A 56,063-nucleotide genomic window follows, 5' to 3' on the forward strand; every position below is an offset into this window, starting at 1 on the left:
AGTTATGCCTGATGACCATAGCAAGTTGGTCCCACCCCTTCCCATCCCGAACAGGACCGTGAAACAACTTTGCGCCGATGATAGTGCTGCAACCAGTGTGAAAGTAGGTTATCGTCAGGCTTGTTATATAAAAAAACCCCGCTAGGTGCGGGGTTTTTTTTCGTCTGCAGCGGTCATGGGACTAGATGCCCCAGGTGATGCTTTCACCTTCTGCCTTGGCCGAGCGCAGCATTTCCATCAAGGGATAGGCGCGCTGCGAAAAATGCACTTTTTGCGCGCGCGCATGGGTGCCCGTTTCGCCATCTTCCAGCGTTTCCGGCGTATGAGCATCGTGCTCGATGTCATTTTCCGGATGCAATTTGCTTTCCGCGACTTCTTTTTCCAGCAGGGCCAGCGCATCTCCCGCTTCCGTTGGCGTGATGACGCCGCGCGTGGGGTTCTTGTGCAGGATGTCGAGGATACGCTGGGCATGTTCCTGGTACATCAGCACTTCAGGGGAGGATTTGGATTTGAATGAGATCAACATAAGCGCTTTCTGAAACTTGTTGTTAGTGCCGAAACAATATCACGACTTGAAATATCGCACAGGCCGTCCGATTGCCCGGATTGCACATTTGCAAGCTTGATACCGCCATCTGTTGGACAACGCACGTATTTACAAGGGCCAGCTTACCGTCAAAACATCCGTTTAAGCGATCGTTAAGTCTCACTCCAGTTTCACCGAGTCCATGAAGGTATCGATGGTGTCACGCGACAGCTTGTGCTCTTCACCGAGAATGATGATCTGGAAGATGTGCTTGTCCTGTGCCACAAAACGGCCGACCAGCAAGACAGGCTGGCCTTGCTGCGTGCCGCTGGCCTCGATACTGAGCGAACTGCGCTGGTGCATTCCGGCAGCAGTGCTGCTGGCCGCCGATGCCGATTTTTCGCTGCGCGCGGTGCCGTTGATATTTTTCAACAGGGCTGTCTGCATGGCGGGCAGGGCCGCTTGCGCTTGTGTTGCGCTGTCGAGCACGGCGCTGCCGATGGCAAAGGTGCTGCCATCGATTTCGCTCGCCGTCATGGTCAGGCTGACTTTCTTGCCATCGAGATCGATCTCGCGTGTCAGCACGGCCGGCTTGCCTGGAAACAGGGCCGTGAACTGGGCGTCGGGGCTGCGATAGTCGCGCCAGTCGAATTTCGGGCTGCAGGCGGACAGTGTGCAAGCTGTCGCGAGCACGGCCAGGAAAAGGGCAAGTGATGGTTTTTTCATCAGTAGATGGTAGCAGTGCCGCCAGTCACGCGCAATCGCACACGCGTGGTTTTCACTGGACGCTTTATATCTCAGGTAGTACGCGCCGGTACTGGATTGCTTCGGCGACATGCGGCTGCGTGATCGTGGGGCTGCCCGCCAGGTCGGCGATGCTGCGTGCCACGCGCAGTACCCGGTGGTAGGTGCGCGCCGACCAGTGCAGGCGCGACATGGCGCCATGCAGCAACTGTTCACCATGCGTTTCCAGGCGACAATGCTGTTCGATTTCCATGTTGCTCAAGCGCTGGTTCGCTTTCCCCTGGCGTGCCAGTTGCAGGGCAAAGGCTGCTGCGACCCGGATCGCGATAGATTGCGTACTTTCGCCTGCGCCTGCGTGCCGCCCCAGCGCCGTCGGCGGCATAGCGGCAACTTCAATTTGCAAGTCGATACGGTCGAGCAGCGGGCCGGACAGGCGACTGTGATAGCGCAGCACGGCGTCGGGCGAGCAGCGGCAACGGCCGGAAGCGTGGCCCAGATAGCCGCAGGGGCAAGGATTCATGGCGGCGATCAACTGAAAGCGGGCAGGAAACTCGGCCTGGCGGGCCGCGCGCGAAATGCTGATGACGCCCGATTCCATGGGCTGGCGCAAGACATCGAGTACCCGGCGCGGAAATTCGGCGATTTCATCGAGAAACAGCACGCCGCAGTGGGCCAGCGAGATTTCTCCCGGGCGCGGCACGTTGCCGCCGCCTACCAGGGCCACGCCGGACGCCGTCTGGTGCGGCGCACGATAGGGACGACGCTTCCAGTGTTCCACCTTGAAATGGCCGCCGAGGGAATGCACGGCGGCCGATTCCAGCGCCTCTTCATCGCTCATGGGCGGCAGCACGCCGGGGAAGCGGCTGGCCAGCATGGTCTTGCCCGCGCCAGGCGGCCCCACCATCAGCACGTTATGGCCACCTGCAGCCGCCACTTCCAGTGCGCGTCGCGCTTGCAACTGCCCCTGCACATCGGCAAAGTCGGGATACGCAAAAGCGTGCGCTGCCAGCACGGGTTGATGGCGCTGCAGTGCGGTCTGGCTGGCGGGCGCGGCAAAATGTGCGCAGACCTCGAGCAGGCTGTGGGCGGGATAGATGCAGGCATCGCTGACCAGCGCCGCCTCGTCCGCGTTCGCTTGCGGCAGGATGAAGGCGCGCGGCGCGCCCGATTGGCTGCGTTGCATCGCAAAGGTCATGGCCAGCGCACCACGGATGGGACGTAGCTGGCCCGAGAGCGACAGTTCGCCCGCGAATTCGTAGTGGTGTAACTGCTGGTCCGGCAACTGGCCGGAGGCGGCCAGGATACCCAGCGCAATGGGCAAGTCGAAGCGGCCCGATTCCTTGGGCAGATCCGCCGGCGCCAGATTGGCTGTAATGCGCCGCGCCGGCATCTCAAAGCCGCAGTTTTGCAGCGCGGCGCGGACGCGGTCGCGCGATTCCTTCACTTCCGTATCCGGCAGGCCGACAATGGTAAAAGCGGGCAAGCCATTGGCAAGGTGGACTTCGACACTTACCTCAGGTGCCTCCATGCCGGCCAGGGCGCGGCTTTTCAGGACGGTCAGACTCATCAGACTCCCCTGTGGCGCGAGCGCGGTCAGGATCAGTCTAGCGCTTGCAACGCTGTCCGGCTTGAGGTATGCCAGCAAGGCCGTCTATCACACGACCTTGCCGGCAGTACTTTATGCCTTTGCTTCGTTCAACCGCGTTTCCAGTTCGATCAGGCGCAATTCCAATGCGTCCAGCTTGGCGCGGGTCTTGGCCAGCACTTGTGCCTGGATATCGAATTCCTCGCGCGTGACGAGATCGAGGCGGGCGAAGCCCTGGGTCATCATCGATTTCACGTTTTTCTCGATATCCTTGGCAGGCGAGTTTTCGATGGCTTGATGGATCTTGCCTTGCAAGTCGTTAAAGAAGGTATTCATGTCCATGGTCAGTCCTTTTATGGTGCGGCCTGTGCATCGCACCATTGCGGTGCACAGCGGCGTTAATCTGGTGCGTAACTGGGCGGTTCATTGTGCTTCAGCAGCCTGTATCCACAGTCCTGGCGGCTTGCCGGGTAGATATGGACGGAAATACACCTGTCAAGGTGGCAAGAGAGCTGGCACGTATTCTGCTAAAGAAGTGATGAGCGCTTTGTGATGTCCAGCCAAGATTTTAAACCTCAACCGCTTTAAAAGTTCAATAAAAGGAAATCGCCATGAAGTATCTGTCCAAGAACATGACTTTAGTAGCAGCGTTGACGCTGGCCATGACCGCCGTGTGCGGCAGCGCCATGGCCCAGGATGCAGTGGCAGCGCCTGCTGCGGCCGAAGCCGTACCTGATAACGTGGTGAGCTACAACGTGGCGCTGAGCAGCGACTACCGTTATCGCGGCGTGTCGCAAAGCCGTCTCGACCCTGCCATCAGCGGCGGGGCCGACTATACCCACAATCCGACGGGTCTGTACGTGGGCACCTGGCTGTCGAGCATCAAATGGATCAAGGACGGCGGTGGCGATACCAATCTGGAATGGGATATCTACGGCGGCAAGCGGGGCGAGATCAGCAAGGATTTTACCTATGACGTGGGCGGCCTGTACTATTTCTATCCCTCGAATGGACTGAGCACCAATGCCAACACCTTCGAGCTGTACGGCCAACTGGGCTATGGCCCTATGTATATCAAGTACTCGCACTCGACCACCAATCTGTTTGGCGTGTCTGACAGCAAGAACAGCGGCTACCTCGATGTGGGCGCGAATATCGATATATACGAAGGTTATCTGCTGAACCTGCATGTGGGCCGCCAAAAAGTCGAGCGCAACGATGCCCTCAGCTATAACGATTACAAGATCGGCGTGACCAAGGATTTCGGCATGGTGACCCTGGCGCTGGCCGCCGTCAAGGCTAATATCACGTCGCTGGCACCGAATGGCAAGAACCTGGCGAAATCCGGTCTCGTGCTGACCGTGTCCAAAACCTTTTAAGCGAGACTGCCATGAAAATGATTACAGCAATCATTAAACCGTTCAAACTGGATGAAGTGCGCGAAGCCTTGTCGGCTATCAATGTACAAGGCATTACCGTCACCGAAGTCAAAGGGTTCGGCCGTCAGAAAGGTCACACGGAACTCTACCGTGGCGCTGAGTATGTCGTCGATTTCTTGCCAAAAACAAAGATTGAAGCGGCCGTCGATGACGCCATTGTTGACCAAGCCATCGAAGCGATCGAAGGTGCCGCGCGTACCGGTAAAATCGGCGATGGCAAGATTTTCGTCTACAACCTGGAACAAGTCATCCGCATCCGTACCGGTGAAACCGGTAACGAAGCGCTCTAAGGGGAATATTGATGCATAAAAATATAACAAAATTGCTCGCCGGGATAGCCTGTCTGTGTGCGTTTGGCGTCGCCACACCGAGCTTTGCCGATGCGCCCGTCAAGACGGAAGCGGCCACGACCACGGCCGTCGCCGCCCCCGCCGCGACGCCGGTTCCTGACGCCGCGCCCGCCGTCGCTCCGGCCCCGGCCGCTGCCGCGCCAGCCGCTGTCCCTGTCGCCAACAAGGGCGATACCAGTTTCATGATGATCAGTACTTTGCTGGTGATCTTGATGACCATCCCCGGCCTGGCCCTGTTCTACGGCGGCCTGGTGCGCTCGAAGAACATGCTGTCGGTGCTGATGCAAGTGTTCATGGTGTTCGCGCTGGTCATCGTGCTGTGGTGTATTTATGGCTACTCGATCGCCTTCACGGAAAAAACCGCCTTCTTCGGTGGCTTCGACCGCTTGTTCCTGAACGGCATCTGGGATCCGGCCAAAGGCACGTTTGCCGCCGCTGCCACCTTCAGCAAGGGCGTCGTCATTCCCGAGTTCGTTTTCGTGGCTTTCCAGGGCACCTTTGCTGCCATTACCTGTGCACTGATCGTCGGTGCCTTTGCCGAGCGCGCCAAGTTTTCTGCGGTTTTGGCCTTCGTCGTGCTGTGGTTTACCTTCGCCTACCTGCCGGCCGCCCACATGGTCTGGTTCTGGACGGGGCCAGACCTGATCACCAACGCCGCCACCTCGGCCAGCGAAGCCCTGAAGGCCGGCTGGATCTGGCAAAAAGGCGCGCTGGACTTCGCCGGTGGCACCGTGGTGCACATCAATGCCGCCGTCGCCGGCCTGGTGGGTGCGATCATGATCGGCAAGCGCGTCGGCTACGGCCGTGAATCGATGGCGCCGCACTCGCTGACGATGACCATGATCGGCGCGTCCTTGCTGTGGGTGGGCTGGTTCGGTTTCAATGCCGGTTCCTCGCTGGAAGCGGGCGACGTGGCTGCCCTGGCCTTCGTCAATACGCTGCTGGCCACCGCTGCCGCCACCCTGTCGTGGGTATTCGGTGAGTGGATCAGCAAAGGCAAGCCATCCATGCTCGGTGGCGCATCGGGTGCCGTTGCCGGCCTGGTGGCGATCACCCCGGCGGCCGGCTTTGTCGGTCCGATGGGTGGCCTGGTCATCGGTTTGCTGGCCGGTGTCGTCTGCCTGTGGGGCGTGAATGGCCTGAAACGCCTGATCGGCGCCGACGATTCGCTCGACGTGTTCGGCGTGCATGGTGTGGGCGGTATCCTGGGTGCCTTGCTGACGGGTGTGTTTGCTGCACCACAACTGGGCGGTCAAGGCATCTTCGACTATGTGACCAACAAGATGTCGGCTGACCCATATTCCATCGGGCACCAGGTGTGGGTGCAGGCGCAAGCCGTCGGCACCACCATCATCTGGTCGGCCGTGGTCTCCGTCATCGCCTATAAACTGGTCGACATCGTCATCGGCCTGCGCGTACCGGAAGAAGAAGAGCGCGAAGGCCTCGATATCACCAGCCATGGCGAGCAGGCCTATCATGGCTAAATGATAATGATCTGGCACGCCAGCGCCCCGGCGCGGCGTGCCCTGCTTGAAAGGGCGCCTCATTGAGGTGCCTTTTTTTCGTTGTGGGAATGGAAAAGGTCTTTAAAACAAGGCTTTTGCCCCGATTTGGGGTACTTACACGGTAATATAGTCGGCAGTTCTGTGTGCTTTTTTGAATACTGCACATAATTTAAGGATGTAACTATGGTTCCCCATCTCGTCACGGCCCTGACCGGACCGCTGCTCGACCTCGAAAAAAAGATTCTGGCCGCGACGCCGGCCATTGAGCGCTGGTTTCGCATGGAATGGCAAGAGCACACGCCGCCCTTCTATTGCTCGGTGGACTTGCGCAATGCGGGCTACAAGCTGGCGCCCGTCGATACCAATCTGTTCCCTGGCGGGTTTCATAACCTGGCCACGGAAATGCTGCCCTTGTCCGTACAGGCGGCCATGGCTGCCATCGACAAGTATTGTCCGGACGCCCGCAACCTGCTGATGGTGCCGGAATTGCACAACACTACGCCGCAATACCTGCAAAACGTGGCGCGGCTGATGCAGATCTTCCGCCAGACGGGGCTGCACGTACGCCTGGGCTCGTGGTCGCCCGAAATCACCCAGCCGACACCGTTGGCGTTGCCAGATGGCAACATGCTCGTCATCGAGCCCCTCGTGCGCCTGAACAATGGCCGCCGCCTGGGCTTGAAGGATTTCGACCCGTGCACAATTCTGCTGAATAACGACTTGTCGGATGGTATCCCCGATATCTTGCAAAATATTCATGAACAAAGCCTGCTGCCGCCTTTGCACGCGGGCTGGGCCTTGCGTCGCAAGAGCAACCACTACGCGGCCTACGATGAAGTGGTGAAAAAGTTCGGCAAGATGATCGATGTCGACCCGTGGATGCTCAACCCCTTCCACGCCAAGTGCAGCGATGTGAATTTCCAGGAAGGCGAGGGCGAAGACGCGCTGGCCGCCAGCATCGACGTGCTGCTGGCCAAGATCCGCAAGAAATACAAGGAGTACGGCATCAAGGAAAAGCCCTTCGTCATCGTCAAGCCCGATGCGGGCACGTATGGCACGGGCATCATGACGGTGCGCGACGCCAGCGAAGTGCGCGACCTGTCGCGCAAGCAGCGCGACAAGATGTCCATCGTCAAGGACGGCAAGGTGGTCACCGACGTCATCATCCAGGAAGGCGTGCCGACCTTTGAAAGCATCAAGGATGCGGTGGCCGAACCTGTCGTCTACATGATCGACCGCTATGTGGTGGGCGGCTTTTACCGCGTGCACGCAGAGCGGGGCGTGGATCAGAATCTGAACGCGCCCGGCTCGCAGTACGTGCCGCTGGCGTTTGCCCAGCAACATGCCGTGCCGGACTTGAAGGCCAAGCCGGGCACGGCCGCGCCGAACCGCTTCTATGTGTATGGCGTGGTGGCGCGCCTGGCCTTGCTGGCCGCATCGCTGGAAATGGAACGCACGGACCCGAATCCCGAGGTGTATTGATCCATCCATGCAGCTTGCCAGGCGCGGTGACTACCGCGCCTGACGATCTCGGCTAAAATCAAGCATTCCTTATCCAGGCTCCCCGATTGGACGCACCATGAAAATTGCATTCCTTGCCGACCCGCTGGCAGGCTTCAAGACTTACAAAGACTCCACCTTCGCCATGATGCGCGAGGCGGCCAAACGCGGCCACGTCGTCTACGCCTTCGAGCAGAAGGACATGGCGCTGGAAGAGGGCATCGTCACGGCACTGGTACAGCATATCGAGCTGACGGGCGACGAGCACGACTGGTACAAAGTGGTCTCCACCGAGGAAGTGCGTCTGTCGACCCTGGACGCCATCATCGAGCGCAAGGACCCGCCGTTCGACATGGAATACGTGTATGGCACGTATTTGCTGGAACTGGCGGAAAAGCAGGGCGCGCACGTCTTCAACAAACCGTCCGCCATCCGCGACAACAATGAAAAGCTGGCTATCGCCCAGTTTTCCGAATTCACTTCGCCCACCCTGGTGACGTCGGATGAAGCGCGCCTGCGCGCCTTCCACGCCAAGCACCAGGACGTCATTTTCAAGCCGCTCGACGGCATGGGCGGCACGGGCATCTTCCGCGTCAAGGCCGATGGCCTGAACCTGGGCGCCATCATCGAGACCTTGAGCGAGAACGGCGCGCAAACCATCATGGCGCAGCGTTTTATCGCCGACATTGTCAAGGGCGACAAGCGCATCCTCGTCATCGGCGGCAAGCCGGTGCCGTTTTCGCTGGCGCGCATCCCGCAGGCGGGCGAAGTTCGCGGCAACCTGGCGGCCGGCGGCAAGGGCGTGGCGCAGCCCCTGACGACACGCGACCTGGAAATTGCAGAAAAGCTGGGCCCGATCCTGGCCGCGCGTGGCCTGATGCTGGTAGGATTGGACGTGATCGGCGACTATCTGACGGAAGTCAATGTCACCAGCCCGACCTGCTTCCAGGAAATCATGCAGCAGACGGGGTTTGAGGTGGCTGCCATGTTTGTCGACGCCGTCGAGCATGGCGTTGCGCAAGCGCTGCAGCGCCAGACGGTGAAATGACTATGGTAGGGATTTTGCTCATGACACACGCACCGCTGGGACAGGCGTTCATCGCTGCCTGCGCACATGTGTTTCGCGGGCCAACAGAACGTTTTGAAGCCATCGATGTCGTCGCCGACCAGGACCTGGCGGAAGTGCAAAAGCTGGCATCGGACGCCATCTGCCGCCTCGACGACGGCTCCGGCGTGCTGGTGATTACCGATGTGAAGGGCGGCACGCCGTCGAACTGCTGCAACAAGCTGGCCGATGCGGGCCGGGTGGAAGTCATCGCCGGCATCAGCCTGCCGATGCTGCTGCGCGCCATCACATATCGCCGCGACACGCTTGACGTGGTGGTGGAGATGGCGCTGGCCGGTGCGCAAAGCGGCGCCGTGCGCGTCGATAACCGCATCCGTGTGGGCGAATAAGGAAGTGCATGGCCGCCGCCCTGAAGGCGGCGGGTTTTATAGGCCAAGGTTGTCATCAGCGTAGTGCATTCAGGGATAGAGACCATACAAAAATGATTCAAAGAGAACTCGAAATCATCAACAAGCTGGGACTGCACGCACGCGCCTCCGCCAAATTTACCCAGCTCGCCGCCAAGTTCAAGAGCGACGTCTGGCTGACCCGCAACGCGCGCCGCATCAACGCCAAGTCCATCATGGGCGTAATGATGCTGGCCGCCGGCAAGGGCGCGAAAGTGACCCTGGAAGCCGAGGGCGATGATGAGCAGGCATGTGTCGATGCGCTCACCGCCCTGATTAATGACAGGTTTGGCGAAGGCGAGTAATGCCCGCCGAACGCAGCCGCAGCCGCATTCCCACAGGTCACCCCATGGCATCTTTCACGCTCCACGGCATCCCGGTCTCCCACGGCATCGCCATTGGCCGCGCGCATCTGCTGGCGCCGGCCGCCCTAGACGTCAAACATTACCTGGTCGCCCAGGAGCAGATCGAAGCCGAAGTCCAGCGCTTGCAAAACGCCATCGCCGCCGTCCACAAGGAGCTGCAAACCCTGTGGAACGAACTGCCGAAAGATGCACCCACCGAGTTGGGTGCGTTCATCGACGTGCATGCGCTGATCCTGTCGGACCCGTTGATCGCCGAAGCGCCGCTCGACATCATTCGTTCGCGCCACTACAACGCCGAATGGGCGCTGTTGACGCAAATCGATGAATTGTCGGCGCAGTTCGACGAAATCGAAGACCCGTATTTGCGCGAGCGCAAGGCCGATATCCAGCAAGTGGCCGAACGCGTGCTGAAGGTCTTGCTGGGCACCGAACAGTTGCTGCCCACGGTGGTCGCCGACGATGCATTGCTGGCGCAGATGATCGTTGTCGCCCACGATATTTCGCCGGCCGATATGCTGCAGTTCCGCGACCGTTCCTTCATCGGCTTCATTACCGACGTGGGCGGACAGAACTCGCACACGGCCATCGTCGCGCGTAGCCTGGATATCCCGGCAGCCGTCGGCATGTCGCAGGCGTCTATGCTGATCGAGCAGGACGACTGGCTGATCATCGACGGCGACGCCGGCGTGGTCATCGCCAACCCCAGTGCGCTGGTGCTGGAGCAGTACCGCGAGCGCCAGGTGGCCATGCAGCGCGCGCGCAAGAAGCTGGGCAAGCTGAAAAAGACGCCGGCCGTCACCCGGTGCGGCACGCCCGTTACCCTGCTGGCCAATATCGAATTGCCCGAAGATTGCGCGTTTGCGCTGGAATCGGGCGCCAGCGGCGTGGGTCTGTTCCGCTCCGAATTCCTGTTCATGGGCCGCGCCCACAAGATTCCCACCGAGGACGAACAGTTCGAGGCTTACCGCAACACGGTGCAGTCGATGAAAGGGCGCGTGGTGACCATCCGCACGCTCGACATCGGCGCAGACAAGCCGCTCGACCAGTCCGACCATACGGCCCTGAATCCCGCGCTGGGCCTGCGCGCCATCCGTTACTGCCTGGCCGAGCCGCAATTGTTCCTGACGCAGCTGCGGGCGATTTTGCGCGCCTCGGCCTTCGGCAAGGTGCGCATCCTGATCCCCATGCTGGCGCATGCCTTCGAGATCGACCAGTCGCTGGCCATGATCGCACAAGCGAAGGCCAGCCTGCGCGAGGAGGGCGTCAAGTTCGACGACGCCGTCGAAGTGGGTGCCATGATCGAGATACCGGCCGCCGCGCTGGCGCTGCCCATGTTCGTCAAGCGCATGGATTTCCTGTCGATCGGCACGAATGATTTGATCCAGTACACCCTGGCCATCGACCGCGTCGATTACGAAGTGGCGCATTTGTACAATCCGCTGCATCCGGCCGTCCTGCAGCTGATCTCCATGACGATTACCGCCGGCCATAAGGCGGGCATCGACGTGGCCGTGTGCGGCGAGATGGCGGGCGACGTGAAGCTCACGCGCTTGCTGCTGGGTATGGGACTGCGCGAGTTTTCCATGCATCCGGCCCAGCTATTGGCAGTCAAGCAAGAGATCCTCAACAGTGACCTGGGCCTGATTGCGCCACAAATGCGCAAAATTATGCGTTCCATGGAAGCAAATGTGATCGCGGAAGCCGTACAACAGTTGCAGCTCATGTAAACTGTCGTTTTTTCAGCAGCAGGAGACATCGCGCGCGGCAAGATGTTTCCTGGTGCTAAAGTTGCAGAACCTATCATCGCGGCGCTGCATCGACCATGGCCCGTGGGGCCACCCCCTTTTATAAACCGACACACATGTCATCCATTGGAATTGTTTCGCCGCAAACCATGTATTTTGCGCAACCCCTGCAGCTGCAAAGCGGCGCATCGCTGCGGGACTATATGTTGATGTATGAAACCTACGGCACCCTGAACGCCGACAAATCGAACGCGGTGCTGGTCTGCCACGCCCTGAACGCCTCGCACCACGTGGCCGGCGTGTATGCCGACGAGCCGAAGAGTACGGGCTGGTGGGACAATATGGTCGGTCCCGGCAAGCCGCTCGACACCAACAAATTCTTCGTCATCGGCGTCAACAACCTGGGCTCCTGCTTCGGCTCGACGGGCCCCATGCACACCAATCCCGCCACCGGCAAGCCATATGGCGCTTCTTTCCCCGTCGTCACGGTGGAAGACTGGGTCAGCGCGCAGGCACGCCTGGCCGATGAGCTGGGCATCACCCAATTCGCCGCCGTGATGGGAGGCTCCCTGGGCGGCATGCAGGCGCTGGCGTGGAGCATCATGTTCCCCGAGCGACTGCGCCACTGCGTGGTGATCGCCTCGACGGCCAAGCTGTCGGCGCAAAATATCGCCTTCAATGACGTGGCGCGCCAGGCCATTCTGTCCGACCCCGATTACCGGGGCGGCGATTTTTATGCGCACGGCGTGGTGCCGAAAAATGGCTTGCGCGTGGCGCGCATGGTGGGCCACATTACGTATCTGTCGAATGACGACATGGCCGAGAAATTCGGCCGCAAGCTGCGCGATGCGGCGCAGACCGGCGACTACAAATTCGGCTTCGGCATCGATTTCGAGATCGAATCGTATTTGCGCTACCAGGGTGACAAGTTTTCCGAATACTTCGACGCGAACACCTATCTGCTGATTACCAAGGCACTCGACTACTTCGACCCGGCGCGCGCGCATGGCGGCGACCTGGCCAAGGCCCTGTCGGGCACGAAAGCCAAGTTCTTCCTCGCCTCGTTTTCCACCGACTGGCGTTTTTCGCCCGAGCGCAGCCGCGAAATCGTCGAGGCGCTGGTGTGCAACCGCCGCCAGGTGACCTATGCGGAAATCGACGCGCCGCACGGCCACGACGCCTTCCTGCTGGAAGATGCGCGCTACATGAACATGGTGCGCGCCTATTATGGCCAGGTATGGACCGATATTGGAGCGGGCTTGCCCGCCGCCGCACAGCACACCGCCGTCCGCCAGGGCGCCAAGGAGACCGCATGACTTTTGACGAATTGAGCGCGTTGCGCCCCGACCTGGCCTTCATCGCGCACTGGGTGCCGAACAACGCGCACGTGCTGGACGTGGGCTGCGGCGAAGGCGTGATGCTGCAGTATCTGCAAAGCGACAAGGAGTGCAGCGGCTATGGCATCGAGATTGCCGACGACAAGGTGCTGGCCAGCACACTGCGCGGTGTCAATGTGATCCAGCAGGACATGGAAAAGGGCCTGGCCATCTTTGGCGACAACAGTTTCGATACGGTGCTGTGCCTGTCGTCTTTGCAGATGATGAAGCAGGTCGAGCCGCTGTTGCGCGACATCGTGCGCGTGGGCGCCGAAGCCATCGTCTCCTTCCCCAACTTCGCCTACTGGCCGCACCGCGTGGCGCTGCTGAAAGGACGCATGCCCGTGTCGAAATCGCTGCCCTACCAGTGGTATGACACGCCCAACGTGCGCTGCGCTACCATCAATGATTTCCGCGAACTGGCCGAGGAATGCGGCCTGGAAGTGATCGAATGCGTGGCCCTGGCCGAAGGCAAGATGGTCTCCTTGCTGCCCAACCTGCGTGGTGACCTGGCCGTCTTCCGCCTGCGTAAAAAAGCGGTGCACTGATGACGACAAGCCCCGCGCCAGGCTGGCGTTCCTACGTCAGTGGCCGCATGCTGGCCGTGCTGGTGCTGGGCTTCAGTTCCGGCCTGCCCCTGTTCATCCTGCTGTATTTGCTGCAGGCATGGCTGGCCAAGTCGGGACTGAACGTCAAGGCGCTGGGGCTGTTCGCCCTGGTGCAGTTCCCGTATATCTGGAAATTCCTGTGGGCGCCCCTGATGGACCGCTACCGCATCCTTGGGCTGGGACGCCGTCGCGGCTGGATGGCGCTGACGCAGGTGGCGCTGTTCTTTTCCATCGGCGGCATGGGCATGCTCGTCCCGCTCACGCAGATCGGCCTGATCGCCGCCGCTGCCGGCGGCGTCGCCTTCCTGTCGGCCAGCCAGGACATCGTCATCGACGCCTACCGGCGCGAAATCCTTGCCGATAACGAGCAGGGACTGGGCGCCGCAGTCATCGTCAACGCCTATAAAGTGGCGGGCATGGTGCCGGGCGCGCTGTCGCTGATCCTGGCCGACCGCATGCCGTGGCAGCCCGTCTTCTGGATCACGGCCGCCTTCATGCTGCCTGGCCTCGTCTGCACTTTGCTGATCAAGGAGCCCACCGTCTACGGCTCGCCGCCGAAGACCATGCGCGAAGCGATCATCCTGCCGTTCCAGGAATTCATCGCGCGCGATGGTTGGCGTAACGCAATGTGGATCCTCGCCTTCGTATTACTCTATAAAATCGGCGACAGCATGGCCACGGCGCTGGCGACGAAGTTTTACCTGGACCTGGGTTTTTCCATGACGCAGATCGGCCTGGCGGCCAACACCACGGGTTTCTGGGCCAGCCTGGCTGGCGGCGTGGTGGGCGGTATATGGATGCTCAAGCTGGGCATCAACCGGGGACTGTGGGTATTTGGCGCGCTGCAGGCCATCGCCATCCTGGGCTTTGCCTGGCTGGCGCAGGTGGGGCCGAACACCATGCTGCTCAGCGCCGTGATTGGTTTTGAAGCCTTCGCCAGCCTGGGGCTGGGCGCGGCCGCCTTTGTCGCGTTCCTGTCGCGCACCACGGACCCGCGCTACACGGCCACGCAATATGCGCTGTTTTCCAGTCTGAGCGCCGTGCCGCGCACTCTGATCAATGCCTCGGTCGGCTTTCTGGTCGCCGAACTGGGCTGGTTTTCGTTTTTCATCGTGTGCTTCTTCCTGGCCTTCCCGGCCATGATGATGCTGCCTAAAATCGCTCCATGGAGGTCTGCCAATGGCACCAATATCCCTTAAACGTTACGCCGTCCTGGCCAGCCTGTGCGCGGCCACCGCCCTGGCCCCCATGTCCGCCCACGCCCAGCAGGCGACGCTGCAAGATGGCATCAAGGTGCGGCCCTTGTCGACCTCGCGCATCTTTGCCGGCGGCGCCGATTTCAATGCAGAATCGAAGCAGCAATACACGCAGCTGGTCAACGAAGCGAAGGAAAAAAACGCGCTGGTGCCCGACAGCGACCCGCAGGTCAGGCGTCTGCGCGCCATCGCCCAGCGCATCATCCCGTTCGCCACGCGCTGGAACGAGGCGGCGGCCAACTGGAACTGGCAGGTCAACCTGCTCAACTCGGACGAGGTCAATGCCTTTTGCATGCCGGGCGGGCAGATTGCTTTTTACAGCGGCATCATCACCAAGCTCAATTTGACCGACGATGAGGTGGCCATCGTCATGGGGCATGAAATTTCGCACGCCTTGCGTGAACACTCGCAGGCGCAGGCAGGCAAGGGTAACCTGGCCGCCGTAGGTGCCAAGCTCGCCGGCGCTGGCCTGTCGGCCTGGCTCGGTGTCGATCCGAACCTGACCAGCACCGCCACTAACATGGCCGCCAAGGGCGTGATGCTGAAGTTCTCGCGCGACGATGAACGCGAGGCAGACCTGATCGGCATGGACCTGGCCGCACGCGCCGGCTTCGATCCGCGTGCCGGCGTGGTGCTGTGGCAGAAAATGGCCGCCGTGAGCAAGGGCGCGCCGCCGGAATTCCTCTCGACCCACCCGTCGGGCAAGGACCGTATCTCGCAGATGAACAGCCACATGGCGCAAGTGCTGCCCTTGTACGCGCGCAGCAAGGGCGTCAGCGTCGACGACTTGCCTCCCTACCGCAGCAACGCCATCGCGCAGCGCTAGGATGTCGAAGCGTCACGCCGCCGCACCCTTGCCTATGCGCGATGGTGTGGCGCCCAGTTATCTGTGGTTGCCGGAAGGGCAGTGGCCGGACATGCTCACCTTTCTGATCGAGCGCTATCCGCAGATCGGCGCCGCGCAATGGCAAGACCGCATGGCGCGCGGCGAAGTGCTCAATGGCGATGGCGCCGTGCTGGCGCCCGGCAGCGCATACCGGCGCGGCATGCGTATTTTTTACTACCGCGAGCTGGAACGCGAAACGCCGATCCCGTTTCAGGAAGAGATCCTGTTCCAGGACGAACACCTGGTGGTGGTCGACAAGCCGCACTTCTTGCCCATGACACCGGCCGGGCGCTTCGTGCAGGAGACCTTGCTGACGCGCCTGAAGAATCAGTTCAATAGCGCCGACCTGACGCCCATCCACCGCCTCGATCGCGAAACGGCTGGCGTGGTTCTCTTCTCGCGTCTGCCGGCTAGCCGCGGCGCCTACCAGACGCTATTCCAGCGTCGCGAAGTGCATAAGGTCTATGAGGCGCTGGCGCCGCGCCTGGAGGGCAGGGATTTTCCGTTTACTTATCGCAGCCGCATGGTCGAGGCAGAGCAGTTCTTCCTCATGCGCGAGGAAGCGGGCGAGGCGAATTCGGAAACCATCATCGACGTGATCGAACGGCGCGGCGACATGAATCTGTACCGCCTGCAGCCGCACACGGGCCGTAAGCACCAGTTGCGCGTGCATCTGGCCGCGCTGGGCATCCCCATCGTCAACGATGCGTTCTATCCGCTAGCCTCGCCATGCGAGGAAGACGACATGTCGCAGCCTTTGCAGCTGCTGGCGCGCGCGATCGATTTCACGGACCCTTTGAGCGGCGAGCCGCGCCATTTTGAAAGCCGGCGCAGCCTGTAGCGGTGCTTACGCCTTGATGGTGTAATCGATGATCAGGGGCGCGTGGTCGGAAAACCGCTCGTCCTTGTAGACGCTGACCGTGTGCGCTTGCGCGGCGATGCCGGGGGTGGCAACGTGGTAGTCGATGCGCCAGCCTACGTTCTTCGCGTAGGCCTGGCCCCGGTTGCTCCACCAGGTGTACTGGTCTTCGCGCTTGTCCAGGCCGCGGTGCACGTCGACAAAGCCCACTTCGTCGAAGACGCGCGTCAGCCACGCCCGTTCCTCGGGCAGGAAGCCGGAATTCTTCTTGTTGCCCTTCCAGTTTTTCAGGTCGATTTCGTGGTGAGCGATGTTCCAGTCGCCGCAGATGACCACTTCGCGCCCCAGCGCCTTCATTGCCAGCAAGTGCGGCAGGAACAGTTCCATGAAGCGGAACTTGGCCTCCTGGCGCTCCGGGCCGGATGAGCCGGATGGACAGTACACGGAAATGACAGACAGTTTGCCAAAATCACAGCGCACATAACGCCCTTCGGCATCGAATTCGGGGCTGCCGAAACCGATATGCACGGCATCCGGTTCCACCTTGCTGTACACGCCCGTGCCGGAATAACCCTTTTTCTCGGCATAGTGGAAATGGCCATGGTAGCCGTGCGGATTGAGGAATTCGGGCGTCATGTCGGGCAGTTGCGCCTTCAATTCCTGCACGCAGATGAAATCGGCCGTTTGCGTGCCCATCCAGTTGAAAAAGCCTTTTTTGGCGGCGGAACGGATGCCGTTTAGATTGGCGGAGATAATTTTTGGCATAGGTTGAGAGTGAAAGGGCGCTGGACGGGGCCGGCGGGCGCGGCATGGCGATTGTCTCGCCGCTGCGCGCGGATTAAAATACAGGCACTTTTAAAAAATGAGGCTAATGTGAATAATTTACGCCAGCAGTTTATCGCGTTTTCAGTATCCAAGGGAGTCTTGCGGTTTGGCGAGTTCACCACCAAGGCCGGACGATCATCGCCGTACTTCTTCAATGCGGGTCTGTTTCATGACGGCGCCACCCTGGCCGAGCTGGCGCAGTTCTACGCGCAGACCCTGCTCGAATCGGGCGTCGAATTCGACATGCTGTTCGGTCCCGCCTACAAGGGCATCACCCTGGCCTCGGCCACCGCCGTGGCGCTGGCCGGCAAGGGGCGCAATACTTCGTTTGCCTTCAACCGCAAGGAAGCCAAGGACCATGGCGAAGGCGGCACCATCGTCGGCGCCAAGCTGCATGGCAAGGTTGTCATCATTGACGATGTGATCTCCGCCGGCACCTCGGTGCGTGAATCGGTGGACATGATCCGCGCCGCCGGCGCCGAGCCATGCGCCGTGCTGATCGCCCTGGACCGCATGGAGCGCTCGGGCCCGGATGGCCAGCTGTCGCCAAGTTCGGCGGTGCAGGAAGTATCGAAACAGTACGGCATTCCCGTCATCTCGATCGGCAACCTGGACGATCTGTTCGGCTACCTGAATGGCGCTGGCGCCGATCCGGAACTGCTCAAATATAAAGAAGCCGTTTCCGCCTACCGCACCAAATATGGCATTTAAGTCGTCTTTTCCAGCAGCGCCCGCAGCCGCAGGTCGCTGCAGGCAGCGCTGGCCGATGGATGGCATTGCAACAGCCGCCGCAGCAGCGCGCCGCCGATGCCGCGCCGCCGGAACGGCGGTTTCACGAACAGCATGTTCACCGTCACCCCATTCGCGCACTGGCTGATGTCGAGCATGGCCACCTGCTGGCCATCGATCCACGCGCACAGCGCGCTATCCCCCTGCCAGTCGATCTGCATCACGCCAACCATGGTTTGAGCGCCGCATGCAGGCCCAGGGCGAACAGGCCGACAAAAAAACATCGCTTGAATGCTTGCTGCGCGATGCGCCCGCGCAGCCATTGGCCGGCCAGCATGCCGACCAGCGCAGGCAGCAGCGCATACGCGGAAGCACTGGCCGCACCGAGACTGAAGTCGCCGTGCAGGGCCAGGCTGGCCGCCAGCGCCACGGTCGATGTGGTAAACGCCAGGCCCAGTGCCTGCACCAATGCATCGCGCGCCAGCCCCAGTCCTTGCAGATATGGCACGGCGGGGACCACGAACACGCCCGTGGCGGTCGTCACCAGTCCTGTTGCTGCACCCGCTACGGGCCCCAGCCAGGTTTCGTGCCGCGCCGGCACCCGCAACTGCAGCGAGAACAATCCCGCCAGCGCGTACAGCATCAGCGCCACGCCCAGCGCGACGACGGCCCAGGCACCGCTGTCCTGCGGCAGCAGGGCGCCTCCCGCCAGGGTGCCCGTCATGACGCTGGCCAGCATGGGCCACAAGCGTAGCAGCAGGGTGCGCAGGCCCGGCCCGGCCGCCAGCTGCCAGACATTCGTCACCATCGACGGCACGATCAGCAGGGCTGCCGCCTGCACGGGCGGCATGACAAGGCTGAGCGTGCCCATGGCTACCGTCGGCAAGCCCAGTCCGACTATGCCCTTGACGAAGCCAGCGACGAGAAAACTGGCGCCGACGGCCAGCAAAAATGACGTCTCCATCTTGTTTATTCCACAGTGATTTTGCGTGAATTCTGCGCGTGCTGGCGGATTTCGCCAAGGTGGATTATTTTGAGTCAGCCTAAGGCAAATACGAAGGCTGATAAGATGGCGAAAAGGGGAGCTGTCATGCGTTTTGATCTGATCGACTTGCAGCTGTTTGTCAACGTGGTGGAAGCGGGCAGTCTGACGGCGGGCGCCGCGCGCAGCCACCTGGCGCTGGCGTCCGGCAGTGCGCGCGTGCGCGGTATGGAGGAGGCGCTGGGCATGCCCTTGCTGCTGCGCGGACGGCGCGGCGTGGAGCCGACCTCCGTGGGCCAGACTTTGCTGCATCACGCGCGCCTGGTGCTGCTGCAAATGGAGAAAATGCGCGGCGAGCTCGGTGAGTTTACGCGTGGCTTGAAAGGGCAATTGCGGCTGCTGTGCAATACGGCCGCGCTCAGCGAATTCCTGCCCGAGGCGCTGGGCGCATTTCTCGACCGCCATCCGAATCTGACCATCGACCTGGAAGAGCGCCTCAGTTACGATATCGTCAAGGCCGTCTCGGAAGGGCTGGCCGACATGGGCATCGTGTCCGACTCGGTCGACATGCGCGGCTTGCAGACGTTTTTGTTCCGCCCCGACCGGCTGGTGGTGATCGCGGCGGCCGACGGCGTGCATCACCGCGCCCTTGGACCGGATGGCGTCGTCGAGTTCTCCACGGTGCTGGATCACGATTTCATCGGCCTGGCGGACGACAGTGCGATGCAGCAGTACCTGGGCATGCACGCGGCGCGCCTGGGCCGTCCGTTGAAGGTGCGCGTGCGCCTGCGCAGTTTCGATGCGGTCTGCCGCATGGTAGCCAACGGCGTGGGCATCAGCGTGGTGCCACTGGCGGCGGCAAGCCGCTGCCAGCAGACGATGGCGCTGCGCTGCCTGGAATTATCCGATCCTTGGTCGGTACGCAATCTAACGATCTGCGTGCGCCAGTTCAGTGAATTACCCCTGTATGCGCGCCAGTTGATCGATCATCTGAAAGCGTGACAGTGCATGACAGGAGTAGCGATGCGTTTTTCAGAAGACAAGATGGCCAGCCTGCTGTGCAGCGACCAGGTCGAGCGGCCCATCCACATCTGGCAGCCGGAGCATCCACGTGCCGTGATCCTGGCGATCCACGGCGGCATGCCGCATGCGGGCGACTATGTCACGCCGGCGCTGACCTTCCGCCAGCACGCCATCGCCACCGTCAGCTTCGACATGGTGGGCCACGATGGCAAGCGCAAGGTGGATATTCCGTCATTCGAGGCCTTTCTCGACGACGAGGAACGGTTCCTCGCCTGGGTCAATCAGGCGTATCCGGGCTTGCCTATCTTTGTCATGGGCCATTCCATGGGCGGCCTGATCGCCACGCATTTGGGGCTGCAGCGTTTTGCGGGCGACCCGGCCATCAAGGGATTTATTATTTCATCGCCGTATTACGTGAATGCGATTCCCGTGCCGAAGGTGCTGCAGATGTTGTCCGGCTGGCTGGCCAGGCGCCACCCGACGATGAAGGTTCCGCTGGGGAATCTGACCATGCTGCTGACGCATGATCAGACCATCACCGAGCGCCATTTCCAGGATGAGCGCGACGGCATCCGCGCCAGTGCAGCGTCGGTGCGCTTCGCCCATGCGCTCACGTCGGCGCAAAAGGAACTGGCGGGCGGTTTGTCGGATTGGCGCTTTCCCCTGTTCGCCGTGGTGGCGGGCGACGACAAGCTGGCCAATAGCCGCGCCACGGAAAGCCTGCTGCGCAGCGTGCCCGAGGGCCTGCTCGACTATCACTACTATCCGGCCAATTACCACGAGAATTTCAATGAAGTGAACCGCGACGTGATCTTTGCCGCCATCCTGGCCTGGATGGAAAAACTGCTGGCACCCGTGCCGGCGTGAGTCGCAGGTATCGCTATAATTGGATAAATTGAGTTTACCGCCGGCGCGCCGGCCCGGTCCCCGCGGCACAGGGGAATATTCAAGGAACGAACGATGCGCTTGCTGATTGCCCTGATACTCCCGTGGCTGACCTTTTTCACCATCGGCCGCCCCATTGCCGGCATCATTTGCCTGATCCTGCAAATCACCTTGATCGGCTGGCTGCCAGCGACGATCTGGGCCGTGTATGCGCTGAGCCAGTACAAGACGGACCAAAAGATCGCCGAGGCCATGCGCCAGCGCTGATGGCGATCTAAGTCCTGTTTAAGCTGCGTTTCCTATCTTGATTCAAACTACATGAGGAGAGTGAGATGGCACAAAACAGACGCGGTACCCTGGGCCTGGCGGCGGCAATGCTGGCTGCCGGGCTGTTGCTGGGAAGTGCTGCGCAGGCGCAGGGTGATAGCGCTTTGCCGCCCGTGCAAAAGAGCGGCGCGGTGGAATACCTGAGCGGCGGCATCGGCCTCGATGAATCGACGGCCATCAAGAGCGCCAGCCGGCATTGGCCTTTGAGCCTGGTGTTTTCCGTGCAGGCGACGGGCAAGGCGGAATTTGCCTCCGACGTGAAGCTCGAGATACGCGACGCCAAGGGCGCGCAAGTGCTGGAAACGACGGCCAACGGACCGTTCCTGCTGGCGAAACTGGCGCCAGGCAGCTACAGCTTGCGCGCCACCCTGGCCGGCAAGACGTTGCAACGCAAGGTGCAGGTCAAGGCGGGATCGTCCGCGCGCGTGGAACTGGTCTGGCCGGCGGGAACGAACCAGGGCCGGCCTTGATGGGCGACGGCAGCCCGATCAGCTGACCGCGAGCACGCGTCCTTCGGCGGTGCTTTGCAGCGCCAGTTCGATCAGGCGTATCGTCGCCGCCGCATCTTCGACTGCCACGGGGGCCGGTGCGCCGTGGCCGATGGCGTCGGCCATGCCCTGGTAAAAGTCCTGGTAGCGGCCCGCCTGCATCTCGAGGTGTTCAACATGGCCATCCGGCTGCGTGCCCAGGTGCAGTGCGCCGCGCACGGGGTCAACGCCCCAGCCGGGTTGGCCTGGCCTGCCGCCCGCCTTCAGGGCATCTTCCTGCGGGTCGAGGCCAAATTTCACGAAACTGCCCTTGTCGCCATGCACGGCGAAGCGCGGCGTCGGCGCCTTCACCAGGCAGCCGGCTTGCAGTACCACGCGCAGCCGGTCGTAGTACAGTACAAGGTGGAAATAATCTACAGCCTGCGCGCCATCGCGCTGCAGGGCGATATCGGCATACAGCTTTTCAGGCTGGCCGAACAGCTGCGTGGCCTGGTCCAGCATGTGCGGGCCCAGGTCGTACAGCAAGCCGCCACCGGGTGCGTCGGACTCGCGCCAGCGCTGGCGGATCTCGGGGCGGAAGCGGTCGAAATGCGATTCGACATTGGCGATGCGGCCCAGGGTGCCTTGCGCCAGCAGCGCTTTCAGGGTCAGGAAGTCGCCATCCCAACGCCGGTTGTGATACACGCTGAGTACCAGATTGTTCTTTTTTGCCAGGGCGATCAGGCTCTGCGCTTCAACGCTGGAAATGGTGAAGGGCTTGTCGACCACCACGTGCTTGCCCGCCTGCAGGGCCGCTTGCGCCAGGCTGAAATGCGCTGCATTGGGCGCGGCAATGACAACCAGTTCGATCGAGGCATCGTCAAACAGCTGCGCCGCTTCCGCATACACGGTGGCGCGCGGCCAATCCTTGTGCACGAGCTCCGGCTTGCTGGAGGCGACGGCCGCCAGTTCCAGGGCATCGATGGTGGACAGCACGGGAGCGTGGAAGGTGGAGCCGGCAAAGCCGTAGCCGACCAGGCCGGTCTTGATCTTGTTCATGGCGGGTTCACAAGTGCGTGGAAGAATCCATGATCATACCCGCAAGCGGGCGGCGGCAGCGCTGCAGCGATGTTGCCACGATGCCGCCGCGCTTACATTAGCGCAGGCTCCAGACGTATTGCAACTTTACGCTGGCGCTGACAGGCTTGCCGCCAGCGAGGGCCGGCTTGAAGATGCACTTGGCAATGCCGCTGCGCGCCGCCTCGTCGAGGGCAGGATGGCCGCTGCTGTTGACCACGCTCGAGCCCGATACCTTGCCGGAGGCCTCGACGTCAAAGGACATGATCACCGTGCCTTCTTCCTTCGCCTGTAGCGATGCGGCCGGGTAGACCGGTTTGCTGCAGACGCCAAAGTCGATGACGGGGCGGCGCTCCAGCACGGGTGCGCTGTCGGCAGCGACGGCCTGGCCGTAGATGCCGAGGCAGGCGCCGGCGAGGGCCAGCAGCGGCACGGCCGCTTTCCAGTTCAGGGTTTGTGGTGCGGGGCGCAGCAATCGTGTGATACGTGACATAAGATCTCCTCCGTTGGCCGCCTGGGCCAGGTGGTGGGTTGAGAACTGGAGACGTTCCAGTTCCGAGAGTGCAAGAGCCAGACGCCGCGGTTCGCCCAGTTGTCTTGCTGCGAAATCATCTGCAATGTGTTCGCGTTCGAGGCGCACGCCGCGTGAAATCCACCAGACGGCAGGGTGGAAGAACAGCAGCGCCTCGATGGCGTTTTGCAGCAGGTTGACCAGATAGTCGTGGCGCCGGATGTGCGCCAGTTCGTGCGCCAGCAGCGCATCGAGCAGCTGCGGCGGCATGCCGGTGATCAGCGCTGCAGGCACCAGCACCATGGGGCGCCAGATGCCGGCCGTGAGCGGGCTGACGATGTTGTCGAGTACGCGCAGGCGCACGGGCCGCGCCACGCCGGCATCCTGCGCCATGCGCGACAGCCTTGTTTGCAGTTGTTCGTGTGTGGCGCCCGTCTTGCTGGCGCTGCGCTCTATCCACAGCATGCCCAGTGCCATGCGCATGGCCAGCACTGCGGCGCATAGGGCCCACACGCCGACGACGGCGCGCAGCAGCAGGTCCAGGTCCGGCAAGCCTTCGGGTACCAGCAGGGTGGCCGGTAGCAAGGGGCTGGCGAACATGGCGCCCGCTGCATCCATTCCCGCCAGACGCAGATACAAGCCCGTCGCCGGCCAGGCCAGGCAGGCCAGCAGGGCGCCGCAACCGACGCCATAGCGCGCTTGCGGCCGCGCATTGCGCAGCACGGCCCAGGCCAGCGCCGTGGCGCAGCCGATCAGCAAGCCTTGCCACAGGAAGTGCAGCAGGGTCCAGCCCAGCGCTGGTACGAAGCCGCTCATGACTGATCGTCCTTGAGCATTTTTTCGATCTCTGCGCGCTCGGCGCGCGACACGCCCGTGCGCAACGCCGCCAGCACCAGCGCCTTGGCCGAACCGGCAAAGGCTTTTTGCATCAGTTCCTTGAGCAGGTTGGTCTGCAGGCTGTCCTGTGCCTGGGCCGGCGCATACACGTGCGAACGCTGGCTTGCGTCGCGAATCAGCAAGCCCTTGCCGTGCATGATCTGCATCAGGCGCAGCACGGTGCCGTAGGTGATGGCCGGCTTGGTCAATGCCATCGCCTCGTGCACTTGCTTGGCCGTGGCGGCGCCCAGCGGCCACAGTGTTTGCAGCAGATCGAGTTCGGCTGCCGTCGGTTTCGGGATGTCGTGCGTCTTGGCCATGCTGTTTTCCTCTTGCCGGAATTTCAATATGGCTAGATTAATCGTTGTAGACAGAAATGTATACTTAAATTTTCAAGGCACAATCAAGGCGCTGTCCAGCATGGGAAAGGAACTAGACAAGCTTGTTTATGCATGGGGCGGCCAGGCGAAAAAAAAGACGCCGCAGCGTCTTTTTTTGGGGGGCGTGCGGAATTATCCCGCCAGCTTGGCCTTCAGCAGTTCCGTCAGTTGGGCCGGGTTGGCCTTGCCCTTGGAGGCCTTCATGGCCTGGCCGATCAGCGCGTTAATCGCCGCTTCCTTGCCGGCGCGGTACTGTTCCACCGACTTGGCGTTCGCCGCCAGCACTGCATCGACGATGGCTTCCAGTGCGCCCGTGTCCGAAATCTGCTTCAGGCCCTTGGCATCGATGACGGTATCGACCAGGTGCTCGTCGTTCGATTTCGCTTCCCACATGCCGGCGAAGACTTCTTTTGCCGCCTTGTTCGAGATCGTGCCATCGGCGATGCGCATGAGCATGGCGGCCAGCTGCGCGGCGGAGACAGGGGCTTCGTCCAGGTCTACGCCTTCGCGGTTCAGGGTCGATGCTACATCGCCCATCAGCCAGTTGGCGGCGGCCTTGGCGTTTTCCTTGCCGGCCTTGTCGACCACGGCGACGAAATAGGTGGCCATGGCTTTCGATTGCGTCAGCACCAGCGCATCGTATTCCGGCAGCGCGTATTCGCTGATGAAACGCGCGCGCATGGCTGCCGGCAGTTCCGGCATCGAGGCCTTGACCGTGGCTATCCACTCTGGCGAGATGACCAGCGGCGGCAAGTCGGGGTCCGGGAAATAGCGGTAATCCTGGGCGTCTTCCTTGCTGCGCATTTCGCGTGTTTCCTTGCGGTCCGGATCATACAGACGCGTTGCCTGCACGACCTTGCCGCCGTCTTCGATCAGTTCGATCTGGCGGCGCACTTCGACGTGCACGGCTTCCTCGATGAAGCGGAAGGAGTTCAGGTTCTTGATTTCGCAGCGCGTGCCGAATTCCTTCTGGCCGACGGGACGCACGGAGACGTTGACGTCGCAGCGGAACGAGCCTTCCTGCATGTTGCCGTCGCACACGCCCAGCCACATGACCAGCGAGTGCAGAGCCTTGGCGTAGGCCACGGCTTCGGCGGCGCTGCGAATTTCCGGTTCCGAGACGATTTCCAGCAGCGGCGTGCCGGCGCGGTTCAAGTCGATGCCGCTCATGCCCGCATAGTCTTCATGCAGGGACTTGCCGGCGTCTTCTTCCAGGTGGGCGCGCGTCAGGTTGACCGTCTTGGTGACGAATTCGCCATCCTTTTCGTAGCCGAAGGTCAGAGCGCCGCCGATGACGACGGGGTCTTCGAACTGGCTGATCTGGTAGCCCTTGGGCGAGTCCGGATAAAAATAGTTCTTGCGCGCGAAAACCGAGTGCGGCGCGACGGTGGCGCCCACGGCCAGGCCGAAGCGGATTGCCCGGTCAACGGCCTGCTTGTTCATCACCGGTAGCACGCCTGGCAGCGCCAGGTCGACAGGGCTGGCCTGCGTGTTGGCGTCGGCGCCGTACTTGATCGGCGAACCGCTGAAAATTTTGGATTCGGTCGTGAGCTGCACGTGGTTCTCAAGACCGATGACGACTTCCCATTGCATAGTGTTCTCGCTTATTTTTTGGTGGCGCCGCCTGGGCGGCGCGAATTTTTTCTTAGATACCGGCAGTTGCGTTGCCTGGAGCACGCGTATGCCAGTCCGTCACCAGCTGGTACTGGTGGGCCACGTTCAGCAGTTTGGCTTCGCCAAAATAATTGCCGATGATTTGCAGGCCGACGGGGCGCTTGCCATTCTTGTCTCCTGCGCCGAAACCGCAAGGGATAGCCATGCCGGGCAGGCCGGCCAGGCTGGTCGACAGGGTGTAGATGTCGGCCAGGTAGTTCGCCACCGGGTCGTCCGTCTTGTCGCCCAGGTCCCAGGCGACAGTTGGCGCGACGGGGCCCATGATGACGTCGCAGACGGCGTTCGGGCCATTTAATACGGCATCGAAATCCTGCGCGATCAGGCGGCGGATCTTTTGCGCCTTCAGGTAGTAGGCGTCGTAGTAGCCGTGGCACAGCACATAGGTGCCGACCATGATGCGGCGCTGCACTTCCGGGCCGAAGCCCTGGGCGCGCGACTTCTTGTACATGTCCTGTAAATCCTTGTACTCGGCAGCGCGGTGCCCATAGCGCACACCGTCATAGCGCGACAGGTTCGACGACGCTTCGGCGGGCGCGATCATGTAGTAGGCGGGAATCGACAGGGCCGTGTTCGGCAGCGAGATGTCGACCAGGGTGGCGCCCAGTTTTTCATACTGCGCCAGCGCGCCGCGTATGGCCGCTTCCACGTCCTTGGCCAGGCCCTCGCCGAAATACTCGCGCGGCACACCGATGCGCAAGCCCGTGAGGGGCTGATCCAGGCTGCGTGAAAAATCTTCCGTCACGCCGCCCTGATCCGGCGACAGGCTGGTCGAGTCGCGCTCGTCGAAGCCGGCCATGGCGGTCAGCAGCAGGGCGCAGTCTTCGGCCGAGCGGGCCATCGGGCCGCCCTGGTCCAGCGACGAGGCAAAGGCGATCATGCCGAAGCGCGACACGCGGCCATACGTCGGCTTGATGCCGGTGATGCCGCAGAAGGCGGCCGGCTGGCGGATCGAGCCGCCCGTGTCGGTGCCGGTGGCCGCCGGGGTGAGGCCGGCAGCGACGGCGGCGGCCGAGCCGCCCGAGGAGCCGCCCGGCACGGCGGCGTTGTCCCAAGGGTTCTGCACGGCGCCGAAGGCCGAGTTTTCGTTGCCGGAACCCATGGCGAATTCATCGCAATTGACCTTGCCCAGGGTGACCATGCCGGCCGCCAGGAATTTTTCCACCACGGTGGCGTCAAACGGGCTGGCGTAGTTGGCCAGCATTTTCGAGCCGGCCGTGGTGCGCCAGCCTTTTGTCACGAACAGGTCCTTGTGCGCGATCGGCACGCCCGTCAATGGCGTGGCCGTGCCGGCGGCGATACGCGCATCGGCCTCTGAAGCTTGCGCCAGGGTCAGGGCACGATCGACGTGCAGGAAGGCGTTCGAAGTGTCCGCTGCGATGCGGTCGAGGAAGTGCGTCGCCAGTGCAACGGCGGAAATTTCCTTGTTCTGCAAAAGCGTGGACAGCTGTTTGATGGATTTTGTATGCATGGCGTTTCTATTTTGATATTCGGCAAGAAGGCGGGAGCGGCGCACCGGCGTGTTTATTCGATAACCTTGGGCACGAGATAGAGTCCATCCTGGACCTTCGGTGCCACGGCCTGATAGGCGTCGCGGTGATTCGTTTCCGTGGCGACGTCTTCACGCAGGCGCAGGGCGATATTGTCCATGTGGGCAGCCAGCGGGTGGCTCAGGGGGGCCACGCCATCGGTATTGACGGCTTGCATTTGTTCCGCCAGTGCAAAAATCTTGTTCAATTGGGCCAACGAGGTGACGGCCTGATCGTCGGCCATTTCGAGTTGTGCCAGGTGGGCGATGCGTTTTACGTCGGATAGTGTCAGGGACATGGCGAATGGCGCGGAGTGACGCGCATGAGTATTAAGTTGGCGTTTTGATAAAACGCGGGTATTTGCTGCTTTTTTGCGCACAAAAGCCGAGGAATGCCGCGTAAGTCGCGGCCGCAAGAGTCGCACTTTTCCATGGTTTTTGAGCAAATCGCATTCAAATTATAAGGTAGAATGGCGGGTTAATGCGTTGTCGGCGCTGATGGACTGCTGCCGCAGCATAGAAAAGATTGCGCAAGCGCCAAGCGAAACCCGGGAAAATCGCCTTCATGGATTTTCAGGGTGCCTGAAAGCGCCCGCTTTGAAACTCCCCATAAACAGCTTTTGCGCAGCTCGATGCGCTACAGGACACTCATGTTTGGTTTTTTACGCAGGTATATCTCCACCGATCTGGCCATTGATTTGGGCACGGCCAACACTCTTATTTATGTGCGCGGCCTCGGTATCGTCCTCGACGAACCATCCGTCGTCGCCATCCGCCAGGAAGGCGGTCCGAATGGCAAGAAGACCATTCAGGCAGTCGGCAAGGAAGCCAAGCAGATGCTGGGCAAGGTGCCGGGCAATATCGAAGCGATCCGTCCGATGAAAGATGGCGTGATCGCCGACTTCACCGTGACCGAACAGATGCTCAAGCAGTTCATCCGCATGGTGCATGACTCGAAATTCTTCCGCCCTTCGCCGCGCATCATCATTTGCGTGCCGTGCGGTTCGACCCAGGTCGAGCGCCGCGCGATCCGCGAATCGGCGCTGGGTGCCGGCGCTTCGCAGGTATACCTGATCGAAGAACCGATGGCAGCGGCCATCGGCGCGGGCCTGCCCGTGTCGGAAGCGACCGGCTCGATGGTGGTCGACATCGGCGGCGGCACCACGGAAGTGGGCATCATCTCACTGGGCGGCATGGTCTACAAGGGTTCCGTGCGCGTGGGCGGCGACAAGTTCGATGAAGCCATCGTTAACTACATCCGCCGCAACTACGGCATGTTGATCGGCGAACAGACGGCCGAAGCCATCAAGAAGGCCATCGGCTCGGCTTTCCCGGGCTCGGAAGTGAAGGAAATGGAAGTCAAGGGCCGCAACCTGTCCGAAGGCATCCCGCGCTCGTTCACCATCTCCAGCAACGAGATTCTCGAAGCGCTGACCGACCCGCTGAACAACATCGTCTCGGCGGTGAAAAACGCGCTGGAACAGACGCCGCCGGAACTGGGTGCCGATATTGCCGAAAAAGGCATGATGCTGACGGGCGGCGGCGCACTGTTGCGCGACCTGGACCGCTTGCTGATGGAGGAAACCGGCCTGCCGGTGCTGGTGGCCGAGGACCCGCTCACCTGCGTGGTGCGTGGTTCCGGGATGGCCCTGGAACGTATGGACAAGCTCGGCTCGATCTTCTCCTACGAATAATCTGACAGAAGGGCCGGAAACCATTCCGGCCTTTTTTGGGTTTTGGCGCCGGCGTTCGACCGGGGCTTGCACGTTGGCGCACTGCGCCTGGCCTGATTATTGGAAGTCATGGAATACAGTCCTCCGCCACTTTTCAAACAAGGCGCCTCCGCCCGCGTCAAGATGATGGTGTTCGCCGGCATTTCTATCGCCCTGTTGCTGGTCGATTCGCGCATGCACGCGTTGACGGCCGTGCGCCAGGCAGTCGGCACCGTGCTGTATCCGGTGCAGATGGCGGCCCTGGTGCCACGCGACGTGGCGCTTGGCGTCGGCAACTACTTTTCTTCGCTGTCTTCCCTGGAAAAACAGGTGCGCGACCTGAAGCACGAACAGATCGCCTCGGCGCAGATCATGCAACAGGCGCAGCTCAACATCGTTGAAAACAAGCACTTGCGCAAGTTGATGGAAGCGCGCGAGCGCGTTCCCGTCAAGACCATGATGGCCGAAGTGCTGTATGACACGCGCGATTCGGCCGCGCGCAAGATAGTGCTGGACCGGGGCATTCAGAATGGCGTCGAACTGGGCCGTCCCGTAATCGACAACCTGGGCGTGGTGGGACAAGTCACGCGCGTGTTCCCGTTCACTTCGGAAGTGACCTTGTTGACCGATGAAGAACAGGCCATTCCCGTGCAGCTGCTGCGCAATGGCGTACGCAGCGTGGCCATCGGCCGCGGCAAGTCCGGCACCATGGAATTGCGCTTCACCGCCCCCAGTGCAGACATCCAGATCGGCGATATCGTCATTACCTCTGGCCTCGATGGCCTGTATCCGGCCGGCCTGGCCGTGGCGCGCGTGACCCTGGTCGAGCGCAATGCGCACGGTCCATTTGGCCGCGTCGTGTGCCAGCCGCTGGCCGGCATCGAACGCAACACCCAACTGCTCATCTTGATGACGTCGCCCGAGATCCCACCGCGTCCGCCAGTCGAAGACGTCAAGACGGGCCGCAAGATCGCCGGCAAGATGGCACCCATCAAAGACCCGGCCGCCGCCGCCACACCCGCAGCAAAACTGCCAGCCACGCCTGCCGTCGTGCCGAAACCGGCCGTGGTACCTGCCGCCGTGCCACCGAAGGAGCCGACACGATGAACCGCCCGCATTACATCCTGCAGCCGGTCAGTCCCCTGTTCATCGGTTTTTCCCTGCTGTGCGCTTTTCTGCTGAACCTGCTGCCATGGGGGCAGTTCGTCGGCGTGCCCGATTTCGTCGCCCTGGTGCTGGTCTTCTGGGGCATACACCAGCCGCGCAAGGTCGGCATCGGTGTGGCGTTCTTCATGGGTTTGATGATGGACGTGCACGACTCGACCCTGCTGGGCGAGAATGCGCTGGCCTACACCTTGCTGTCCTACTTCGCCATCATGATGCACCGCCGCGTGCTGTGGTTCCCCATCCTGACGCAGGCGCTGCATGTGCTGCCGCTGCTGCTGCTGACGCAGGCGCTGCAATTGCTGACGCGCCTGATCGTCTCCGGCCGTTTCCCAGGCTGGCTCAATTTCATCGAGAGCTTCGTCGCCGTCGTCCTGTGGCCTTTCGTCACGTGGCTCTTGCTGGCGCCGCAGCGCCGTGCGGTGGACCGCGACCATAACCGGCCGATTTGACGGGCGCCTGCCATGACTGAACTTAAGAATACCGAGCGCGAACTGCATTTTTTCCGCATGCGCCTGACCATCCTGGGCGCGCTTGTCTTCGTCTGCTTTTCGCTGCTGCTGGCGCGCTTCATCTGGCTGCAGGTGATCAAGCACGAGGACTACGCGACCAAGGCCGAAGACAACCGCATCGCCGTGGTGCCCATCGTGCCCACGCGCGGCCTGATCCTCGACCGCAACGGCGTGGTATTGGCGCGCAATTACTCGGCCTATACGCTGGAAATCACGCCATCGAAATTGAGTGCCAGCCTCGATTCGGTGATCGACGAGCTGTCTACTTTGGTGCAGATCGACATCAAGGACCGCCGCCGCTTCAAGAAGCTGCTGGAAGACTCGAAGAATTTTGTCAGCGTGCCGCTGCGCACGCGCCTGACGGATGAAGAAGTGGCCCGTTTCACGGCGCAACGCTTCCGCTTCCCCGGCGTGGAGGTGCAGGCGCGATTGTTCCGCCAGTATCCGATGGGCGAAATCGCCTCGCATGTAGTGGGTTTCATCGGCCGCATCAACCGCAATGAAGCCAAGGCGCTCGATGAGGGCGAGGACGCAGCCAACTACAACGGCACTGACCATATCGGCAAGGAAGGCCTGGAAAAAAGCTACGAAAAGCAGTTGCATGGCACCACCGGCTACGAAGAAGTGGAAGTGTCGGCCGGCGGGCGCGCCATGCGCACCCTGTCGCGCACGGCAGCGACGCCTGGCAACAACCTGATCCTGTCGATCGACATCGAACTGCAAAAAGTGGTCGAGGAAGCGTTTGGCGAATGGCGCGGCGCGGCCGTGGCGATCGACCCGGCCACGGGCGACATCCTGGCCTACGTCTCCAAGCCCGGCTACGACCCGAACCTGTTCGTCGACGGTATTGACCAGCAAAGCTGGAATGAACTCAATACCTCGCTGGACCGGCCGATGGTCAACCGGCCCCTGTCCGGCACCTACGCGCCCGGTTCGACCTTCAAGCCCTTCATGGCGCTGGCCGCACTCGAATTGGGCAAGCGCACGCCGAGCCAGTCGATCTCCGATCCCGGTTTCTTCATCCTGGGCGGCCACACCTTCCGCGACGACAAGGTGGGCGGCCACGGCACGGTGGACATGCATAAGTCCATCGTCGTCTCGTGCAACACCTATTACTATCAGCTGGGCCGTGACATGGGCATCGATGCCATCCACGACTTCATGAAGCCGTTCGGTTTCGGCCAGCTGACGGGCATCGACCTGAATAATGAAAAGACGGGCGTGCTGCCGTCGATAGAATGGAAGCGCAACCGCTTCAAGACGCCACAGCAGAAAAAATGGGTGGGCGGCGACACGATTTCGGTGAGTAACGGCTCCGGCTACAATTCCTATACGCCGCTACAGATCGCCCATGCGACAGCCAACCTGGCCAATAACGGCGTGGTAATGAAACCGCATCTGGTGAAGATCATCGAAGACGCCGCCACGCGTGCGCGCACCCTGACGGTGCCGAAGGAAAGCTACCGCATCGCGCTCAAGCAGGAAAACATCGACGTCATCAAGCGCGCCATGGTGGGCGTGACCAGCGAGCAGGGTGGCACGGCTGCGCGCATCTTCGCCGGCGTGCAGTACACGGTGGGCGGCAAGACGGGTACGGCGCAGGTGGTGGGCATCAAGAAAAACGAGAAGTACAATGCCAAGCTGCTGGCCGAACGCCTGCGCGACAATGCCTTGTTTACGGCCTTTGCACCGGCCGACAAGCCGCGCATCGCCATTGCCATCGTGGTGGAAAACGCGGGCTTCGGCGCCGGCGTGGCTGCACCGATCGCGCGCAAGGCGCTCGACTATTACCTGCTGGGCAAGCGCCCGAGCGACAAGGAAAAGGATACCACCAAGGTGCCCAAGGAAGATGTCGACGAAGTGCGCACTCTGGAAGAAATCACTGACGAGCAGGCCGCCCCGGCCCCGCCTGCCAGGCAATAAGGAAGCACATGCCCATTAACGAAAGGCGCTCGCTGTGGCGGCGCGCCAAACCCTATCTGGCGGTGTTCGATCCGCCGCTGATGATTATCATCCTGATGCTGCTCTGTACCAGCCTGGTGACCCTGTATTCGGCCAGCATCGGCATCCCCGGCAAGATCGAGGACCACCTGCGCAATATCCTGCTGTGCTTTTTCGTCATGTGGGTGGCGGCCAATGTCACGCCGCAGATGATGATGCGCATCGCCGTGCCCGCGTATACGGTATCGGTGATATTGCTGGTGGCCGTGGCGCTGTTCGGCACCATCAAGCTGGGCGCGCGGCGCTGGCTGCATATCGGCGTGATCGACATCCAGCCCTCCGAGTTCCTGAAGATTGCCACGCCCCTGATGCTGGCCTGGTTCTTCCAGCACAATGCGGGCACCCTGCGCTGGAAATCGTTCCTGATGGCGGCCGTGCTGTTGCTGGTGCCTGTCTACCTGATCGCGCGCCAGCCCGACTTGGGCACTGCATTGCTGGTGGTGGCGGCCGGCTTTACCGTCATCTTCCTGGCCGGCCTGTCGTGGAAGGTGCTGGCTGGCTTGCTGATCACCTTTGTTTCCTGCCTGCCTGTCGCCTGGTCGCACCTGCATGATTACCAGCGCGACCGCGTGATGATGCTGATCGACCCGACCAAGGACCCGCTGGGCAAAGGCTTCCATATCATCCAGTCCATCATCGCCATCGGCTCCGGCGGCATGACAGGCAAGGGCTGGACGCACGGCACGCAGGCCCACCTGGAATTCGTCCCGGAGCGCACGACCGACTTCATCTTCGCCGTGTATTCGGAGGAATTCGGCCTGGTGGGTAATCTGATTCTGATGCTGATGTATTTGCTGCTGGTGGGACGGGGGATGATGATCGCCGCCAACGCCCCCAGTTTTTTCACTCGCCTGCTGGCAGGAGCGATAACAATGATTTTCTTTACGTATGCGTTTGTAAATATGGGCATGGTCAGCGGCATCGTGCCGGTGGTCGGCGTTCCCCTGCCTTTCCTCAGCTATGGCGGCACCGCGCTGCTGACCCTGGGCGTGGCCACCGGTATCCTGATGAGCATCCAGCGTCATCGCAAGCTGGTGCAGACCTGATGCGCGCGCCTTTCGATACCTTCGCCATGCGCGGGCTGAATGTTTCCACACTGCTGGCGGTCTTGCTGACCCTGGCCGCCTGCGGCACCACGCCGCAAAAACCCGCGTCGAATAACGTACCGCTGCCGTCAGGAGGCAAGGTCAAGTCCCCCGTGCGCCAGGACCCCACCTTGCCGGCGCTGCCGGCGGCAGGCTCCGGGCGCGGCGGTTACTACAAGGATGACGGCCCGGGCGACAATCCGCCGGCCAACCTGCGCGACGTTCCCGATGCGGAAGTGCGCAACGAGCCGTATTCGACGCGCTCGAACCGTCCTTACGTCGTGTTTGGCAAAACGTACACGCCGATCACCGACAATGAACCGTTCAAGCAGAAGGGCACAGGCACCTGGTATGGCAAGAAATTCCATGGCCAGCGCACTTCGTCAGGCGAAATCTACGATATGTACAAGATGACGGCGGCCCATCCGACCTTGCCGATTCCGTCGTATGCGCGCGTGACGAGCATCGACAGCGGCGAGCAGGTGATCGTGCGCATCAATGACCGCGGTCCCTTCCACGCCACGCGCGTGATCGACGTGTCTTATACGGCGGCGCTGAAACTGGGATTCCTGGGCAAGGGCAGCCACCAGGTGGTTGTCGAACGGTTGCTGCCGGCCGATATCGATGCCATTCTCGCAGCCAGGGCGGCGCCCAAGCCGGTGCCTTCCGTGGTGGCTATTTCCATCGATACGCCGGTGGAAACGGGCGCCGTGGTGCAGCCGGAAGTGACTGCCATGGTTGACGCGACCGTCGCCGCGCCCGCGCCTGCCGCGCTGGCCCGCGGCTTTTATCTGCAACTTGGCGCCTATTCACGCGCCGACAATGCGGAGGCGGGCCGCGCGCAACTGGCGCCCTTTGCGCAGACGCTGGGCACGCTGGACGTGGTGCCAGCGGGTCCGCTGTTCCGTTTGTATGGCGGCCCATTCACCAGCCGCGCCGATGCTGCGCGCGCGGCGGCCAGCTTGCCGGCGTCGGCTGGCGTCAAGCCCATCGTGATCGAACGATGAGCTGCAGCTGTCATTTACAGCTGCGCAGTTCCTGTTCCTCGAACTGCGCGGCGATGCCTGCCAGACGCGTGCGCGTAGCCGCATCGAGGTTGCGGAACTGGTAAGCGAACTGCTTGCTGGCGCTGTAGCGCGGCGTGACGCGGGCGCTGTGCACGCCCTGTTTGTTGAGCGATGCCAGCTGGCTTTGCGCGCTGTTTTCCGACTTGAATACACCCAGGGAAATGCCCCAGCGCAGCGGGCTGCCTTCGTTCATGATGAAATAATTCGTCACGCCCAGCTGCTTCAATTCGCCGGCCTTGCGGTCGGCGCCTTCCTTGCTGCCCTGCGGCGGGATGTACACCATATAGCTGGAAATCTCCTGGCCGGCCACGTTGCGGCGAGACTGGCGGTCGCCCAGGTCCAACGCCGCCACTTGCGCCTCGAAGCGGCGTCCGTCGGCCAGCAGGAAATTACCCACCTCCGTGCAGGCATACGATGGCGGCGCCGCCACCGCAGCTGCCACTGTGGCTGGCGGCGCGGCGGGCGCCGTGGCCTGTTCCTGCGTCAGCAAGGTGAGCTTGCCGGCCTGCAGCTGGTTTTTCAGGCGCGCCGGTTCGCGCGTCTCGCTGCGAAAACTGCCCAGATATCCCTGGCCGATGGCCAGCACTAGCAGGTTGACACCGGCCAGCAGCCAGAAGACAAATTTCAGCATACGTGGTTTCCTTGTATTCCGGCCGCGCCGGTGCGCGCGGCCGCCTGCAGGCCGAGCATGACGATATTGTCCACCAGTTGCAGCGGTACTGTCAGTGCCAGGGCCGGTGCGATACGCGGCGCGGCGCCGCCTGACAATACACAGGCGCTGGCGCCGTGCACGCGCACGGCCCGTTCGATGGCGCCCGCTTGCGCCGCCAGGCAGCCGGAGAGGATGGCGTCGTCCGTGTTGTTGGCAAAGCCGGCCGGCAGCATGGCGTCGCCGGCGATTTGCGGCAGCTGCGCCGTGTTGCGCGCCAGCGAGCTGGCCATCAGCCCCAGTCCCGGCAAGATCATCCCGCCGAGGAAAACGCCATCGGCCGTGATGGCGTCGATGGTGGTGGCGGTACCGCAATTGGCGACGATGAGCGCCTGGCCAGGGGCCAGCGCCCGCGCGCCGATGGCGGCGGCAAAGCGGTCGCAACCCAGCTGCGACGGCACGCGGTAGCCGTTCGTCAATCCGGCCAGCTGCGGCAGCGAGGCAAAGTTGCGCGCAAAGACCGGCAGCATGGCGCGCAGGCGCATGCCGATGATGCTGCCTGCCACGTTCGACAGCAGCGCTTCGCTGATGGAAAGTGCGGCCCACTGCGCGGCCAGCGTGTCGATCTGCGCATGCGTGACGGCGCCGCTGGCCAGCCAACCGCCGGCAGCACTGTCGGCTTCCACGAGTGCCCATTTGATGCGCGTATTGCCGGCGTCGATCAGCAGTAGCATGCGCTTACTCCCCGCTCAGGCGCAAGGACACGTCGCCGGACATGACTTCCTGCAGGCCACCATCGGTGCGCAGCAGCAGGCGGCCCAGGTGATCCACGCCGGCCGCCACGCCTTGCTGTAGCAACTGGCCGTTGTCGAGGATCTTCACGTGCTGGCCCTGCCAGGCGTGCAGCAGGTTCCAGCGTTCGGCAAAGGGCGCAAAGCCCGTGTCGTCGAATTCGGCCAGCACGCCGGCCAGGCGGCTGAGCAGAGCTGCCACCAGCGTATTGCGTTCCATCTGCGCCAGCCAGGGTACGGCCGAGACGCTGCGCCCGATCTGCCGTTCCAGCGTATCAGGCATCAGCAAATTGATGCCGCAGCCGATGACGGCCCATACGCCGTTGCCCTCGGGCGCCTGCTGCGTCTCGACGAGGATGCCGGCCAGTTTATGGCCATCCTTAAGCATGTCGTTCGGCCACTTTAATTGCACCGGCACGCCCAGCGCCGACATGCTTTCGGCCAGCGCCACGCCGACGGCCAGCGGCAGGCCGACCAGCTGATGCAGCGGTCCCTTGAAGCGCCAGGCCAGCGAGAACATCAGGCTGGCATCCGGCTGCGACATCCAGGGCCGCCCGGCACGCCCGCGTCCGGCCGTCTGCTGGCCGGCGACGCGCAGGGTGGGGCCGGCCAGTGTGGCGCAGCGTGCCAGCAGGTCGGCATTGGTCGAGCCGGTTTCGTCGACCACTTCGATGGCCACGTGGGCGGCGCCCGTGGCGCAATGGGCGGCGATGGCCGCGCTGTTCAGGTCTGAGTGCTTCGTCATGGTGGTAAGTTCAGTTGCGCGCCTTGTGCGGCGCATTCGCGAAGGCCCGGTCGTAGACGGCATTGGGCAGCGCGCGCAGCAGCTTGGCGACGACGCCCATCTGCCACGGGATCACGCGGTAGCTGTCGCCACCGGCGATGGCGCGCGCGGCGCGCACGGCGAATTTTTCGGCCGGCATCAGGAAGGGCATGCGGTAGGTGTTGTGGCGCGTCATCGGCGTGTCGATGTAGCCGGGCGTGATGGTGACGACACGGATACCGGCCGGTTTGAGTTCCAAGCGCAGCGATTCGCAGTAGCTGATGACGGCTGCCTTCGAGGCGCTGTAGGCTTCGGCGCCGGGCAGGCCGCGTATGCCGGCCACGCTGCCGATGCCTACCAGGCGCCCGCTGCCCTGGGTTTTCATGGCGGCGATGAAGGGCGCGAAGGTGGCAACGGTGGCCGTGACATTGATGGCCATCAAACGCGCAAAGGCGTCCAGGTCTTCCGCGTGTTCGGTCAGGGTACCGTACGACACGCCGGCGCTGGCGATGACGACGTCGATGCGGCCGGCGTAGCCGATGAAGTCTTGCGCCGCGCTTTTCAGGGCGGCGTGGTCGCACACATCGACGGCGTAGGCGCGGTGGCGTTCAGGGTGGGGCAGGGAGGCGATCAGTTGCTGCAGTGCGTCGCCGCGGCGGGCCAGCAAGCCCAGTGTGGCGCCCTGGCGCGCGTACTGCAGCGCCAGGGCTGCGCCCAATCCGCTCGACGCGCCCGTGATGAAAACGCTGTGCATCAGGCGATGCCCGGGCGCGCCAGGGAAGTGGCCATGTTTATTTCTTTTCCGCTTTGGCTTTCGCGACCAGCACGTCCATCACGGTGAGCGCCTGGGAGTTAAGCTGCTCTTCGTTCTTGGCCGACTTGCTGCCCTGATCGGCTTGCGACGGCGAGGTGATGTAGCGGCCATCGATGGCGATCATGGGCCAGAACGTCACGTTATAGCCCTGCATCATGGCGTCCGCACGGCGCACGCGGGCCGAGATCCCCATCGAACGGTAAGTGTCGATGAACTTCTGGCGGTCCACGCCCTGTTTGGCGACGAAGTCGAACACGGCGTCGTCGGTGGCCAGGCGGTTGCGCTCCACGTGCATGGCGTGGAAGACGCCGGTGTGCAGCTTGTCGAGCAGGCCCATGGCTTGCAGGGTGAAGAACAAACGCTGTTGCGGCGCCACGCTGTCATCGCGCGACACATGCACGCGCTTGAAGACGATATTGTCCCCCTGCTTCTTGACCCAGGCCGCCAGTTGCGGTTCGAGCACGTTGCAATGCGGGCAGTAATACGCGAAAAATTCCGTCACTTCGATTTTCTTGCCCGATTCCGTCGCTTGCGGCGTGGCCAGGGTTTCGTATTCGACGCCGTCTTTCGGCTCGGCCGGCGAGGCCGATGCGCCCATGGCGGCAGTGCATAGAGCGGCGGCGAACAGGATTTTCTTCAGAAAGCGCATGCTTGTTCCTTATTTTTGGTTGCGGACGACGGCGACATCAATGCCATTTTCAGACAGCTTGGTGCGCGCGCGGTTCATCGCTTCGAGCTGGTTGAACGGTCCGATGCGCACGCGGTGCAGCACGCCGGCATCGGTGCTGCGGTCGCTGATGGCCGCTTCGAAGCCCAGCAGCGCCAGTTTGCCGCGCGTGCTTTCGGCGTCCGACATGTCATGGAAGGCGCCGGCCTGCAGATAATAAATCCATTTGTCGCTGGCTGCATCGGCCTTGGCCTCTTTCACATCGGCCTTGGCTTGCGGCGCAGGGGCGGCGGCCGGCGTTTTCGGCGACGGCTTGTCCTTCAGGCTGCCGATCAATTCCTGCAGTGCGTCCGGCGGCGGCGCCTTCGGCTGCTGCGTGGCTGGCTGCGTCGGCGTGACGATCTCGCGCGGCTCCTTGGAAAAGTCGCGCGCCGCTTCCTTGGCAGCTTCCTTGTTGCCGTACATCGGCTTGTTCGGGTCGGAGATCTGGCCGGCGGTCGGTTCGGCCGATTTGCCGGCCTTGCCCGATTTGTCGGTGAAGGGCGAAGCGCCCTTGGTGATCACCAGGGCGACCACCACGGCGATGCCCAGGCCGATGACCAGGCCGATGATGATGCCGACCAGCGTGTTGCCCTGCTGGCGCCGGGTCGAAGAGAAGCGGGAAGCGCGGGGGGAAGCATGACTCATTGACGGTTTGACCTTCACGATTACATTTTGTTTGGCGCGGACACGCCGATCAGTGCCAGGCCGTTGCGCAATACCTGGCGCGCGGCGATGACGAGGGCCAGGCGGGCCATCTTGACGGCTTCGTCCTCGACCAGTACTTTTTCGGCGAAGTAGAAGCTGTGCAGGTTGGCGGCCAGGTCGCGCAGGTAGAAGGCGACTTGGTGCGGACCCAGTTCCGCTTGCGCGCGCGCCAGCGTTTCCGGATAGGCGGCCAGGGTCGCCAGCAGGGTCGCTTCGGTCGGTGCCGTCAGGGGAGACAAGTCAACGTTGGCGACCGTGCTGGCATCGCCACCCCAGTTTTCCAGGATGCGGCAGATGCGCGCATGCGCGTACTGCACGTAATACACCGGGTTTTCATCGGTGGTTTTCAGCGCCACGTCGACGTCGAAGACGAATTCCGTGTCGGCCTTGCGCGAGATCAGGAAGAAGCGCACGGCGTCGCGGCCCTTGGCGATGTCGCCGCCGCCCGACCATTCGATCAGGTCGCGCACGGTCACGTAGGAGCCGGCGCGCTTCGAGATTTTCACTTCCTCGCCGTCCTTCATGACGGTGACCATCTTGTGCAGCACGTAGTCTGGGTAGCCTTGCGGGATGCCCATGTCGACCGCCTGCAGGCCGGCGCGCACGCGCGCGATGGTGCCGTGGTGGTCGCTGCCCTGGATATTGATGGCCTGCACGAAGCCGCGCTGCCATTTCACCATGTGATACGCCACGTCCGGCACGAAATACGTGTAGCTGCCGTCCGTCTTGCGCATGACGCGATCCTTGTCGTCGCCGTAGTCGGTGGTGCGCAGCCACAGCGCGCCATCCTGCTCGTAAGTGTGGCCCGCCTTGACCAAGGTTTCGACCGCGCTATTGACCTTGCCGTCCGCGTACAGCGAGGACTCGAGGTAGTAATTGTCGAACTTCACGCCGAAGGCCTGCAAGTCGATATCCTGCTCGTTGCGCAGGTAGGTGACGGCGAAGGGGCGGATCGAATCGATGTCGTCGATGTTGCCATTGGCCGTCGCTGGCAAGCCATCGCTGGCCGAGACGGTCTTGCCGGCCTGGAAATCGTTGGCGATATCGGCGATGTAGTCGCCGTTGTAAGCCGGTTCGGGCCATTCGGCGTCGCCCGGCTTGAAGCCGCGCGCGCGCGCCTGCACGGAATTGGCCAGCGTCTGGATCTGCACGCCCGCGTCGTTATAGTAAAACTCGCGCGTCACCTTGTAGCCTTGCGCGTCGAACAGCGACGACAGCGCGTCGCCCAGGGCCGCCTGGCGGCCGTGCCCCACGTGCAGCGGGCCGGTCGGGTTGGCCGAGACGAATTCCAGGATGACTTGCTTGCCGGCGCCTGCCGTGCTGCGGCCATAGTTGTCGGTTTCGCTCAGGATGGTCTTCACCACGGCCTGCTTGGCGGCGGCGGAGACGCGCACGTTGATGAAGCCGGGGCCGGCGATTTCCACTGCCTCGATCAAGCCCTTGCCAGCCGGGTTGGCCAGCACGGCCGTGACGATGGTTTGTGCCAGTTCGCGGGGATTCTGTTTCAGCTGCTTGGCCAGTTGCATGGCGATGTTGCAGGCGACGTCGCCATGCGATGCATCGCGTGGTCGCTCGAGCACCACGGATGGCGTCAGCGATGTGCCGGCCAGGACGGGAACGAGGGCGGCCTGGAACAGGGCGATGATTTCTTGTTTCTGTTGGGCGAGCATGAGCAGGATGGCGGTGGAACCGCGTTAAGAATGAATAGAATGAATCAAAAAGCAAAACGGACGGCAATTACCCAAGCCGCCCAGACTGCGTTAATTATACTGGTTTGCCGGCGGGAACAATACGCTTGCCGGCAAGGTCCCCGTGCCGGCGCATTTCACGATATTATCAGGACAACATGTCGATGTTGGTGCATGAAAACATCAGCATGGCGCATTCTGCTTGTATATATGCAGTTTTTTGCCGCAATTTACATTTATCAGTGCAATCGCTTGGGCCAGAGGGCGCCACAAACGCTACAATCGACCCTTTATTGATGACGCGCGGCCGCGCCTTTGCCACCAGGCAGCCTGCCGCGCGCAGCCACACCGGATAATTATGAACAAGCGCCCCACGCTGAAATTGAAAACCAAGCCGGCGCCAGGCCAGGCTCTTGCCCCTGCCGCACCGAAATTGCGTCCCAGCTACCATCCCGACCTGAAGCCGGTCTTGCAGCCTGGCTTCCAACCCGATTTGCGCGTCGACTCGCTGGCATTTTGCCTGCTGGGCGCCGCCAATGCCGTGGCGCAAGTGCGCACGGGCACGGCCCTGCCGCAGGCGCTGGCCAAAGTGTTTGCGCAGTCGAATGCCAACCCGCAGGCGCGCGGCGCCATCCAGGATATTTCCTACCGCACCATGCGCCAGCTGGGCCGCAGCGAAACCCTGGTTGGCCTGATGACGTCGAAGGCGCCCGAGCCGCCGATGCTCGCTGCGCTGCTGTGCTGCGCGTTGTCCTTGATGTCGGCCGAGCCGGGCGAGCAGCCGTACGAAGAATTCACGGTCGTCGACCAGGCTGTCACGGTGGCCACCTCGCACCCTGACCTGGCGCATGCCAAGGGCATGGTGAATGCCGTTTTGCGGCGTTTCTTGCGCGAGCGCAAGTCCTTGCTGGAAGCGGCCCTGCAGCAACCTTTGGCGCAATGGAATTATCCGCAATGGTGGATCGATTCGCTGCGGCTGGCCTATCCGCGCGACTGGCAAGCCATTCTGACAGCCGGCAATGCCGTGCCGCCACTGACCTTGCGCGTGAATCGCCGCAAGAGCACGGTGGAGGCGTATCTGGCCGTGCTGTCCGAGGCGGGCATTGCCGCGCGCCAGGTGGGACCGTTCGCCGTACGGCTGGACAAGCCCATCGGCGTGGCGCTGATTCCCGGCTTCGAGCAGGGCGTCGTCTCCGTGCAGGATGCCGGCGCACAATTGGCCGCACCGCTGCTCGATTTGCAAGATGGCATGCGCGTGCTGGACGCCTGCGCGGCACCGGGCGGCAAGACGTGCCACATCCTGGAACTGGCCGATGTGCAAGTCACCGCCATCGATGCGGACGCCAAGCGCCTGCCGCGCATCGCGGAAAACCTCGAGCGCCTGGGCCTGGACGCCACCTTGAAGGCGCAGGATGCGCAATCGAGCGCGTGGTGGGACGGCCAGCAGTACGACCGCATCCTGGCCGACGTGCCGTGCACGGCCTCGGGCATCGTGCGCCGCCATCCCGACATCCGCTGGTTGCGCCGCAAGGGCGATGCGTTCCAACTTGCAACACTTTCCTCCAAAATTCTGGACAACCTGTGGCAGATGCTGCGCCCCGATGGTAAATTGCTGTTCGTGACCTGTTCATTGTGGCCGCAAGAGTCCGAGGCGCAGGCGGCGGCATTTGCGGTGCGTAATAATGCGACCCGATTGACAGCGCCTGGCCAGCTGTTGCCGACTGGCAGCGCGGAGCAGGACCACGACGGTTTGTTCTATGCGCTATTCCAAAAAAATGCGGCTTGAGCGATTCGTCGAACCTTTTCCTACGGACACTACTGGCACACTTGTGACAACACGACTCTTCCGACTCCCGGCCCTGCTGATGCTGCTGCTGATGCTGGCATGTAGCATGCCACGCGCGCATGCCGCCGACATGGTCGAGATCACCCGTGCCTACATCGAGTCGAGCGAAGAGGGCTACAAGCTGGCTGCCACGTATTCCTTCGAACTCAATCACGACCTCGATGATGCCGTGCAGCATGGAGTGCCGCTGTATTTCACGACGGAAATCGAACTGACCCGGCCCCGCTGGTACTGGTTCGATGAAAAAGCCATCGTGGCACGCCAGACGAGCAAGCTGTCTTACAACGTGCTCACGCGCCAGTATCATGTGTCGGGCGGTGGCTTGCAGCAAAGTTTCCCTACGCTCGACGATGCACTCTTCCTGATCCGCCGTCCCAGCCGCTGGCTGGTGGCGCGGCGTGGCGAGCTGAAAGTGGGGCAGACCTACAACGTCACCTTGCGCATGGGCATGGACCGCGACTACCTGCCCAAGCCGATACAGGTCAATGCCTTCAATAACAGCGACTGGCGCCTGGCTTCGAATAAAAAAACCTTCTTGTATACGGCGGAGTAGTGAGTCAAGCATTGCGCTATCTGCTGGTGGTGGGCGGCGGCATTGTCAGTATCCTGCTGTTCCTGCTGGCGTCGGCTTCCGATAATTCCGGCTTTTTCGACCGCTATTACACCTGGCTGCTGGGCCTGAATGCCGCCGTGGCAGTGGCCCTGCTGGCGCTGGTGGGCATTTCCCTGGGCCGCCTGTACGCGCGCTACAAGAGCGGCAAGTTCGGCTCCAAGCTGATGACACGTTTGGTGATGCTGTTCGCCGCCGTCGGCATCTTGCCGGGCCTGGTGATTTTCCTTGTCTCTGTGCAATTCGTTTCCCACTCCATCGAATCGTGGTTCAACGTCAAGATCGAAGCGGCGCTGGAATCGGGCATTGAGCTTGGCCGTGCCGGCCTCGACGCGGCCCTGGTCGAACTGGACCACCGGGGTCACAAGGCCGTCGATGAGCTGGGCGCCGACCCGGTGGCCGGTCCGGCCGTGCTGACCAGCCTGCTGCGCGAAGAGGGCATGCAAAATGTCATGATGGTCAGCGGCGATGGCGTGCTGCTGGTCAGCGCCGGGCCGCACAGCGCGGCTGACTTGCCCACGCCGGCCATGCTGGTGCAGGCCGCCACGCCGGCCGGCTATGCCTCCGCCGAAGGGGGGCTGGAGTTGCACGACGATGGCACGGAGTCGGGCGGTGGCGGCTTCCGCGCCGGCACGCCGGCATCGCTGGAAACGACGGCCAGCCTGCGCCTGCGGGTGCTGGTGGCCGTGCCGGGTCCCTCCGTTTCGCCCCGCTACCTGCAATTGCTGCAAGCGGTGCCGCCCAAGCTGGCGACGAATGCCGAGGTGCTGCGCGCCGCCTACAGCGAATACAAGGAACGTTTCGTCGCGCGCGTGGGCTTGCGCAAGATGTACATGGAAATCCTCACCTTGACCTTGCTGCTGGCCATTTTTGGCGCCATCGGCAGCGCTTTCCTGATCGCGGGGAAACTGGCCCAGCCCCTGCTGCTGCTGGCCGAAGGCACGCGGGCCGTGGCCGAAGGCGACCTGTCGCCGCGTCCCATCGTCGCCACCAAGGATGAACTGGGTACCCTGACGCAGTCGTTCAACATCATGACGCGCCAGTTGCTCGATGCGCGCACGGCAGTGGAAAGCAACCGCGCCGCGTTGCAAAATGCCAAGGCCCACCTGGAATCGGTGCTGGCGAACATGTCGGCCGGCGTGATGGTGCTCGACGGCGATTTCAAGCTGGTGACCTGCAATGAATCGGTCGAGCGCATCCTGCAGCATGCGGGCATGAGCATGGTGGGCCAGCCGTTGGCGCATATTGCGGGGATGGAAGAGTTTGGCTCGGCCATCATCAGCGCCTTCACGGCGCAAAGCGCGCAATCGGCCTCGGGCCGCAACCAGCAGCGCCTGCATTGGCAGCGCCAGATCGAGATTCCGCGCCGCCTGGGCAGTAGTGCCGACGAGCATGACATCACCCTGCTGGCGCGCGGTTCGCGCCTGCCGCTGGAGTCCGGCAGCGGCTACATCGTCGTCTTCGATGATATTTCCGACGTCATTTCTGCGCAGCGCTCGATCGCCTGGGGCGAGGTGGCGCGCCGCCTGGCGCATGAAATCAAGAATCCGCTCACGCCCATCCAGCTGTCGGCCGAGCGACTGCAGATGAAGCTCGAAGGCAAGCTGGAACAGCCCGATGCCGACCTGCTCAACCGCGCCACCACCACCATCGTCAAGCAGGTCGATGCGATGAAGCGCATGGTCGATGACTTCCGCGACTATGCGCGCACGCCGCCGGCCGTGCTCACGCCGCTGCGCCTGAATGAACTGATTGAGGAAATCCTGAACCTCTACCTGCGCGGCGATGATGGCGACATCATCCACCCGCTGCTGGCGCCGAATTTGCCGATGGTGATGGGCGATCCGACCCAGTTGCGCCAGGTGATCCATAACTTGCTGCAGAACGCGCAGGACGCCATGGCCGACCTGCCGCCGGACTCGCCGCATCCGCGGATTGACGTAAGGACGGAAGCAATTCATTATCGCAGTGCGGACGGCGGCGTGAATATCGCCGTGCGGCTGGCCATCAGCGACAATGGCCCTGGTTTCGCGCCAAAAATCCTGGCGCGCGCCTTCGAACCCTATGTGACGTCGAAGGCGCGCGGCACGGGATTGGGCCTGGCGATGGTAAAGAAAATGATCGATGAACATGGTGGACGCATCGATATCGAGAACCGGGTCGACGGCAATGGCGCTTCGGTAGTCATTTTGCTGTTAAAGTTAGCTCCCGACACTCCTGCCCAGGAATTCCTGGCGTGAGGGTCTGGTTTAGTATTTAAAACACTAATAAAATCATAGCTGTCCGCCGTGTGCATCTTGTGCGCGAGGGCTGGCGAAATGAGGAAGGCAAGACACGAATGGCAAACATACTCGTAGTGGATGATGAAATGGGTATCCGTGAGTTGCTCTCGGAAATATTGGGCGACGAAGGACATGCTATCCAGCTGGCCGAAAATGCGCAGCAGGCGCGTGAAGCGCGTGCCGCCGGTGCGCCGGATCTGGTATTGCTGGATATCTGGATGCCCGACACCGATGGCGTGACCCTGCTCAAGGAATGGCAGCGCGACGGCTTGCTGACCATGCCGGTGATCATGATGTCGGGCCACGCCACCATCGATACGGCGGTCGAGGCGACGCGCATCGGTGCCATGAACTTCCTGGAAAAACCGATTGCCCTGCAAAAACTGCTGAAAGCAGTCCAGCAAGGCTTGACGCGGGCACAGGAAACCGTGCGCGCGACTAGCGTGGCGCCGCGTCCCGTGGCACCCGTGGTGGCAGAGGAAAACAGCCATCCCGTGCCCAGCTTTGGCGGCAGCGCGCCGCAACAGCTGATGGTGCGCCCAGGCATCGCCGTACCGGCGGTGGCCGAAGGCCATGGCTACAACCTGTCGTTCGACTTGCCGCTGCGCGAGGCGCGTGACGCGTTCGAGCGCATGTACTTTGAACACCATCTGGGCCGCGAAGGCGGCAGCATGACCCGCGTGGCGGAAAAAACGGGCCTGGAGCGCACGCATTTGTACCGCAAGCTGAAACAGCTGGGCGTCGAACCGGGCAAGCTGGCCAAGAAAAACCTGTGACGGCAGCCGTGCGGCGTCCGACGCCGCTGACCCTGGTCAGCGGTGGACGCGCCGCCGAGCGCGAGGCAGCCATCGCGCAAGCCTTGGCGCCGGACGAGCCGGCCGCCGTGATCCTCGAGGGATTGGCCGATGGCAACGCCATCCTGGCCGACCTGGCCGAGCAAGTTTCCCCTTCTCTCTCTTCTCCATTGCAACTATTGCGCATTGCACCCGGTTGCCTGTGCTGCAGCGGCAATCTCGTATTGCGTGTAACATTGAATCGTCTGCTGCGCCATCCCCCCGCGCGCTTGTTCATCAGCCTGGCCGACGCCTCGCACATCGAACAATTGCGCACCTGGCTCACTGCCAGTCCCTACGATGCCCTGCTGGCGCTGCAAGCAGACATACAGGTTTCCTGAGCACGGTTTCCTGATGATTTCCTGATCGACTTACCGCAGTCGCCATTTGCATCTCGTTACAACTGTGCAGCCCGCCGGGTGGCCTGGCGCTTGAAATGGCGCCGCATAGCCCCACCTCTGTTCTGAAACCGCAGGAGCTTCTCCTGCCTGAGCGAAGGATGCAAAATGAACCTGATCTATAACAGCGAGCAATACAGCGTCGTGGAATTCGGCGTCGACGTCGACCTGGAAGCCCTGCGTTTTGGCGGCTATGAAATCGTCGACAAGGGCGGCAAGCGTGAAACGTTTATCGCCGGCATCCTTGCGCAAAACTTCCGCCGCGACGTCACGGAATTGATCGCCAGCGAACCCAGCATGGAAGAGATCGATGACTTCTTGGGCAGCTATGATTCCCTCATGAGCCAGCCGGTCCTGTTGCACTAAGGTGATGGCCATCGCCACCATACCAATCCGCCGGGCGGCATGGTATGGTGGCCGTGTTATCCCGCCGCAAACAGACCATGTGCCAACTTCTCGGAATGAATTGCAATGTCCCCACGGACATTGTCTTTAGTTTTACCGGCTTCGCCATGCGCGGCGGCCAGACCGATACCCACCATGACGGCTGGGGCATCGCCTTTTTCGAGGGCGCCGGCGTGCGCCATTTCGTCGACCACCAGGCGGCCATCGCTTCGCCCGTGGCCGAACTGATCAAACGCTATCCCATCAAGTCGCGCAATGTCATCGCGCATATCCGCAAGGCCACGCAAGGCCAGGTGGCGCTGGAAAACTGCCACCCCTTTGTGCGCGAACTGTGGGGCCGCTACTGGGTCTTTGCCCATAATGGCGATTTGAAGCAATTCCATCCTGTGCTGACGGGCAGTTACCGCCCCGTCGGCTGTACGGACAGCGAACTGGCCTTCTGCTATTTGCTGCAGGAGCTGCATGCGCGCTTTGGCGACGCCCCGCCGGCATTGCCGCAACTGCATGCCGCCCTGGCGGAGTTGTTGCCCTGCATCGCGGCCCACGGCACCTTCAACATGATGCTGTCGAGCGGCGAGGCGCTGTTTGCCCATTGCTCGACCAGCTTGCACTATCTGGTGCGACAACATCCGTTTCCAACTGCTAAACTCTCCGATGAAGACCTGAGCGTGGACTTTTCCCAGGTGACGACGCCCCAGGACCGCGTGGCCGTGATCGTTACCCAGCCGCTGACGACGAATGAGCAATGGACGGCGTTTGCGCCGGGCGAATTGAAATTATTTGTCGATGGGATGGTGCAAGATACGCCAGCGTCCTAATTTGTTGACGACAATACGCTTGATTGCTGCCAAAATACCCACAGCGCGGGCGAAATTCAGCTAAAGTATTGTCAATAGTGAACCTTGATGCGGGCGCCGCGCGGCCGGTGTCACTCGACCTGATTGATGAAGACTTAATGATCGATATTTCCAGCAACGACATCACCCCGAAACCCTTGCGCGTGCGCGAGTTCTATCTGGGTCGACAACCTATCCTTGACCGCAGTCAAGCCCTGTTTGGCTATGAGTTGCTATTTCGCAACGCCCCGGTCGGTCCCGCCAACATCACCAGCGACCTGTCCGCCACGGCGTCCGTGATCGCCCACGCTTCCCAACTGGGCATGGAAAAGGTCATCGGCGACGCACTCGGTTTCGTCAATGTCGATGCCGACGTGATCATGAGCGACATCTTCGTTTTCTTGCCGCGTGAAAAAGTCGTGCTGGAAATTGTCGAATCGATGCCCGTCACGCCGGAAGTGCGCGCGCGCATCAGCGAACTGGTGAGCCATGGCTTCAGCTTCGCGCTGGAAAACGTGGTGGCCGACACGTCGCAAGTACAGCAGCTGTTGCCTCTTGTGCAATATGTAAAAATGGACATGAGCACGGTCGACCCGAAGGTGCTGGCAGCGCTGGCCCCCCGTTTCAAGCAGGAGCAGAAGAAGCTGGTGGCGGAGAAGGTTGAGACGCGCGAAGAATTCAAGTCAGGCCTGGACCTGGGCTTCGATTATTTTCAGGGTTATTATTTTGCCAAGCCCGCCATCATGACGGGCAAGAAACTGTCGCCGTCGCAACTGGCCGTCATGGAGCTGATGACCCTGGTTACCTCCGACGCCGACAATATGGATATCGAGCGCGCCATCAAGCGCGACGTGTCGCTGGCCCTGAACCTGCTGCGTCTGGTCAATACGCCCGCCGTGGGTGCGCGTCAGCGCATCGATTCGCTGAGCCAGGCCGTGACCGTGCTGGGCCGCCGCCAATTGCAGCGCTGGCTGCAAATCATGCTGTACGCGGAGCCAAGCAAGCGCGGCCATAGCATGACGCCGCTGCTGATGCTGGCCACCACGCGCGGCCGTTTGCTGGAGCTGCTCGCGCATAAACTGCGCCCGAACCACGCCCACTCGGCCGATATCGCGTTTACGGTCGGCATCATGTCCCTGATGGATACCCTGTTCGGCGTGCCGATGACGGAAATCCTCAGCCAGATCGAAGTGATCGATGAAGTGGCCGAAGCGCTGCTGTCGCGCGAAGGTTTCTACGGCGACCTGCTGCGCCTGGCCGAGTGCATCGAGCGCATCGAAGACATGGAAGGCGAGATCGTGCCGACCTTGCGCGACCTGGCCATGTCGCCGGACGACCTGGTGGAGCTGGAAATGGCCGCCTACGAATGGAGCGACAATGTGGTGAGGTATGCGCTGTAACTGGCGCCTCCCGTAATGTAAAAAACCCTGCACGGCGTCGCCGTGGCAGGGTTTTTTTACGCCGCTACGCCGCCGCGCCGGGCCAGTGCTTGTGCAGCTCGGGATCGGTGCGTAATTCCCACAAGGCCAGCACGACGACGGCGATGCCGACGAGCAGCTCGTTCCACATGACGACGCGCTGTTCGGCCAGGCGCAGTATCCACGGCGAGGCGGCGACCCAGACGCCCACCAGCAGGTTGACGACGACGGCCCAGAAGTAGGTCTTGTACAGGTCGAAGGCCGCCAGCACGGCGATCACCAGGCCCGAGACAAAGGCGTTGATCATCTGCGGCGAGCCATCGGGATAGGAAAAGGCCCAGGGCGAGACGAGCAGCCACAGGCCCAGCAACAGGATCAATTGATCTTGCCAGCGTTTCAGTTTGAAATTGCCTGCCATATATCCTCCTTAGCCAGTTAGGGAACGGGCCGGAGCGGGCATGCAGCATGCCGACCGGCATACTGCGTTAGTGCGCTGCGGCGCGCGATAAGTTCCGCGCGCCTTGTGCTTATCATGACAGATTAGGCGCCAGCCAGCGTTCCACGTCCTCGATGCTGGCGCCACGGCGCTTGGCCATGTCTTCCACCTGGTCCATGCCGATCTTGCCGACAACGAAGTATTTCGACTCCGGATGGGAAAAATAGAAGCCGGAGACGGCCGCGCCGGGGAACATGGCATACGATTCCGTCAACAGCATGCCGATTTCCCCGGCCTGCATGACCTCGAACATTTCTTTCTTGACGGTATGCTCGGGGCAGGCCGGGTAGCCGGGTGCGGGGCGGATGCCGACATATTGCTCGCCGATCATGTCGTCGTTGCTCAGCTTCTCGTCCGGCACATAGCCCCATAAATCCTTGCGCACGCGCTCATGCAGGTATTCGGCAAACGCTTCGGCCAGGCGGTCGGCCAGCGATTTGAGCATGATGGACGAGTAATCGTCGTGCGCATCTTCGAAGCGCTTTTCGTATTTCTCGATGCCCAGGCCGGAGGTGACGGCGAACATGCCGATGTAATCCTTCACGCCCGATGCCTTCGGCGCAATGAAATCGGCCAGGCACTGGTTCGGCCGCTGCACGCCGCCGACCACGGGTTTGACGCCCTGCTGGCGCATGCCGTAGTAGGTAAACGCCACGCTACTGCGTGTATCGTCCGTGTACACCTCGATATCGTCGTCATTGACGCTGTTCGCCGGCAGCAAGGATACGACGCCATTGGCCGTCAGCCAGCGCCCGTCGATGAGTTTTTTCAGCAAAGCCTGGCCTTCCGCGTACACCTTGGTGGCTGCGTCGCCCACCACTTCATCGCTCAAGATGGCGGGGAAGGGGCCGGCCAGGTCCCAGGTCTGGAAGAACGGGCCCCAGTCGATATAGTTGGCCAGCGTGGCCAGGTCGACATTCTTGAACACGCGGCGGCCGATGAACTTCGGTTTCACGGGGGTGCAGGGGCCGTCGAACGGCACGATCATCTTGTTGGCGCGCGCTTGCGCCAGCGGCAGGATGGGCAGCGCCTTCTTGTTGGCATGCTGCTCGCGGATGCGCGCGTAATCGAGTTCGATGTCTTCCACGTACTTGTCGCGCTGCTCCGGCGTCAGCAACGATTGCGCCACGGAAACGGAACGCGAGGCGTCCGGCACGTAGATCACGGGGCCGTCGTAATTGTGGGCGATTTTCACGGCCGTGTGGGCGCGGCTGGTGGTGGCGCCGCCGATCAAGAGGGGAATCTTGAGCATGCGGAAGTGCTCGTCGCGCTGCATTTCCTTGGCGACATACGCCATTTCTTCCAGTGACGGCGTGATCAGGCCCGACAGGCCGATGATGTCTGCGTTTTCCACCTTGGCGCGGGCCAGGATTTCCGAGCACGGCACCATCACGCCCATGTTGACCACTTCGAAGTTATTGCACTGCAGAACCACCGTGACGATATTCTTGCCGATGTCATGCACGTCGCCTTTCACGGTGGCCATGATGATCTTGCCTTTCGGCTTGGCGACGATGCCCGTGCGCTTTTCTTCCAGCAGCTTTTCTTCCTCGATGAACGGGATCAAATGGGCCACGGCCTGTTTCATCACGCGCGCCGATTTCACCACTTGCGGCAGGAACATCTTGCCCTGGCCAAACAGGTCGCCGACTACGTCCATGCCGGCCATCAAGGGGCCCTCGATCACGTGAATGGGGCGCCCGCCATTGTGCAGCAGCTCCTGGCGCGCTTCTTCCGTGTCGTCGACGATGAATTGCGTGATGCCGTGCACCAGCGCGTGCGACAGGCGCGCCTGTACCGTGCCTTCGCGCCAGGCCAGGGTTTGCGCCTCGGCCTTGCCGCCCGCCTTCAGGGTGCCGGCGATCTCGATCATGCGCTCGGTGGAATCGTCGCGGCGGTTCAGCACCACGTCTTCCACGCGTTCGCGCAGTTCCGGGTCGAGGTTATCGTACACGCCCACCATGCCCGCGTTGACGATGCCCATGGTCATGCCGGCCTTGATGGCGTGGTAGAGGAAGACGGTATGGATGGCTTCGCGGGCCGGATCGTTGCCGCGGAAACTGAAGGACACGTTGGACACGCCGCCCGAAATTTTAGCGTACGGCAAGTTTTCCTTGATCCAGCGTGTGGCATTGATGAAGTCGACGGCGTAGTTGTTGTGCTCTTCGATGCCGGTGGCGACGGCAAAGATGTTCGGGTCGAAAATGATGTCTTCCGGCGGGAAGTCCAGCGCATCGATCAACAAATGGTATGCGCGGGCGCAAATCTCGATCTTGCGCTCGAAGGTGTCGGCCTGGCCTTTTTCATCGAAAGCCATGACGATCACGGCAGCGCCATAGCGGCGGCACAGCTTGGCCTGGCGCAGGAATTCCTCTTCGCCTTCCTTCATCGAGATGGAATTGACGATGGCCTTGCCCTGCACGCATTTCAAGCCCGCTTCGATGACCGACCATTTCGACGAGTCGACCATGATGGGCACGCGCGAAATATCGGGTTCCGAGGCGATCAGGTTCAAAAAGCGCGTCATGGCCGCCTGCGAGTCGAGCATCGCTTCATCCATGTTGATGTCGATCACCTGTGCGCCGTTTTCCACTTGCTGGCGCGCCACGGACAGGGCTTCGTCGTATTGCTCGTTGAGGATCATGCGCGCGAACGCTTTCGAACCCGTGACGTTGGTGCGCTCGCCCACGTTGACGAACAGCGATGCTTCATTGACGACGAACGGTTCCAGTCCGGCCAGGCGCAAGTCGTGCGACGGGGCCGGCACGCTGCGCGGGGTATTTTTTGACAGCAACTCGCCGATGGCGGCGATGTGCTCGGGCGTGGTGCCGCAGCAGCCGCCCGCCATGTTCAAAAAGCCCGCGTCGGCAAATTCGCGCAGCAGGGCGGACGTGTCGGCTGGCAACTCGTCGAAACCCGTGTCGCTCATGGGGTTGGGCAAGCCCGCGTTCGGGTAGATGCACACGAAGGTGTCGGCGATCTTGGCCAGCTCTTCCGCGTACGGACGCATCAGGGCGGCGCCCAGCGCGCAGTTCAGGCCGATGGTCAGCGGTTTCGCGTGGCGCACGGAATTCCAGAAGGCGGGCACGGTCTGGCCCGACAGGATGCGGCCCGAGGCGTCCGTGACGGTGCCGGAAATCATCAGCGGCAGGCGCACGACATGCGGGTTTTGCTCGTAGAACAGGTCGATGGCGAACAGGGCCGCCTTGCAATTCAAGGTGTCGAAAATGGTTTCCACCAGCAGCACGTCGGCGCCGCCTTCCACCAGGCCCTGCGTCTGCTGCAGATAAGCGGCCACCAGCTGGTCGAAACTGACGTTGCGCGCGGCCGGGTCGTTCACGTCGGGCGAGATCGATGCCGTCTTGGGCGTGGGGCCCAGGGCCCCGGCGACGAAGCGCGGCTTGTCCGGAGTGGAATATTTATCGCAGGCGGCGCGTGCCAGCTTGGCTGCCTGGACGTTCATTTCATAGGCCAGGTGGGCCATGTGGTAATCATCTTGCGCGATCGTCGTGGCGCCAAAAGTATTCGTTTCGATCAGGTCGGCGCCGGCCGCCAGGTAGCGCTCGTGGATTTCCTGGATGATGTGCGGCTGCGTCAGGGTCAGCAGCTCATTATTGCCCTTGACGAACAGTTCACGCGCGCCACTGCCAGCCGGCGCGGCGAAATCGATGAAGCGGCCAGCGGGGCCGCCACGGTACCCTTCTTCGTCGAGTTTGTATTGCTGGATGATCGTGCCCATCGCGCCGTCGAGGATCATGATCCGCTGCGCCAGAATGGCGCGCAAGGTGGCTTCGGTCGGGGACATGGCGGGGATCAGGGTATCGTTCATTTCATGCTTTCAATAGGCAAACGGGCGGCGGCGCGGCGACAAGACTTTACGAGGCGGATGCGGGTCAGCAGGATCAGCTGACGGAGAGTGCCAGCCGGGTAGGGCAGGCAGAAGGTGGCAATCGCCTGATTTCACCGGGTCTAAAATTATACGGCATCAGGCTGCTTTGGTTTTAAGCAAAAGCGGCCGTTCGTCCCACGGCAGACCTTCTTGCAACACATCACCTTCCGCCACGCCTTCTTCTGAAATGACATTCCTGAAAATCTTACTCAGAACGTTAATTTTTCCGTCAAAGTTGGCGGAAAGATATGTTGTCTATGCTGTGGAAAAATATCCACATTATTTGTGCCGTATGCGCATATTTTCAATGAATTGAATGGTAATAGCTGTAAAGGAAAATAATTTCGATATTAGCCAACACAGTTTGAGAGGAATAATGCTCAGAATAAATTTTGCCAAGCGGATATTTTAATTATTATCAAAACCAATTGAATCAAAAGCATTAATAGTTGTTATTCGGAATCGAATTGATCGATAATATTGGTTCCTGGAAATTAAATTCTCACCAAAAGTCACCAATATGTCACATTTATCCCGTGTCCTCCCCGGCATCGCACTGCATCAACATGGTGGCCAGCCATGAAAAACCATTTGCTTGTAGCATTGTTGGTCATGCTGGGCCTGTCTGCCTGCGGCGGTGGCGGCGGTGGCGGTGGTGGCGACACGGTGGTGGCGACCACTGCGGGTACTCCCGTGCTGATTCCTGCCGTGACGGCCGTCTCGGCGGCGAATGTCGCCGTGGGCGGCAGCCTGGTGGTGACGGGTACGAATCTGAGCCGCGTGACAGCCTTCCAGGTGGCCGGCGTGACCGTTGCCACCAGTGCCGCCAGCGAGACCAGCGTGACCCTGGCCATGCCTGGCGTGCCCGTAACGGGCGCCTTGAGCCTGGTCAGCGCCAGTGGCACGGCGGCCACCAGCTATAACGTCAATGTGTACCTGCCATTGAGCGTGGGCAGCGTCGCGCCATTGACGGGCGGCGTCGGTTCCAGCGTGACGATCGCGGGCGGCGGCATGGGCGCCGTGACGGCGGTGCAGTTTGGCAATGGCGCGGCGGCGACGCCGCAAAGCCAGACCGCCAGCAGCGTGACCGTAGTGGTGCCCTTGGGTGCAGCGACAGGCGCGCTGACGGTGCGCGGTCCCAACAACGATGTGCTCAGCAGCGACGCGTACACGGTCTTGGCCAGCGTGGCGGTGACGTCGATCACCTCGGCCGTCACCGGTGCGACCTTGTCGGTGACGGTGCAGGGCAGCAATCTCGACCAGGTCAGCTCGGCTTCGGTGGGCAATACACCCGCCGTCATCGTCAGCGCCAGTGCCAGCCAACTGGTGTTGTCTGCACCAGCCTCGGCAACGGGCAATGTGATGCTGTCGGCTGCCTCGCGCATTGCCGTCAATGCAGGCACGGTGTCGGCGTTTACCCTGGGCAGCATTGATTTCGCGCAAGTACTGAACTTGAATGCCAGCGATGCGGCCTTGCGCCTGACGCGCGGCAAGCCGGCCGCCGTGCGCGTGTCCGTGCTGACCCAGCAAGCAGGTCAGGCCAGTCCCGCCGTGACCTTGGTTGCGACCGCCGCCAATGGCAGCAATCTGGGCAGCATCAGCATGAGCGGCCCGTCGGTCTTGCCGATGCAAAAGAACGATGACAGTTTCAGCGGCAATTTCACTGCCATCCTGCCCGCTGGCTGGATCTTGCCTGGCGTGCGCGTGCGCGTGACGGCTGTGGGCAATGACGGCGTGCAAGTGAGCCAGGATGCGGCGCCGGTGGTGGCCAGCCTGGCCAGGATTCGCCTGGTACTCGTGCCCTTGAGCACCGACGATGGCGTGGCGCAATTGCCTGACGCCGAGGTGATCCG

Annotated in this window: 55 protein-coding genes and 1 rRNA gene (1 of these 56 running past the window's edge); 34 read left to right on the forward strand and 22 right to left on the reverse strand. The window is 61.9% G+C overall.

The window, feature by feature from the left end:
• Nucleotides 1–7 precede the first annotated feature (7 nt).
• Nucleotides 8–120, forward strand: a 5S ribosomal RNA gene (gene rrf, locus CSZ94_RS14640).
• Between the two features lie 61 nt (nt 121–181).
• Here rrf and CSZ94_RS14645 read toward each other — a convergent pair.
• From CSZ94_RS14645 to CSZ94_RS14660, 4 genes are all read right to left on the reverse strand, one after another.
• Complete coding sequence (locus tag CSZ94_RS14645) at nt 182–526, reverse strand: DUF1840 domain-containing protein (protein WP_102122174.1); 345 nt, start codon at nt 524–526, stop codon at nt 182–184.
• Nucleotides 527–706: 180 nt separating this feature from the next.
• Entirely contained in the window at nt 707–1,252 is a 546-nt protein-coding gene (locus CSZ94_RS14650) for a hypothetical protein (protein ID WP_102122175.1), read from the reverse strand.
• Between the two features lie 64 nt (nt 1,253–1,316).
• Nucleotides 1,317–2,837, reverse strand: a complete 1,521-nt coding sequence (locus tag CSZ94_RS14655; RefSeq protein ID WP_102122176.1) for a YifB family Mg chelatase-like AAA ATPase — start codon at nt 2,835–2,837, stop codon at nt 1,317–1,319.
• A gap of 111 nt (nt 2,838–2,948) precedes the next feature.
• Nucleotides 2,949–3,197 (reverse strand): accessory factor UbiK family protein, encoded by a 249-nt coding sequence (locus CSZ94_RS14660; RefSeq protein WP_102122177.1) that lies wholly within the window; start codon nt 3,195–3,197, stop codon nt 2,949–2,951.
• Between the two features lie 269 nt (nt 3,198–3,466).
• Here CSZ94_RS14660 and CSZ94_RS14665 point away from each other — a divergent pair, with 269 nt between their 5' ends.
• From CSZ94_RS14665 to CSZ94_RS14725, 13 genes are all read left to right on the forward strand, one after another.
• Complete coding sequence (locus CSZ94_RS14665) at nt 3,467–4,234, forward strand: TorF family putative porin (RefSeq protein WP_102122178.1); 768 nt, start codon at nt 3,467–3,469, stop codon at nt 4,232–4,234.
• An 11-nt stretch (nt 4,235–4,245) separates the two neighbouring features.
• A complete protein-coding gene (locus CSZ94_RS14670) occupies nt 4,246–4,584 on the forward strand; it encodes a P-II family nitrogen regulator (RefSeq protein WP_010393464.1) in 339 nt (112 codons plus the stop codon).
• Nucleotides 4,585–4,595: 11 nt separating this feature from the next.
• The gene (locus tag CSZ94_RS14675) at nt 4,596–6,128 is read left to right on the forward strand and encodes an ammonium transporter (protein WP_102122179.1); all 1,533 of its coding nucleotides are present in this window, start codon (nt 4,596–4,598) and stop codon (nt 6,126–6,128) included.
• A 204-nt stretch (nt 6,129–6,332) separates the two neighbouring features.
• Complete coding sequence (gshA, locus tag CSZ94_RS14680) at nt 6,333–7,631, forward strand: glutamate--cysteine ligase (protein WP_102122180.1); 1,299 nt, start codon at nt 6,333–6,335, stop codon at nt 7,629–7,631.
• Between the two features lie 97 nt (nt 7,632–7,728).
• The gene (gshB, locus tag CSZ94_RS14685) at nt 7,729–8,697 is read left to right on the forward strand and encodes a glutathione synthase (protein WP_102122181.1); all 969 of its coding nucleotides are present in this window, start codon (nt 7,729–7,731) and stop codon (nt 8,695–8,697) included.
• A gap of 2 nt (nt 8,698–8,699) precedes the next feature.
• A complete protein-coding gene (locus tag CSZ94_RS14690; RefSeq protein WP_035824452.1) occupies nt 8,700–9,104 on the forward strand; it encodes a PTS sugar transporter subunit IIA in 405 nt (134 codons plus the stop codon).
• Between the two features lie 92 nt (nt 9,105–9,196).
• Nucleotides 9,197–9,466, forward strand: coding sequence for an HPr family phosphocarrier protein (locus CSZ94_RS14695; protein ID WP_034749416.1), 270 nt, complete (start codon nt 9,197–9,199; stop codon nt 9,464–9,466).
• Nucleotides 9,467–9,510: 44 nt separating this feature from the next.
• A complete protein-coding gene (ptsP, locus tag CSZ94_RS14700) occupies nt 9,511–11,253 on the forward strand; it encodes a phosphoenolpyruvate--protein phosphotransferase (protein ID WP_102122225.1) in 1,743 nt (580 codons plus the stop codon).
• A 134-nt stretch (nt 11,254–11,387) separates the two neighbouring features.
• The gene (gene metX, locus CSZ94_RS14705) at nt 11,388–12,587 is read left to right on the forward strand and encodes a homoserine O-succinyltransferase MetX (protein ID WP_102122182.1); all 1,200 of its coding nucleotides are present in this window, start codon (nt 11,388–11,390) and stop codon (nt 12,585–12,587) included.
• Complete coding sequence (metW, locus tag CSZ94_RS14710; protein ID WP_102122183.1) at nt 12,584–13,195, forward strand: methionine biosynthesis protein MetW; 612 nt, start codon at nt 12,584–12,586, stop codon at nt 13,193–13,195. The genes metX and metW overlap by 4 nt, the downstream gene beginning before the upstream one ends.
• Nucleotides 13,195–14,454: an AmpG family muropeptide MFS transporter gene (locus CSZ94_RS14715; RefSeq protein ID WP_102122184.1), complete on the forward strand. Its 1,260-nt coding sequence runs from the start codon at nt 13,195–13,197 to the stop codon at nt 14,452–14,454. Before metW ends, CSZ94_RS14715 begins: the two co-directional genes overlap by 1 nt.
• On the forward strand, nt 14,435–15,337 hold the full coding sequence (locus CSZ94_RS14720) for a M48 family metallopeptidase (RefSeq protein WP_102122185.1): 903 nt from the start codon (nt 14,435–14,437) through the stop codon (nt 15,335–15,337). Before CSZ94_RS14715 ends, CSZ94_RS14720 begins: the two co-directional genes overlap by 20 nt.
• Nucleotide 15,338: 1 nt before the next feature.
• The gene (locus CSZ94_RS14725) at nt 15,339–16,238 is read left to right on the forward strand and encodes an RluA family pseudouridine synthase (protein WP_102122186.1); all 900 of its coding nucleotides are present in this window, start codon (nt 15,339–15,341) and stop codon (nt 16,236–16,238) included.
• A 6-nt stretch (nt 16,239–16,244) separates the two neighbouring features.
• Here the strand turns inward: CSZ94_RS14725 and CSZ94_RS14730 are convergent, their stop codons facing one another.
• On the reverse strand, nt 16,245–17,021 hold the full coding sequence (locus CSZ94_RS14730; RefSeq protein ID WP_102122187.1) for an exodeoxyribonuclease III: 777 nt from the start codon (nt 17,019–17,021) through the stop codon (nt 16,245–16,247).
• Between the two features lie 108 nt (nt 17,022–17,129).
• Here CSZ94_RS14730 and pyrE point away from each other — a divergent pair, with 108 nt between their 5' ends.
• Nucleotides 17,130–17,792, forward strand: a complete 663-nt coding sequence (gene pyrE / locus CSZ94_RS14735) for an orotate phosphoribosyltransferase (protein ID WP_102122188.1) — start codon at nt 17,130–17,132, stop codon at nt 17,790–17,792.
• Here pyrE and CSZ94_RS14740 read toward each other — a convergent pair.
• Complete coding sequence (locus tag CSZ94_RS14740) at nt 17,789–18,031, reverse strand: GNAT family N-acetyltransferase (protein WP_180977485.1); 243 nt, start codon at nt 18,029–18,031, stop codon at nt 17,789–17,791. The genes pyrE and CSZ94_RS14740 overlap by 4 nt on opposite strands.
• Nucleotides 18,031–18,774: a sulfite exporter TauE/SafE family protein gene (locus tag CSZ94_RS14745; protein ID WP_102122190.1), complete on the reverse strand. Its 744-nt coding sequence runs from the start codon at nt 18,772–18,774 to the stop codon at nt 18,031–18,033. The genes CSZ94_RS14740 and CSZ94_RS14745 overlap by 1 nt, the downstream gene beginning before the upstream one ends.
• A 126-nt stretch (nt 18,775–18,900) precedes the next feature.
• Between CSZ94_RS14745 and CSZ94_RS14750 the strand changes: the two genes are divergently transcribed.
• From CSZ94_RS14750 to CSZ94_RS14765, 4 genes are all read left to right on the forward strand, one after another.
• Entirely contained in the window at nt 18,901–19,794 is an 894-nt protein-coding gene (locus CSZ94_RS14750; protein WP_102122191.1) for a LysR substrate-binding domain-containing protein, read from the forward strand.
• 21 nt (nt 19,795–19,815) lie between these two features.
• Nucleotides 19,816–20,682: an alpha/beta fold hydrolase gene (locus CSZ94_RS14755; RefSeq protein WP_102122192.1), complete on the forward strand. Its 867-nt coding sequence runs from the start codon at nt 19,816–19,818 to the stop codon at nt 20,680–20,682.
• A 93-nt stretch (nt 20,683–20,775) separates the two neighbouring features.
• Nucleotides 20,776–20,967 (forward strand): YqaE/Pmp3 family membrane protein, encoded by a 192-nt coding sequence (locus CSZ94_RS14760; protein WP_102122193.1) that lies wholly within the window; start codon nt 20,776–20,778, stop codon nt 20,965–20,967.
• Between the two features lie 65 nt (nt 20,968–21,032).
• Nucleotides 21,033–21,497 (forward strand): carboxypeptidase-like regulatory domain-containing protein, encoded by a 465-nt coding sequence (locus CSZ94_RS14765; protein ID WP_102122194.1) that lies wholly within the window; start codon nt 21,033–21,035, stop codon nt 21,495–21,497.
• A gap of 18 nt (nt 21,498–21,515) precedes the next feature.
• Here CSZ94_RS14765 and CSZ94_RS14770 read toward each other — a convergent pair whose 3' ends face one another.
• The 6 genes from CSZ94_RS14770 to gatC form a co-directional block, all read right to left on the reverse strand.
• Nucleotides 21,516–22,553, reverse strand: coding sequence for an oxidoreductase (locus tag CSZ94_RS14770; protein ID WP_102122195.1), 1,038 nt, complete (start codon nt 22,551–22,553; stop codon nt 21,516–21,518).
• Between the two features lie 97 nt (nt 22,554–22,650).
• Entirely contained in the window at nt 22,651–23,898 is a 1,248-nt protein-coding gene (locus CSZ94_RS14775) for a M56 family metallopeptidase (protein WP_102122196.1), read from the reverse strand.
• A complete protein-coding gene (locus CSZ94_RS14780) occupies nt 23,895–24,278 on the reverse strand; it encodes a BlaI/MecI/CopY family transcriptional regulator (RefSeq protein WP_102122197.1) in 384 nt (127 codons plus the stop codon). Before CSZ94_RS14780 ends, CSZ94_RS14775 begins: the two co-directional genes overlap by 4 nt.
• Nucleotides 24,279–24,470: 192 nt before the next feature.
• A complete protein-coding gene (gene gatB / locus CSZ94_RS14785; protein WP_258000987.1) occupies nt 24,471–25,946 on the reverse strand; it encodes an Asp-tRNA(Asn)/Glu-tRNA(Gln) amidotransferase subunit GatB in 1,476 nt (491 codons plus the stop codon).
• Between the two features lie 37 nt (nt 25,947–25,983).
• Nucleotides 25,984–27,480, reverse strand: coding sequence for an Asp-tRNA(Asn)/Glu-tRNA(Gln) amidotransferase subunit GatA (gatA, locus tag CSZ94_RS14790; protein ID WP_102122199.1), 1,497 nt, complete (start codon nt 27,478–27,480; stop codon nt 25,984–25,986).
• 53 nt (nt 27,481–27,533) lie between these two features.
• Nucleotides 27,534–27,836: an Asp-tRNA(Asn)/Glu-tRNA(Gln) amidotransferase subunit GatC gene (gatC, locus tag CSZ94_RS14795; protein ID WP_071079526.1), complete on the reverse strand. Its 303-nt coding sequence runs from the start codon at nt 27,834–27,836 to the stop codon at nt 27,534–27,536.
• Nucleotides 27,837–28,187: 351 nt separating this feature from the next.
• Here gatC and CSZ94_RS14800 point away from each other — a divergent pair, with 351 nt between their 5' ends.
• From CSZ94_RS14800 to CSZ94_RS14825, 6 genes are all read left to right on the forward strand, one after another.
• Nucleotides 28,188–29,231, forward strand: coding sequence for a rod shape-determining protein (locus tag CSZ94_RS14800; protein WP_010393186.1), 1,044 nt, complete (start codon nt 28,188–28,190; stop codon nt 29,229–29,231).
• Between the two features lie 108 nt (nt 29,232–29,339).
• Nucleotides 29,340–30,356: a rod shape-determining protein MreC gene (gene mreC / locus CSZ94_RS14805; protein ID WP_102122200.1), complete on the forward strand. Its 1,017-nt coding sequence runs from the start codon at nt 29,340–29,342 to the stop codon at nt 30,354–30,356.
• On the forward strand, nt 30,353–30,865 hold the full coding sequence (gene mreD / locus CSZ94_RS14810; RefSeq protein WP_102122201.1) for a rod shape-determining protein MreD: 513 nt from the start codon (nt 30,353–30,355) through the stop codon (nt 30,863–30,865). Before mreC ends, mreD begins: the two co-directional genes overlap by 4 nt.
• Nucleotides 30,866–30,877: 12 nt before the next feature.
• The gene (gene mrdA, locus CSZ94_RS14815; RefSeq protein ID WP_102122202.1) at nt 30,878–32,848 is read left to right on the forward strand and encodes a penicillin-binding protein 2; all 1,971 of its coding nucleotides are present in this window, start codon (nt 30,878–30,880) and stop codon (nt 32,846–32,848) included.
• A gap of 8 nt (nt 32,849–32,856) precedes the next feature.
• Nucleotides 32,857–33,972, forward strand: coding sequence for a rod shape-determining protein RodA (gene rodA / locus CSZ94_RS14820; RefSeq protein ID WP_102122203.1), 1,116 nt, complete (start codon nt 32,857–32,859; stop codon nt 33,970–33,972).
• Complete coding sequence (locus CSZ94_RS14825; RefSeq protein ID WP_102122204.1) at nt 33,972–35,018, forward strand: septal ring lytic transglycosylase RlpA family protein; 1,047 nt, start codon at nt 33,972–33,974, stop codon at nt 35,016–35,018. Before rodA ends, CSZ94_RS14825 begins: the two co-directional genes overlap by 1 nt.
• Before the next feature lie 10 nt (nt 35,019–35,028).
• Here the strand turns inward: CSZ94_RS14825 and CSZ94_RS14830 are convergent, their stop codons facing one another.
• Genes CSZ94_RS14830 through argS form a run of 7 tightly spaced genes read right to left on the reverse strand, consistent with a single transcriptional unit; the run spans nt 35,029 to nt 41,179 of the window.
• Nucleotides 35,029–35,709 (reverse strand): SPOR domain-containing protein, encoded by a 681-nt coding sequence (locus CSZ94_RS14830; RefSeq protein WP_102122205.1) that lies wholly within the window; start codon nt 35,707–35,709, stop codon nt 35,029–35,031.
• On the reverse strand, nt 35,703–36,461 hold the full coding sequence (locus tag CSZ94_RS14835) for a type III pantothenate kinase (protein ID WP_102122206.1): 759 nt from the start codon (nt 36,459–36,461) through the stop codon (nt 35,703–35,705). Before CSZ94_RS14835 ends, CSZ94_RS14830 begins: the two co-directional genes overlap by 7 nt.
• A gap of 4 nt (nt 36,462–36,465) precedes the next feature.
• Entirely contained in the window at nt 36,466–37,263 is a 798-nt protein-coding gene (locus CSZ94_RS14840) for a biotin--[acetyl-CoA-carboxylase] ligase (RefSeq protein WP_102122207.1), read from the reverse strand.
• 10 nt (nt 37,264–37,273) lie between these two features.
• Nucleotides 37,274–38,035, reverse strand: coding sequence for an SDR family oxidoreductase (locus tag CSZ94_RS14845; protein WP_102122208.1), 762 nt, complete (start codon nt 38,033–38,035; stop codon nt 37,274–37,276).
• 37 nt (nt 38,036–38,072) lie between these two features.
• Nucleotides 38,073–38,744 (reverse strand): thiol:disulfide interchange protein DsbA/DsbL, encoded by a 672-nt coding sequence (locus CSZ94_RS14850; RefSeq protein ID WP_102122209.1) that lies wholly within the window; start codon nt 38,742–38,744, stop codon nt 38,073–38,075.
• A 9-nt stretch (nt 38,745–38,753) separates the two neighbouring features.
• Nucleotides 38,754–39,449: an SPOR domain-containing protein gene (locus tag CSZ94_RS14855; RefSeq protein ID WP_102122210.1), complete on the reverse strand. Its 696-nt coding sequence runs from the start codon at nt 39,447–39,449 to the stop codon at nt 38,754–38,756.
• A 20-nt stretch (nt 39,450–39,469) separates the two neighbouring features.
• Nucleotides 39,470–41,179, reverse strand: coding sequence for an arginine--tRNA ligase (gene argS, locus CSZ94_RS14860; RefSeq protein WP_102122211.1), 1,710 nt, complete (start codon nt 41,177–41,179; stop codon nt 39,470–39,472).
• Between the two features lie 376 nt (nt 41,180–41,555).
• Here argS and rsmB point away from each other — a divergent pair, with 376 nt between their 5' ends.
• The 8 genes from rsmB (at nt 41,556) to CSZ94_RS14900 (ending at nt 49,807) form a co-directional block, all read left to right on the forward strand.
• On the forward strand, nt 41,556–42,983 hold the full coding sequence (gene rsmB, locus CSZ94_RS14865) for a 16S rRNA (cytosine(967)-C(5))-methyltransferase RsmB (RefSeq protein ID WP_102122212.1): 1,428 nt from the start codon (nt 41,556–41,558) through the stop codon (nt 42,981–42,983).
• Nucleotides 42,955–43,596, forward strand: coding sequence for a DUF4390 domain-containing protein (locus CSZ94_RS14870; protein ID WP_102122213.1), 642 nt, complete (start codon nt 42,955–42,957; stop codon nt 43,594–43,596). The genes rsmB and CSZ94_RS14870 overlap by 29 nt, the downstream gene beginning before the upstream one ends.
• Nucleotides 43,596–45,893 carry a sensor histidine kinase gene (locus CSZ94_RS14875; RefSeq protein WP_102122214.1) on the forward strand — a complete coding sequence of 766 codons (2,298 nt, stop codon included), beginning with the start codon at nt 43,596–43,598 and terminating at the stop codon, nt 45,891–45,893. Before CSZ94_RS14870 ends, CSZ94_RS14875 begins: the two co-directional genes overlap by 1 nt.
• A gap of 98 nt (nt 45,894–45,991) precedes the next feature.
• Nucleotides 45,992–46,711, forward strand: coding sequence for a response regulator (locus tag CSZ94_RS14880; protein ID WP_102122215.1), 720 nt, complete (start codon nt 45,992–45,994; stop codon nt 46,709–46,711).
• The gene (locus CSZ94_RS14885) at nt 46,708–47,109 is read left to right on the forward strand and encodes a GTPase (protein ID WP_102122216.1); all 402 of its coding nucleotides are present in this window, start codon (nt 46,708–46,710) and stop codon (nt 47,107–47,109) included. The genes CSZ94_RS14880 and CSZ94_RS14885 overlap by 4 nt, the downstream gene beginning before the upstream one ends.
• Before the next feature lie 165 nt (nt 47,110–47,274).
• Complete coding sequence (locus tag CSZ94_RS14890) at nt 47,275–47,532, forward strand: BTH_I0359 family protein (RefSeq protein WP_102122217.1); 258 nt, start codon at nt 47,275–47,277, stop codon at nt 47,530–47,532.
• A gap of 77 nt (nt 47,533–47,609) precedes the next feature.
• Complete coding sequence (locus CSZ94_RS14895; RefSeq protein WP_102122226.1) at nt 47,610–48,389, forward strand: class II glutamine amidotransferase; 780 nt, start codon at nt 47,610–47,612, stop codon at nt 48,387–48,389.
• 137 nt (nt 48,390–48,526) lie between these two features.
• Entirely contained in the window at nt 48,527–49,807 is a 1,281-nt protein-coding gene (locus CSZ94_RS14900) for an EAL and HDOD domain-containing protein (protein WP_102122218.1), read from the forward strand.
• Nucleotides 49,808–49,871: 64 nt separating this feature from the next.
• Here the strand turns inward: CSZ94_RS14900 and CSZ94_RS14905 are convergent, their stop codons facing one another.
• Nucleotides 49,872–50,243: an SPW repeat protein gene (locus CSZ94_RS14905; protein WP_102122219.1), complete on the reverse strand. Its 372-nt coding sequence runs from the start codon at nt 50,241–50,243 to the stop codon at nt 49,872–49,874.
• 112 nt (nt 50,244–50,355) lie between these two features.
• Entirely contained in the window at nt 50,356–54,150 is a 3,795-nt protein-coding gene (gene metH, locus CSZ94_RS14910) for a methionine synthase (RefSeq protein WP_180977486.1), read from the reverse strand.
• 639 nt (nt 54,151–54,789) lie between these two features.
• Here metH and CSZ94_RS14915 point away from each other — a divergent pair.
• Nucleotides 54,790–56,063: the 5' portion of an IPT/TIG domain-containing protein gene (locus CSZ94_RS14915; protein WP_102122220.1), read on the forward strand. Its footprint extends 1,207 nt past the window's final position; the window shows 1,274 of its 2,481 coding nt (coding positions 1–1,274); its start codon is at nt 54,790–54,792; its stop codon lies beyond the right edge, outside the window.

Origin of the sequence: Janthinobacterium sp. ROICE36, from assembly GCF_002869965.1 — a bacterium.
Taxonomy (GTDB): Bacteria; Pseudomonadota; Gammaproteobacteria; order Burkholderiales; family Burkholderiaceae_D; genus Janthinobacterium.

Bases quoted from the DNA above. Each gene is read 5' to 3' on its own strand.
- CSZ94_RS14870 (WP_102122213.1), top strand. From the start codon at position 42,955: ATGCGCTATTCCAAAAAAATGCGGCTTGAGCGATTCGTCGAACCTTTT.
- CSZ94_RS14675 (WP_102122179.1), top strand. From the start codon at position 4,596: ATGCATAAAAATATAACAAAATTGCTCGCCGGGATAGCCTGTCTGTGT.
- CSZ94_RS14845 (WP_102122208.1), bottom strand. From the start codon at position 38,035: ATGCACAGCGTTTTCATCACGGGCGCGTCGAGCGGATTGGGCGCAGCC.
- gatA (WP_102122199.1), bottom strand. From the start codon at position 27,480: ATGCATACAAAATCCATCAAACAGCTGTCCACGCTTTTGCAGAACAAG.
- CSZ94_RS14695 (WP_034749416.1), top strand. From the start codon at position 9,197: ATGATTCAAAGAGAACTCGAAATCATCAACAAGCTGGGACTGCACGCA.
- CSZ94_RS14900 (WP_102122218.1), top strand. From the start codon at position 48,527: ATGATCGATATTTCCAGCAACGACATCACCCCGAAACCCTTGCGCGTG.
- CSZ94_RS14775 (WP_102122196.1), bottom strand. From the start codon at position 23,898: ATGAGCGGCTTCGTACCAGCGCTGGGCTGGACCCTGCTGCACTTCCTG.
- CSZ94_RS14765 (WP_102122194.1), top strand. From the start codon at position 21,033: ATGGCACAAAACAGACGCGGTACCCTGGGCCTGGCGGCGGCAATGCTG.
- CSZ94_RS14890 (WP_102122217.1), top strand. From the start codon at position 47,275: ATGAACCTGATCTATAACAGCGAGCAATACAGCGTCGTGGAATTCGGC.
- gshB (WP_102122181.1), top strand. From the start codon at position 7,729: ATGAAAATTGCATTCCTTGCCGACCCGCTGGCAGGCTTCAAGACTTAC.
- CSZ94_RS14770 (WP_102122195.1), bottom strand. From the start codon at position 22,553: ATGAACAAGATCAAGACCGGCCTGGTCGGCTACGGCTTTGCCGGCTCC.
- CSZ94_RS14690 (WP_035824452.1), top strand. From the start codon at position 8,700: ATGGTAGGGATTTTGCTCATGACACACGCACCGCTGGGACAGGCGTTC.
- CSZ94_RS14655 (WP_102122176.1), bottom strand. From the start codon at position 2,837: ATGAGTCTGACCGTCCTGAAAAGCCGCGCCCTGGCCGGCATGGAGGCA.
- CSZ94_RS14725 (WP_102122186.1), top strand. From the start codon at position 15,339: ATGTCGAAGCGTCACGCCGCCGCACCCTTGCCTATGCGCGATGGTGTG.
- CSZ94_RS14720 (WP_102122185.1), top strand. From the start codon at position 14,435: ATGGCACCAATATCCCTTAAACGTTACGCCGTCCTGGCCAGCCTGTGC.
- CSZ94_RS14840 (WP_102122207.1), bottom strand. From the start codon at position 37,263: ATGACGAAGCACTCAGACCTGAACAGCGCGGCCATCGCCGCCCATTGC.
- CSZ94_RS14670 (WP_010393464.1), top strand. From the start codon at position 4,246: ATGAAAATGATTACAGCAATCATTAAACCGTTCAAACTGGATGAAGTG.
- CSZ94_RS14745 (WP_102122190.1), bottom strand. From the start codon at position 18,774: ATGGAGACGTCATTTTTGCTGGCCGTCGGCGCCAGTTTTCTCGTCGCT.
- metW (WP_102122183.1), top strand. From the start codon at position 12,584: ATGACTTTTGACGAATTGAGCGCGTTGCGCCCCGACCTGGCCTTCATC.
- metH (WP_180977486.1), bottom strand. From the start codon at position 54,150: ATGAACGATACCCTGATCCCCGCCATGTCCCCGACCGAAGCCACCTTG.
- CSZ94_RS14880 (WP_102122215.1), top strand. From the start codon at position 45,992: ATGGCAAACATACTCGTAGTGGATGATGAAATGGGTATCCGTGAGTTG.
- metX (WP_102122182.1), top strand. From the start codon at position 11,388: ATGTCATCCATTGGAATTGTTTCGCCGCAAACCATGTATTTTGCGCAA.
- CSZ94_RS14750 (WP_102122191.1), top strand. From the start codon at position 18,901: ATGCGTTTTGATCTGATCGACTTGCAGCTGTTTGTCAACGTGGTGGAA.
- CSZ94_RS14740 (WP_180977485.1), bottom strand. From the start codon at position 18,031: ATGCAGATCGACTGGCAGGGGGATAGCGCGCTGTGCGCGTGGATCGAT.
- CSZ94_RS14895 (WP_102122226.1), top strand. From the start codon at position 47,610: ATGTGCCAACTTCTCGGAATGAATTGCAATGTCCCCACGGACATTGTC.
- mreC (WP_102122200.1), top strand. From the start codon at position 29,340: ATGGAATACAGTCCTCCGCCACTTTTCAAACAAGGCGCCTCCGCCCGC.
- gatC (WP_071079526.1), bottom strand. From the start codon at position 27,836: ATGTCCCTGACACTATCCGACGTAAAACGCATCGCCCACCTGGCACAA.
- CSZ94_RS14850 (WP_102122209.1), bottom strand. From the start codon at position 38,744: ATGCGCTTTCTGAAGAAAATCCTGTTCGCCGCCGCTCTATGCACTGCC.
- CSZ94_RS14660 (WP_102122177.1), bottom strand. From the start codon at position 3,197: ATGGACATGAATACCTTCTTTAACGACTTGCAAGGCAAGATCCATCAA.
- rodA (WP_102122203.1), top strand. From the start codon at position 32,857: ATGCCCATTAACGAAAGGCGCTCGCTGTGGCGGCGCGCCAAACCCTAT.
- CSZ94_RS14730 (WP_102122187.1), bottom strand. From the start codon at position 17,021: ATGCCAAAAATTATCTCCGCCAATCTAAACGGCATCCGTTCCGCCGCC.
- CSZ94_RS14760 (WP_102122193.1), top strand. From the start codon at position 20,776: ATGCGCTTGCTGATTGCCCTGATACTCCCGTGGCTGACCTTTTTCACC.
- CSZ94_RS14825 (WP_102122204.1), top strand. From the start codon at position 33,972: ATGCGCGCGCCTTTCGATACCTTCGCCATGCGCGGGCTGAATGTTTCC.
- CSZ94_RS14715 (WP_102122184.1), top strand. From the start codon at position 13,195: ATGACGACAAGCCCCGCGCCAGGCTGGCGTTCCTACGTCAGTGGCCGC.
- CSZ94_RS14665 (WP_102122178.1), top strand. From the start codon at position 3,467: ATGAAGTATCTGTCCAAGAACATGACTTTAGTAGCAGCGTTGACGCTG.
- CSZ94_RS14650 (WP_102122175.1), bottom strand. From the start codon at position 1,252: ATGAAAAAACCATCACTTGCCCTTTTCCTGGCCGTGCTCGCGACAGCT.
- rsmB (WP_102122212.1), top strand. From the start codon at position 41,556: ATGAACAAGCGCCCCACGCTGAAATTGAAAACCAAGCCGGCGCCAGGC.
- CSZ94_RS14780 (WP_102122197.1), bottom strand. From the start codon at position 24,278: ATGGCCAAGACGCACGACATCCCGAAACCGACGGCAGCCGAACTCGAT.
- ptsP (WP_102122225.1), top strand. From the start codon at position 9,511: ATGGCATCTTTCACGCTCCACGGCATCCCGGTCTCCCACGGCATCGCC.
- mreD (WP_102122201.1), top strand. From the start codon at position 30,353: ATGAACCGCCCGCATTACATCCTGCAGCCGGTCAGTCCCCTGTTCATC.
- CSZ94_RS14835 (WP_102122206.1), bottom strand. From the start codon at position 36,461: ATGCTACTGCTGATCGACGCCGGCAATACGCGCATCAAATGGGCACTC.
- CSZ94_RS14855 (WP_102122210.1), bottom strand. From the start codon at position 39,449: ATGAGTCATGCTTCCCCCCGCGCTTCCCGCTTCTCTTCGACCCGGCGC.
- mrdA (WP_102122202.1), top strand. From the start codon at position 30,878: ATGACTGAACTTAAGAATACCGAGCGCGAACTGCATTTTTTCCGCATG.
- gshA (WP_102122180.1), top strand. From the start codon at position 6,333: ATGGTTCCCCATCTCGTCACGGCCCTGACCGGACCGCTGCTCGACCTC.
- CSZ94_RS14645 (WP_102122174.1), bottom strand. From the start codon at position 526: ATGTTGATCTCATTCAAATCCAAATCCTCCCCTGAAGTGCTGATGTAC.
- CSZ94_RS14755 (WP_102122192.1), top strand. From the start codon at position 19,816: ATGCGTTTTTCAGAAGACAAGATGGCCAGCCTGCTGTGCAGCGACCAG.
- CSZ94_RS14905 (WP_102122219.1), bottom strand. From the start codon at position 50,243: ATGGCAGGCAATTTCAAACTGAAACGCTGGCAAGATCAATTGATCCTG.
- CSZ94_RS14830 (WP_102122205.1), bottom strand. From the start codon at position 35,709: ATGCTGAAATTTGTCTTCTGGCTGCTGGCCGGTGTCAACCTGCTAGTG.
- CSZ94_RS14800 (WP_010393186.1), top strand. From the start codon at position 28,188: ATGTTTGGTTTTTTACGCAGGTATATCTCCACCGATCTGGCCATTGAT.
- argS (WP_102122211.1), bottom strand. From the start codon at position 41,179: ATGCTCGCCCAACAGAAACAAGAAATCATCGCCCTGTTCCAGGCCGCC.